Below are 56,542 nucleotides of genomic sequence, written 5' to 3' on the forward strand. Positions count from 1 at the left end.
CCTCTATAATGGCAAAGGTATGTTCGCCTACAGTCATTAAGAGACTGCTATCCTGTCGATTAAACAAAGTGTTTTTATCCATTGTATTTTTGATGTGTCTTTTAAATCGATCAGCCATAGTCTTTTCACTAACATAAAATGACCTGATGTCGATGCCATAGTGTTTGTTATTTTCTTTGATGTAGGAATTTATTATCTCTGGAATAATATACGGTGATGTTGCCATTTTTCTATACTGATTAGCACCATCAATTTCATGCCCATCGCTTTTTCCATATAAAAATCATTGATTTCCATTAGGAAATCAGGCTGAATGTTTAACGATTTCTTTGATTTTACTATATAATCGATGCAGAATTTGGCTGATTTTTTTACCTTATTACTTACTGAAAATCGGTTGTCCAGATTTACGACCGTGTGTCCTCCTGAAATAATAATGTTATCGCTAAGATAAGCCCTGGCCAAGTCAATCAGAGCATCTAAGTTACAGTCACTAATTTCATCACTGAATATTTCCATTATCCCAGATTCATCTGCCTTATAAATATAGAATCTGTCCGTATCTTTCCATCCTTTTGTGCAATTACACTTGTAATCCCTGAAAATAACGCGCTCTGCTGTCTGATAAAAGCTATCATCCCTTAAGGTCAGTAACTCAATACCCGCCATAATGTTTCTCCCTAGATAAATCACAAACCCAGTAGAACCTACATCAACTGTATCTCTAGTTTTTCTACTCACGTCGAATAATAAAAACTGATAAATGATGAGGTTTGTTGTTTGCGATTTGTGTCACAAAATATCACTTAAACGTTTTAATCTATACGGTACATATGATTCTATATTTGCGACTTGAATATGGAGAGGTGGGCGAGTGGTCTAAGCCAGATTATGGTAATTGAAAAATTTCCTGAGTCCACACGATTTATCGTGTCGTAGGTTCGAATCCTGCCCTCTCCGCCATTTTTAAATGTATTTGATAGCTTGGTTTATTTGTTGATGTATTTAATATTATATATCTTATTATCCACTCAGTTAACCATTATATATAAACTTAGATATTATGATCCTGTCATAATCAATTTTATCTCTTAATAAAAAAGATAGTATAGTCTGTGGATATATTATTATATTTTTGTATCTCTCAGAATCTGATATCTCATGGAGCGAGAAATACTAAACTTCCGTGCTATCTCAGCTGTGTTCTTCCCCCTTGCGATGAAACGCCAGTACACTGTTTCTGTCTATGACACGTTTGCGACCAAACGTCAGCTTCATTTCCTCCCGGCCTTCGTTTCATATGCTCCAGAACTCCCCGCCGTTCGGTTTGGGCGATGGCCAACAAGATAGTGACTATCCTTTTTCCCATTTCTCCATCTGTGCTGATCCTGTCATCGATGAACAAAACGCCCCCTAAGCATCAAGCGCTTGTATCAGCTTGATCATATCGGCGGTATCGCGACCAAAGCGGTCTAGCTTCTTCACCAGAATGACATCACCTTCTTCTATTTTCATCCGCAGCAAGTCTAGCCTCTTTCTATCGGTAGAACAGCCAGATACCTTATCGGTAAGAATGCGACTGATTTTCGCCCGAGCCTCTTTCAGTTCTTCACTTTCCTGACCCGCTCGCTGATACTTCAGTATGATCGGGGCCGCTGTGCGCCCGTGGATGCGCGGCTCAGTAGCGCTGACTGACCCCTTCATAGATCAGCCTGAGCGCAAACAGCCCGATAATTGCGCCGATCGCCCGGCTGGCGACGCGCTGTATCCGTCCGTAGAGACGGCGTACCGCAGGGAGAGAGAAGGCCTGACTCAGGAACAGGCGCCAGACGATGGATGCGAGTACGATCCCGCCCCAGGCCGCCAATCTAGCCCAAAGCGGCGTGTCGGCGCTGAGGGTCACCGAAAAGATACTGATGAAGAACAACACCGTCTGCGGGTTTGACAGATCGGTCAGCAGCCCGCGGCGGAAGAAGATGTGCCAGGGTTCGCTGACGGAGGGCCGCACGCTGAGTAGTGGCAGCGAGGCCTGAGCGCGCACGCTATGCCAGGCGAACCAGAGCAGATAGGCGCCACCGCCGATCTTAATGAGCGCGAAGAGCGCCTCGCATTGGGTGATCAGCGTCGCCAGGCCAAACAGCCCGAGCCCGGAGTAAAACGCATCGCCGAGCGCGACGCCGAGACCGGTCATCATTCCGGCCCGCCGTCCGGAGGCCAGGCTGGTTTGCACCACCACAAAGAGATTCGCGCCGGGGTTGAAGAAGGTCAGGACGAACAGGCTGATGGTAAGAACGACGGCATGCAGGGGTTCCATAGACCACGCGCTCATGAGTTAACGTAGTCTTATTTATAGCAAAATATGGTCGGGATATCGCGACCCGTGGCGGGATATTACGGAATTGACGGCGGGAGGGCGCGTCCGCGGGCTCTCTGGTAAGCGGGGGCGGAATGGCCACAGGCCGGGCGACGCCCCGGCCATCGCGGCGTCAGCGGACCCTTTTTATTCATGATGCTCACGCTGTCGTTAGGGGGCCTCTTCCCTTTGCGCAGCAGTGCGAGCGTGAGGCTGCGTAGGCTGATTGAGCAATAGAGAAAGTGGGGGAGAAAAAGCGCGTTCAGCCGCGGGGAATGAACGCGCTTTGGGGATTATTTCATGACGGAACTCAGCGTTTGGCAAGCGTGTGGGATAGCGCGCAGTATCTTTTTTAATAGCGCGATGTCTTCGACGCTGAAACCGGCAAGCACCTGTTGCTGTTGATGGTCGGCAATGTCGCGTAGCATAGCGGCCTGTGCCTTCCCCTCCTCGGTCAGGCAGTAATTGCTACCAACCGGGGCAACCAATCCTTTACGGCGCAGTGCATCTTCTGCCTCCCCGATCTCTCGGAGGGGCATCGCGACCTCACACAACAGCTGCTCCATTGACATCTCTCGGGGGGTGTCCAGAACTAGCAGCATACGGGCTTCGCTGGTGCGTAGCCCGCAGGCGCGTTGGCGCGGTTGGTAGTAGGATTGGTAGCTGCGTAAGGCCTGGGTGAGCAGATAGTAAACGTTGTTGTCTAGCGACGCCGGCTCAGCGCCGGGGGCAGGGGACGCCTTGGTGGGACGTGGATAGGGTAACACCAGCGAATAGGCGCCTTGACAGTACAGCAGTGGTGCACGCCCGAAGTCGTCGACGGTGACGACCTTGCCAATCAAGATCCAGTGATCACCGGCATCGATCTGTTGGTACTTTTCGCACTGGAAACGGGCGGCGCAGTCATGCAGTAACGGTATATCGGCGATGCCGCGTGCATATTCCAGTCCAGCGAATTTATTTTCTGCCGGGCGCGCGAAGCGGTTGGAAAGCGCGATCTGATCGGCGGCGAGAATATTCACGGCGAAGTGGCTGGCCTGAGCGAAGTGTGGATAGCTGCCAGCACGCTTATCGATGCTCCATAAGATCAAGGGGGGATCAAGTGAAACGGAGTTAAAGCTGTTGGCCGTCATGCCGACATCGACGCCGTCAAGGCCGGCGGTGGTGATTACGGTTACGCCGGTGGCAAAGTTTCCCAACGCCTGACGCAAGGCGCGCGGGTCGAGGCCATTCCCTGTAGTCTGCATCATCACAACATCCTCGGTGGTTAAACCATGCTTGGATCGGGGTCTAGCCCCATCAGTTCACGCCCCAGGATCTGGGCGCAGACATCGTAATCGGTGTAGGCGTGGGCGCCGGTCATGTGGGCGTCGCGGAACAGGCGTTGCATCTCGTTATCACTCAGCCAGCTGGTGGCTCCGGCAGCGCAGAATAAGCGATCCACGGCGGCGATACACATCTTCACCGCATAGGCCTGATTGGTGCGCCAGAAGGCCAACTCGGAGCGGGTCGGGTAGCGATGCTGACGGCCAAATGCGGCGTGCTCCTGCCAGGTCTTCTCCAGGAAGGCGCGAGCGGCGGCGACCTGATGAGTGGATTCGGCCAGGCGCATCAAGGCCGGTGTGGCGGTGCCGACACGGGCGCCGGTGTAGGCGCGTACGCGATTCTGGGTCTTCTCTTTAAAGGCAACGAGCATGCGTTCGGCGATCCCTAAGCCGATGGCGGCGAAGCCACAGGCGAAGTAGGGGCGATAGGGGGCATAGTAGAGATCACTCTCCGGATAGAGCCCAAAGCCGCGCGAGCGTCCCTCCATCATGTTCTTCGCGATCTCGATACGGTGTTCGGGAATAAACGTGTTTTCGATGATCAGCGTCTTCGATCCGCTGCCGCTCATGCCGCTGGCGTACCAGTCATCGCGGATCTGGTACTCCTGACGAGGGATCACGCCGAAACAGTAGATTTTCTCGCCCATGGCATCGATACGATTGAAACCCACGATCGCCCAGTCGGCGTGGTCGCAGCCGCTGCTCCAGCCCATTTCACCGCTGAGATAGACGCCGCCGTCGCCCTCTTCTATGCGACCGAATGGGGCGATGCTGCTACTGGCGGTGGCATCGGGATTGGTGCCCCAGATTTCATCCTGTAAGCGTTGGGAAAACATTGCTAATTGATGGCTATGGGTACAGAGCAAGCTGAAGGCCCAAGCCGTGCCACCGCAGGCGCCTGCCAGCGCGGCGACGCAGTCGGTGAACTGCGGTAGCGACATCTCCAGGCCGCCATAGGTCTTGGGTTGGAACATGCGATGCATACCGATGCCTTTTAGCAAGGCGATGTTCTCTGCCGGGACACGGCGTTCGCGCTCAGCTAGCGTGGCATTGGCAGCAATCTTCGGCAAAATCGGACGTAACTTGTCCAGCATGGGGTTGTCGGTGGTCATCATCGCTCAGGCTCCTTTGATTGAGTAAGCGTGCTATGCAGTCGCGTGGCGTCGGCGATAGGCCGGGTAAGCCTATGCGTTCATCCGTGTCGATGGGGCACGGTTACCGATTATGGGGAGTAATAAGTTTGATGGAATGTAAAATCTAGGTAAAAACTTGTACTTTTCCATGACACCGATGAAAGTGTGATGACGATAGGAATTCTGCTGCAACAGGCAATCTAACCGAGGAAGCGGGGGGATAGGGACAGAACCTGGTAGTGTGTTGTTAATTGCGTGTTGTCGACTTGTGATTAAGTGAGCGGCGAGGGAGAGGAGGCTGGCTTCTTACCTCGCCCGTTATATCGCCGCCGTATGGGGAGGTCGTCTCAATCTTGGGGTTCAAGGTGAGGAGTATCGTCGGATATTTTCTCTTGTCCCGTCTGCTGGCGCGTGCCCAGGGCAATAAACGCTTCCAGCAACGTTGTCAGTTGCGCCATTTTTTCGCTGGAGAAGGCGCGTTCGATGGCTTGGTATTCCGCCTCAATCTGCGCGCGAGCCTGCTCATACAACGTCTGTCCCTGCTGGCTGAGGGAGACATATAACTTGCGCTGATCGTTGACAGGTTTCAGGCGAAAGATCAGCCCGTCCCGCTCCATCCGTGACAGGATCCCGGTCAAACTGGGACGTAATATACAAGCTTGGCTGGCCAATTGATGGAAATCGACAGAATGATTCCCAGCCAAGACACGGATCACACGCCACTGCTGCTCGGTTAAGTTGTAGCGTTTCAATATCGGGCGGAAGAAACCCATCGCGCTTTCGCGTGCCTGTAACAGAGCGATGGTCAGTGACTCATGCATAGTTCTTCAATCCATTCAATCGTTCGTTAGGCGCCTACCGGTCGCCATATACCCCTCAGCCTTCTTCCGATTGTAGCCTAGTCACTCTCTCGATGCCCGCCATTCCTCACCACCCATGATCGTTAATAGGTTAATGAAATTAATGTCGCGCGCATTGGTTAATATTAAGTTAATAAAGATGCGCTAAAACACTGTGAAGATATATCTATCTGCATGATAACAAAGAATTAATTTAATAAAATGTAAATACAATGTTATCGAGATCACAGTTTTGCGCGTGGCGGTTGTTTAAAACGCGTACAGCGTGTAAAAGGATTTCATTAATATGTTAACAATAAGCCTGTCACGCCCCGTTATGTGCAAGCTAAAGGAGAGAGGAATGGAAGGCACCGTCTTTGCTGTCGCCCTGAACCATCGCAGTCAACTGGCTGCCTGGGATGCACAGTTTCACTCGCCCCCCTATCAGGAGCCACCTAAGACGCCGGTGTGGTTTATTAAACCTCGTAACACGGTCATCCCCAGTGGCGCGGCGATCCCACATCCTGCCGGTGAACAGGTGTTAAGCGGCGCTACGTTGGCGCTGGTGGTGGGACAGCGAGCACATAAGGTCAGTGTGCAGCAGGCGGCGGAATTTATCGCCGGCTTTGCCCTCGCCAATGAGGTCAGCTTGCCGGAATCCAGCTTCTATCGGCCCGCCATCAAGGCTAAGTGCCGTGATGGTTTCTGTCCGCTGGGTGACCGGGTGGTACTGTCTGCCGAGCAAATAGCGACGTTGACGATCGTTACTGCAATCAATGGTGTTGAGGTTGACCGTTGGTCTACGGCCGATCTGCTGCGTTCCGCGCCGCAGTTGCTGAGTGCATTGAGTGACTTCGCCACGCTGCAACCCGGCGATGTGATCCTACTTGGTACGCCCCAACAGCGGGTGACCATTAAACCCGGCGATCGCGTCAGCGTACGGGCAACCGGCTTTCCCACGTTGGAGAATCTCGTGGTCACACAGGGAGATGGGGTATGAGGCAGGCGCGTATTCAGTATCAAGGCGAGATTTTGTCAGTCCGCGTGGACCAACAGCAGCGCGTGGTGTTGGCGGACGGGACCACCCTCGCCGCCGAGCTGGTGCAGTGGCTGCCGCCCGTGACCGGCGGCACGTTATTCGCATTAGGGCTTAACTATGCCGACCATGCTAGCGAACTGGCATTCCAGGCACCGGAGGAACCGCTGGTATTCATCAAGGCGGCGAATACGTTGACCGGTCATAACCAGGTGTCTGTACGACCAGATAATCTGGACTACATGCACTATGAGGCGGAGTTGGTGGTGGTGATCGGCCGACGCGCGTGCCGCGTTTCAGCGGCACAGGCGATGGAGTATGTCGCGGGTTACACCGTGTGTAACGACTACGCCGTACGCGATTATCTCGAGAACTACTATCGCCCGAATCTACGCGTGAAGAGTCGCGATACCTTGACGCCGATCGGCCCTTGGATCGTGGCGCGCGAGGCGGTGCCCGATCCTCATAACCTGACGCTCAGCACCTGGGTTAACGGTGAGCTGCGTCAACGTGGCAACACGGGCAACATGATTTTCTCCATTCCTTACCTGATCGCTTACCTGAGTGAATTTATCACCCTGCAACCCGGTGACATGATCGCCACGGGTACGCCGAAGGGATTGGCCGATGTCCGGCCCGGTGACGAGGTGGTGGTCGAGGTGGAGGGCGTTGCGCGCTTGAGTAACCGTATCGTCAGTGAGGCCGAGTACAAGGAGATCGCAGGATGAAACGTATTAACCATTGGATTAACGGTAAGAATGTCGCTGGGCAGGATTACTTCACGACCCTCGATCCGGCGACGGGCGACGTCTTGGCGGAAGTGGCCGCGGGTGATCAGACCGAGATTGCGCAGGCTGTCGCCGCCGCTAAACAGGCCTTCCCCAAATGGGCCAATCTGCCGATGAAGCAGCGTGCCCGTCTGATGCGGCGTCTCGGATCATTGATCGATCAAGAGGTAGCGGCGATCGCCGAGCTGGAGACGCGCGATACGGGTTTACCGATCCAGCAGACCAAAAACGTCTTGATCCCACGCGCCTCGCATAACTTCGATTTCTTCGCCGAGATCTGTCAGCAGATGAATGGCCGAACCTATCCCGTCGACGACCAGATGCTGAATTACACCTTGGTTCAGCCGGTCGGCGTGTGCGCGTTGGTGTCGCCATGGAACGTGCCGTTTATGACGGCGACCTGGAAGGTCGCGCCCTGTCTGGCATTGGGTAATACCGCGGTATTGAAGATGTCTGAGTTGTCACCGTTGAGTGCCGATCGTCTCGGGGCGTTGGCGCTGGAGGCGGGTATTCCTGCCGGCGTCTTGAATGTGGTTCAGGGGTATGGCGCTACGGCGGGCGATGCCCTGGTGCGTCATCCCGATGTGCGCGCCATCTCCTTCACCGGCGGTACCGCCACCGGGCGCGCCATCATGAGGAGTGCGGGCCTGAAGAAGTACTCCATGGAGCTGGGGGGAAAGTCACCGGTGTTGATCTTTGCTGACGCCGATATCGAGCGTGCGCTGGATGCCGCGTTATTCACCATCTTCTCCATTAACGGTGAGCGTTGCACCGCGGGTTCACGCATCTTCATCCAGCAGCAGATCTACCCGGAGTTCGTTCGGCGTTTCGCCGAGCGTGCCAACCGCTTGCGGGTCGGAGATCCACAAGATCCGCAGACACAGGTCGGCGCACTGATCAGTCGCCAGCACTGGGAGAAGGTCTCCGGTTATATCCGTCTTGGCATCGAAGAGGGGGCCACGTTGTTGGCCGGGGGACCGGAGAAGCCCAGTGATTTACCCGCGCATCTGCGTCAGGGCAACTTCTTGCGCCCGACGGTGTTGGCCGACGTCGACAATCGCATGCGAGTCGCTCAGGAGGAGATCTTCGGCCCGGTAGCTTGCCTGCTGCCGTTTAAAGACGAGGCGGAGGGATTGCGTCTGGCCAACGCTGTCGAGTATGGCCTGGCCTCTTACATCTGGACCCAGGATATCGGCAAGGCTCATCGCCTAGCACGCAGCATCGAGGCGGGCATGGTGTTCATCAATACCCAGAATGTGCGCGATCTACGCCAACCTTTCGGCGGGGTAAAGGCCTCCGGTACTGGGCGTGAAGGTGGGGAGTACAGCTTCGAGGTGTTCGCCGAAATGAAGAACGTCTGTCTCTCACTCGGGGATCATTCGATTCCGCGTTGGGGAGTATGAGAGGTGACGTCGTTGTCGGTCGATGCGGGGCGTTGCTGGCGTTGCTCGATCGCCGACGGGTGTGTTGTCTGGGGGAGGGGCGTAGCGGGCGGCGTCCTTCATCAACCGGGAGCAATGCGTTCCATCACAACTACGCACGCACCGTACTTTCAGGAGAAATCATATGGGACAGTTAGCGTTAGCCGCCAAGATCACCCACGTGCCGTCAATGTACCTGTCGGAACTGCCGGGAAAACACCAGGGGTGCCGTCAGGCGGCGATTGAGGGGCATAAAGAGATCGGCCGCCGTTGCCGCGAGTTGGGCGTCGACACCATCATCGTGTTCGATACTCACTGGCTGGTCAACAGCGCCTACCATATCAACTGTAGCGCCCACTTCTCTGGGGTCTATACCAGCCATGAGCTGCCGCATTTTATTCGCGATATGCCCTATGAGTATGACGGTAACCCCGAACTGGGCCAACTGATTGCCGACGAGGCGTGCCGTCTCGGCGTTCGTGCCCAGGCCCACAATATCGCCAGCCTGGCGCTGGAGTACGGCACGCTGGTGCCGATGCGCTATATGAATGCCGATCGTCACTTTAAGGTGATCTCCATTTCCGCCTTTTGTACCGTCCATGACTTCGCCGACAGTCGCAAGATGGGCGAGGCGATCGCCAAGGCCATCGAACAGTACGCCGGTAAGGTAGCGGTGCTGGCGAGCGGTTCGTTATCACACCGTTTTATTGATGATCAACGGGCCGAACAAGGAATGCACAGTTATACCCGTGAGTTCGATCGTCAGATGGATGAACGGGTGGTCAAATTATGGAAGGAGGGGCGTTTCGACGAGTTTTGCGCCATGTTGCCGGAGTATGCCCACTACTGTTTCGGCGAGGGCAACATGCATGACACGGTGATGTTGCTTGGCCTATTAGGCTGGGATCGGTATGACGGACAGGTCGAGTTCGTCACCGAGTTATTCGCCAGTTCAGGTACCGGCCAGGTGAATGCGGTATTCCCGTTGCCGGCGGTGGCTGCCTAATCCGCGAGGAGTCGATATGCCCCATTTCTACGCTGAGTGTAGCGACAATATTCGTCGCGAGGCCGATCTGCCGGCGCTGTTTGCCCAGGTCAATGCATTTCTCTTTGGAACCGGACTCTTCCCCCTGGCGGGGATCCGTAGCCGCGCCATCTGGCTGGATACCTGGCAGATGGCCGATGGGCGCCACGATTATGCCTTCGTGCATATGACGTTGAAGATCGGCGCCGGACGCAGCTTGGCGTGCCAACAGCAGGTGGGAGAGCAACTCTTCGCCTTGATCCAGCAGCACTTCGCCCCCCTGATGGCGCAGCGTTATCTGGCCCTTTCGTTGGTGATTGAGGTGTTGCCAGCAGAGTTGAGTTACAAGCAAAACAACGTACACGCGTTGTTTGCGGATGTGGCGAGATCGTAGGCATGCGTAGCATGAGCTCGGCCTTCGTTCAGCGTCCACCCCGCTGGCTGATCCCGCTGCTGGGGTCGCTGGTGGCGTTCGGCCCCCTGTCTATCGACATGTATCTGCCGGCCTTGCCCGCCATGGCGCAACGCCTACAGGCGACGACCGGGCAGATGCAGCTGACGCTGAGCGCGTTTTTTCTCGGTCTGTGTATCGGGATGCTGCTTTATGGACCGTTGAGCGATCGTCTCGGTCGGCGCCGGTTGTTACTGAGCGGTTTGTTGCTATTCGCCTGCGCGAGTCTGCTCTGTACTCAGGTGAGTAACGTATGGCAACTGGTGGCATTGCGCGTCCTGCAAGCGTTCGGGAGCGGCGCCGCGCTGGTGATGGCTCGGGCGATCGCTCGTGATGTCTATCGCGCTCAGGTCTTACCGCGGGTGTTGTCGTTGATGACGCTGGTGACTATGGCGGCGCCTTTAGTGGCGCCGCTGCTGGGCAGCGCGTTGCTGACCCGGTTCGACTGGCAGGCCATCTTTGGGTTACTCACGCTCTGTGGCTGCCTCAGCGGGCTGTTGGTGTGGCGGCTACTGCCGGAGACATTGCCCACGAGCGCGTCGTCCACGTCGGGCGGCCTGTGGGTAGCGTTTTATCACTATGGCCAGCTGCTGCGCGATGGTCGGGCGATGGCGACCATCGGCACGTTGTCGTTCTCCTTTGCCGGGATGTTCGCCTTTATCAGCGCCTCACCGTTCGTCTATATCCGCTATTTCCAACTGTCTCCCCACGCCTATGGTCTGCTGTTCGCGGGCAATGTGCTGGGGATGATCCTGTTGCTGCTGCTCAACGTGCGCCTACTGCGTCACTACAGCCTGGCACGCCTGCTGTCTTGGCAGAGTGGTGCTCAGGTGATCTTCGGCCTGCTACTGCTGGCCAGCTACCGCCAGGGGGTGGCGCTGATCGCGCCCTTGGTGATGCTGTATATATCGCTGGTGAATGCTATCGGCGCTAATAGTCTGTCGCAACTATTGTTACCGCGCGCGGAGCAGGCGGGCAGTGCGACGGCCTTGGCGGTTTCGTGCCAGTTCGCGTTGGGGGCTGGCGCCAGCCTGCTGCTGTCAGCCCTACAGGATGATACCCCGTTCACCATGACATTGCTGATGGCGCTGTGCGCTGCGCTGAGCTGGTTAAGTCAGCGGCTGGCCGTGCAACGCGTCCTGCGTCATCCGTACTGCTTGTTACCCGGAGAGAGAAATCATGAGAAGTAAACCCGTGGTGCTGTTGCGCCACCAGGCCTACATCGATGGCCACTGGCTCGATGCCGCCGACGGTGCCACCTTTGCGGTAACCGATCCGGCCAGTGGTGCGTGCATTGCACGCGTCAGCGATATGGGCGCAGAGGCTTGCCAACAGGCGATCCGTGCCGCTCAACGGGCGCTTCCCGCCTGGCGCGCCCAGACAGCCAAGCAGCGAGGGTTAATCCTGCGGCGCTGGTACGATCTGATCGGGGAGCATCGCCAGGCGCTGGCGCAGTTACTCAGCCGGGAGCAAGGTAAGCCGCACGCCGAGGCGTTGGCGGAGATCGCCTATGGTGCCAGCTTTATCGAGTGGTTTGCCGAGGAGGGGAAGCGCACTTATGGGGAGACGATCCCCAGTCCGCTTCCTGGTCAGCGTATCAGTACCATCAAGCAGCCGATCGGTGTGGTTGCGGCGATCACGCCATGGAATTTTCCTAACGCCATGATCACCCGCAAGGTTGCACCGGCGCTGGCCGCCGGTTGCTGTGTGGTGCTAAAGCCAGCGCCGGAGACGCCGCTGTCGGCGCTGGCACTGGCGGCGTTGGCGGAGGCGGCGGGACTGCCGGCGGGGGTGTTGAATATCGTGCCGGGGCTGGATGCGGCGGCCATCGGCACCTGTATGACCCAGAGCCCACTGGTGCGCAAGCTGTCGTTTACCGGCTCGACCCGCATCGGCAAGCTGCTGATGGCGCAAAGCGCGGCGACGGTGAAGAAACTCTCTCTGGAGCTGGGCGGCAATGCCCCCTTTATCGTATTCGACGACGCCGATCTGGAGGCCGCGGTTCAGGGGGCTCTGGCGGCGAAGTTTCGTAACAGCGGTCAGACCTGCATCTGTGCCAACCGCATCCTGGTACAGGCCGGGATCTATGAACGCTTCGTCGCCCGTTTCGCCGAGGTGGTCGCGACGCTGCGGGTCGGGCCAGCCAGCGATCCCCGCGCGCAGCAGGGGCCGCTGATCAATCAGGCGGCGCTGGATAAAGTCCAGGCGTTGATCGACGACGCTCTGGCGCGGGGAGCAACCCTGGTGAGCGGCGGCGCGCCGCATCCCTTGGGCGGTCTGTTCTTCCAGCCGACCATTCTGTGCGACGTCGATGAGTCGATGCGTATCACCCATGAGGAGGCTTTCGGCCCCGTCGCTCCGCTGATCAAATTTCACGATGAGCAGGGGGCCATTCGCTTGGCCAATCAGACCGAATCGGGGCTGGCAGCCTACTTCTATGCGCGCGACATCGGTCGGATCTACCGGGTGGCGGAGGCGTTGGAGTGCGGCATGGTCGGCATTAATGAAGGGCTGATCTCCAATGAGTTGGCGCCGTTTGGCGGCATCAAGCAGTCCGGATTAGGGCGTGAAGGGTCACGCTATGGTATCGAGGATTATCTCGAAGTGAAGTACCTCTGCTTCGGTGGACTTGACGATAAGGGAACGAATTGATGTTAGCTCACTCGCTCATTGAGAGCCTCGCTCGTCGCCTGGAGCAGGCGGAACAGAGCCGTGTACAGATCCGGGCGCTCTCCTTGGAGTATCCACAGATCACCCTTGAGGATGCTTACGCTATCCAACGTGCCTGGGTGGCACAGAAGATTGCCGCCGGGCGCCGTTTGGTGGGCCATAAGATTGGCCTAACGTCGCGAGCGATGCAGATCAGCTCGCAGATTACGGAGCCGGATTATGGCGCGTTACTCGACGACATGCTGTTTGCCGACGGGGGAGAGATCTCGACGGATCGCTTCATCGTGCCCCGTATCGAGGTCGAGTTGGCCTTTATTCTGGCGAAGCCGTTACGTGGCCCGAACTGTACCCTGTTCGACGTATATAACGCCACGGATTACATCATCCCTGCCTTGGAGTTGATCGACGCGCGCAGCCATAACGTCGATCCCCAGAGTGGTCGGCCGCGCAAGGTATTCGACACCATCGCGGACAATGCCGCGAACGCCGGGGTGATCTTGGGCGGGCGTCCCATCAAGCCAGAGGCCTTAGATCTGCGTTGGATCAGTGCGTTGCTGTATCGCAACGGGGTGATCGAGGAGTCCGGTGTCGCCGCCGCCGTGTTGAATCATCCGGCCAATGGCGTGGCCTGGTTGGCGAATAAACTCGCCCCTTACCAGGTGCAGCTGGAGGCGGGGCAGATCATTCTGGCCGGCTCCTTTACCCGCCCGGTGGCGGCACGTCAGGGGGATACCTTCCATGTCGACTATGGCCCGCTGGGCACCATCAGTTGTCGGTTTGTCTAAGGAGAGAAAATGAACCACGCCGTATTACATAACACCTTTAAACAGGCACTACGGGATGGGCGCGCGCAGATTGGCCTCTGGCTGGGTCTGTGTAGCCCTTATAGCGCCGAACTGTTAGCGGGGAGTGGTTTCGATTGGCTCCTGATCGACGGCGAACATGCGCCGAATAATGTCCAGACTATCCTCGGGCAGCTGCAAGCCATTGCCCCTTACCCCAGCCATCCGGTTGTACGTAGCGCCTGGAACGATGCCGTGCAGATTAAACAGTTGCTAGACATCGGCGCACAGAGCGTGTTGATCCCGATGGTACAAGACGCGGCGCAGGCGCAGGCGGCGGTACGCGCTACGCGTTATCCGCCTCAGGGGATCCGTGGGGTGGGGAGTGCCCTGGCGCGAGCCTCACGCTGGAACCGGATCGACGACTATCTGCAACGCGCCGACGATGAGGTATGCGTGTTGATACAGGTCGAGACCCGCACGGCGCTGGGTAATCTACCGCAGATCCTCGCGGTGGAGGGGGTGGACGGCGTGTTCATCGGCCCGGCGGATCTGAGCGCCGATATGGGCTTGGCCGGCCAGCCGACGCATCCAACCGTTCAGGCGGCGATCGAGCAAGCGATCGCCCAAATCAAGGCGGCGGGTAAGGCCCCCGGCATTTTGATGGCGCAGCCGGAGATGGCGCAACGTTACCTGGAACTCGGGGCGTTATTTGTGGCGGTGGGGGTCGATACCACACTTTTAGCGCGTGCCGCCGAGGCGTTAGCCGCCCGCTTCGGCACCATCGCTCCACAGACGGCGCAGGGTGTGTACTGAGCCACGGCGCAATACCGACCATAATGGGCAATCACTTGAGGGAAGCATGATGAGCGAGTCACCGACCATAGGGAATAGTTCGGCTAATCCCGCCGAGCGTCATAAGCAACTCAATGCACAACAACAGGCTGTCATTAATAAGCTATTCCGCCGCCTGATCGTGTTCCTGTTCGTGCTGTTTGTCGCCTCCTTTCTCGATCGTATTAACATCGGTTTCGCTGGCCTCACCATGGGGCGGGATCTCGGGTTGAGCGCGACCATGTTTGGTCTGGCGACGACGCTGTTCTATGCCACTTATGTCATTTTCGGTATTCCCAGCAATATCATGCTGGGGATCGTCGGGGCGCGGCGCTGGATCGCTACTATCATGGTCTGTTGGGGCATCGCCTCGACAGCGACCATGTTTGCGACCGGTCCCACGAGTCTGTATGTGTTGCGAATGATCGTCGGTATTGCTGAGGCGGGCTTCCTGCCCGGGGTGCTGGTCTATCTTACTTATTGGTTCCCCGCCTATTTTCGCGCTCGGGCCAACGCGCTATTTATGGTGGCGATGCCCGTCACCATGGCACTAGGCTCGGCGGCGTCCGGCTATATCATGGCGCTGGATGGCATCTTGGACCTGAAGGGGTGGCAATGGTTATTCCTGTTGGAGGGATTTCCCTCGGTGTTGCTGGGGGTCGTCGTCTGGTTCTATTTGGATGATACGCCGGCTAAGGCCAAGTGGTTGACGACGAGCGATAAGCAGACTCTGCAAGCGATGATGGAGGAGGATAAGCTGGAGCTGGTGCAGCCGGAAGGGGGGATGAGTCACCGTGCATTGCAACGGCGCAGCCTGTGGCGTGAGATCTTCACCCCGGTGGTGGTCATGTATACCTTAGCTTACTTTTGCCTGACCAACACCCTGAGTGCGGTTAACATCTGGACGCCGCAGATCCTGCAGAGCTTCAATCAGGGCAGCAGTAACATTGTCATCGGCCTGTTGGCTGCCATCCCCCAGGTCTGTACCATCGCCGGCATGGTGTGGTGGAGCCGCCGTTCCGATCGTCTCCAAGAACGTAAGCTGCACACCTGCCTGCCTTACCTGTTCGCCGCCGTCGGCTGGCTGTTGGCTTCGGCGACCCAGCATAGCCTGTTGCAGCTGATCGGCATCATCATGGCCTCCGTGGGCTCGTTCACGGCGATGGCCATCTTCTGGACCACGCCGGATCAGTCGATCAGTCTGCGCGCGCGGGCGGTGGGGATCGCCGTGATCAACGCCGTGGGCAATATCGGTTCCGGTATCAGTCCACTGTTGATCGGTTGGCTGAAGGATCAGACGGGGAGCTTCAACTCTGGTCTCTACTTTGTCGCTGGGTTGTTGGTCGTTGGTGCCCTTCTGGTGTGGTGGATCCCGATGCAGGCTTCACGTCCTCGCGCTACGCCCTAAGTATCACGGGTCGAGTCGGGCCCGTTTGTTCTTGCCTGGAGGGTTATCACGATGAATGAACCGGTTGTCGCCAATCTCGATCTGGCCCACGATTATCACGAAGCACAGGGGGCGGAAGGCGTCTATTATCAATCGTTCTCTCGTCTGGCAGCATTCTTTGGTCGCGATATGCATGTCCATCGCCACGATCATTTCTTCCAAATGCATGTGCTGAACACCGGACAGATCGAACTGCTGCTCGACGATCAGCACTATTCGCTACAGGCGCCGCTGTTCGTGCTGACGCCCCCCTCAACGCCACATGCCTTCCATACCGGGGCGGACAGCGAGGGGCATGTGCTGACGGTGCATCAAGAGTTGATCTGGCCGCTGCTAGAGAGCCTCTACCCCTATCAGGGCGGGCGTGAGGCACTGCTCAATATCCCCGGTGTCTGCCTGTCGCTGGCGGATAAATCCCAGGAGCTGGAGTGCCTTAATCATTATTGGGCGTTGATCCAACGCGAGGCGACGGCGCAGTTACCCGGCTATGAGCATACCTTGGCGTTGCTAGCGCAGGCGGTCTCTACGCTGCTGCTGCGCAATGTGCCGTTCGGTGAACGTACCCTGTGCGCCATGCGTGGGGAGATCCAGCGTTTTCGTCGCTTCAACCAGCTGATCGACATGCGTTATCCCGAGCATCTGCCGGTAGCCGAGTATGCGCGCGAGCTGGGGATCACGGAGTCACGTCTGGCAGATATGTGTCGCCGCTTTGCTAACCGCTCGCCGAAGCGGCTGATCTTCGAGCGCCAGTTACGCGAGGCGAAGCGTCTGCTGTTATTTAGCGACCGTTCGGTGCACCAGATAGCCTATCTATTGGGCTTTAAGGATCCGGCCTACTTCACTCGTTTCTTTAACCGCCTGGCGGGCTGCTCACCCAGCGCCTTCCGCGCCCGCCAGCTCGCCGGTAGCTGAGGTGGGGATGTGTGCGGGCGGGATACCACTCGCCGCCGATATCTGTATGATCTCTCACGCCGGAATAAATTTATCCCCATTATTTGCCGGTGTCTGATGATCCGACGGGCGAATGTGTGTGGTTCATCGCGCAAATTCGCCTGAAGACGGCCGTTCAGCAGGATCCTTTGGGACCGATCAGATCCTCAGCCTCCCTTTCCACTGCGCAAACCGCCCTCTTACGACGTGCGTTTTAGCCAATACGCAATCACCAGGGTCAGAAGCGTGAATAACGGAGCAATCATTAACGACGATGGAAGTCGGACAGAAGCGCGTACTGCGCACATGTTGGCTCAGGTGTACCGCTTGCTTAAGGGGCACAATATTGTTCCTGACGTGCGACAGGAACAGATGCTGACATCACGCGTGCGTGCGATGGCTTATCGGTCGGGCTACGGTGAGGCGTTGCCGGAGGGGAGATCGATGTCAGCCTATCGGCGCAGACAGAGTAGCGCGGTTTCATGCGCTGACGCGTATGGCCGTTACGGAGGTTTACGCGCCGTTGAATATCTTCCGCACCGAGCTGATGGCACAAAACGAGCGGGCGGACATGCGCCATATCGCTATGCTGGCGGCATCAGCGCTGCAACGGTACGTTTACTGCAGTAGCCATGGTCTATACAGCCGCATTTAAGGGCCAGAGTGTTGACGTCGGCAGAGCAGGGGAACGCAAAAGCCAGCGGAAACGCTGGCTTTTGCATTGACAGGGTAAGGATATCGCCACGTTACCGGGTCGCAGCCTTTTTACTGTTATAGCGTTTATCGACCCCAATGATGCCAATGGTCAGCAGCACCAGAAGAATGGCGATGGCCGCCAGCAGGATAAAGACGCCATTCCAAGAGTAGGCTTTCTCGATCAGCGCGATAGGCGCTCCAGCCATCGCGGCGCCAATGTAGGTCACGCCGCCTTTCAGGCCGGTTGCCGCCCCGGCGCCGTCGGCGTGGGAGGCCTCGATGATCCCCAGCGCAAACAGCATTTGAGGGGCATAGATCCCCGCGCCGATGATAAAGAAGCAGATGGCGACCAGGTAATAGTGGACGTGGATAGTCAGCGCGACGCCAACCATGCCGGCGATCAGGACGAAGGTATAGATCAGGATGGTTTTCCAGCGATCGGCGTTAAACAGCCGATCCGAAATGATGCCGGAGGTCAGTCCCCCGAGGATCCCACCGACTTCAAACCAGGCGACCAGCGAGTTGGATTTTACCAGATCCCAGCCTAGCTCTTTGACGAAGTAGACGCTGACCCAGTCATTGGTCACGGTGCGGATGACGTAAATGCACAGATCCCCACCGATGGCCATCCAGATAATCGGGTTGTTGACGATGTAGCGGGTAAACATGGCCCACATGGTGAGGCCGCCTTCAGAGCGTTGATTGATGGCCAGCTGCTTGGTGTCTTTCTTCCATTCGCCCACGTTGGGCAGGCCATATTTTTCCGGCTTGGCGCGCATAAATATCGCAGAGATAATCGCCTGGACGGCGGTAATGGCGGCCGGAACATAAAAGGCATAGCGCCAGTTTCCGGTATATTCAATAACGCCGGAGGCGATGAGCGGCGCCAGTGCTCCACCAACGTTGTGGGAGGTATTCCACAGTGAATACCAGCCGCCGCGCTCCGATTTAGAGTACCACTGGCTGATGGCCTTGGCGATGGGGGGGAAGCCACAGCCCTGGGCTACGGCGGTCAGGCAGTAGAGCGATAGCAGCACGGTAACGTTATTGGACATGCCGATGCCGACGTTGATCACGGCGATGACCAGCAGCACCGGGGCCAGAAAAAGGCGCGGGTTGATTCTATCCGCCAATAACCCGGAGCTGAATTTCGAAATGCCATATAAAATATAATAAATGGAGGAGGCAGTACCGAATTGTACTGCGGTCATGCCAACATCCTGCATCAGCAGCGGCGCCGCTGCGGCAAATGCTTTTCGGGAAATATACATCACGGTATACGTTAGAAATGTGGTGATGATGATTTGCCAGCGTAATTGTTTATAGATTTTATCTATATTATTCATTATTAAGACACCGATATGAACAGGGTGGCGTAAAAAACGTCATAAAAAAGCCGGGTCTAAAATAAGACCATGCTGCCTGGTGATACATGCCGCAATTCAATGGAAGTGGGTAGAATCGGCGCATATTTTGTCACGCTACGACGTCGAACGTCCAGCCGTGAGGAGGGTAAATAGTAAGGAAAGTAGCGCCATTTTGTATATAAACGGGATTATTTGTTTCTATTTATATTTATGTGACGTCTATCGTTTATCGATGGAGGCAACTGCAGTATATCTATAATGCGAATGGTGAAAAAGGTTTTTATTCTTTTATCGCATTTAATCTACTGTGTGGTTGATATCTGAGGCGGTGTTTCCGCTTCCGCATTGCCATTTTATGATAACGAGCGGGCTGGTGATTGCCACCGGCTATTATTTTAAACTAGCGTTATACACCATGATAACGACGTGGGAAGGTAACTTAGCGTGCTCTGCTGAAAACGCGAGTGCGTTTAGGCGCCGCTTATTTTGCGCGGGGAGGTGCTCTGGCGTTTATAGGTAGCGGCTATGCGTCAGTTTGCGCCGCTGCGTACGCCGAGCCCCGTCGCGGAGTCCCCTCAGCCATGGTGAGGGGCATGATAGGTTTTATCGATCTCCAGCGTCTGGGTATAGGGGCTGCGCCAGTCGGCCTCAAACAGCGCGCTGAGGATCTTGGCCGGCTGATGTCCATTAATCAGCAGCGCGATATCGCGGGTGTTATAAAAATATCCCCACTGCCAGTTGCTGGTGGTGATCCAGCTGAGGTCATCGTCGACGACGAAATATTTTTCATGCTCTACCCGAGAATAGGGAATATAGCGTGATGGGAGTGGGGGAATGCTGCTGATTTTGACCGTGACATTGGCCATCAGCTGCAGCGCCTTCATAAAATTGATGGCCGGTACGGTATTATTCCAGTCTGCGACAATAATTTTTACCTGTACCCCCCGCTGTGCCGCGTTGGCGATGGCGTCATACAACTCCCCCCAATAGCCAACGGCACCATATTTTTTGAACCCTGAGAAGGTCATGACCTGCATCCGGATAATATGATTGGCGCTATTAATCGCCGCCAGCATCTGCGATATTTCGCTATCGGTTCCCTGCGGGCGTATATCGACAGGACTAAAGGCCGGGTGAATTAAGAGCGTTTCGTCACCATAGCGAACCTGGGCGGGGCGTTGCGCGGTAACCCAGCGGCGTTTGTCGGTGTTATTGGTTAAGGCATGGTTGACTCGGCCATGGGTATTTTCGGCAAGCGCCCAGTCCAGATTAAATACGCTCAGCAGGGTCATTGCCAACGGCTGGTTACGGATCCGAACGCCAACGTTGTGAATTTGGCTCAGTGAGATCCAGCTCCAGTTGGCGCTGTTGAGCGCAATATTCTCAGTATCCACGATCATATATTTAGCATGCATCACACCGCCGCCGATCTTGTGATAGTCGATTTTGCGGATGGCTATCTGGGGGACGTCGGCAAACAGCTGGTCGGGATCGCTGCTGCCGCTGAGCGCCATGGCATCGGTCAGTATCCGGACCTTGACGCCGCGCCGGGCGGCATCCTTGATGGCATTAACGATAGGCTCCAGGGCTTCACCTGATTGATTGGCCATATAAAAGGTGCCGATATCGAGCGAGTGTCTGGCCTGTCGTATCATGCGTAGCCAGACGGTGGCCGTGGCGTGAATGTCGCTCTGCTGAAAGACCGCCTCGGTATTCTGTGGAATGGCCTGCATAAGCTCAAAGTCTGCCGTCTGCGCCGGATGGCCGTCGGCCATAAAGGCGGCGCCGGCGATCAGGCCCGCTATGGCAAGTCGCTTCATTGCTTATCCCTCTCTGTCGTGGCCACGCTCTTTAACGGTATATATTAAATAAAATAACCAGTTGTACCCTGTGTTATGTCATATAAATCGCCGCCAGCGGGAGGGATGCGTTTTATAGTGCAGAGTCATCGCCATTCGCTGGCGTCGGTGATGGAATGGCGTTAGGCGATAGGGGTGTAATACCTTAATAATACCTCAGGGGAATATCTGCGCGTGAGGGGAGGATGAGCCGGCTATTATCCCGCGTCCAATGAATAGCGCCGCGGGATTATTCATTGGATATCAATAATTGCTTATGTATCTTTATTGAATAGCATGAAATTGGTGATAAAATAACCTGCGATAGACCTTGGATAATGCTCCCGTAAAAATATTACAGGTCAGTTCACTGATTGGAGAATATTTTTTGCATATTGGTGCTGAATCGGGAGAATGACGCCGAGGTTGGGCTAAAGTTAATATAATAATCCCTTTTTTTATTCGTATATGCCGCTGATGGCGGCCGTGTGCAGCGTCGGCTGCCGAGAGGAGACCGCCTCTGAGCGGCATAGTAATAGGTATTATGGTTCGGTTGTCGGAGCGTTGAAGTTGGCGCGGGTTATAACTTTTTTTCTTAATCTTGGTTTAAGAAAAGTACGCTATGCTCAATCAATCTAGGTTATCGTCCTGCGAGGGAATAACGCCTTGATTGTTGTAAATTGGATAGAGATCACATTTTTCATTTCTATTACTGATATGGGAACGTGTTAATGAAGGACTTTTTGCCATTCTCCAAGCCAGCCATCGGCGAGGAGGAGATTGCTGCAGTCAGTGAAGTACTGCGCTCCGGCTGGATCACGACCGGTCCGCAGAATCAGGCGTTGGAGCAAGAGTTCTGCCTGGCTACCGGCGCCCGTCATGCTATCGCCGTTTGCTCCGCGACGGCGGGAATGCACGTTACCCTGATGGCGCTGGGCATTGGGCCGGGGGATGAAGTGATAACCCCGTCAATGACCTGGGTGTCCACCCTGAATATCATCACGCTGCTGGGGGCGACTCCCGTGATGATCGATGTCGATCGCGATACGCTGATGGTGACGCCAGAGGCTATCGCCGAGGCGATAACGCCGCGCACCAAGGCGATTATTCCGGTTCATTTCGCCGGCGCTCCCGTCGATCTTGACCCGATCCGCGCGCTGGCGCGGCGGCACGGTATTGCCCTGATCGAAGACGCAGCCCATGCCATTGGCACCGTCTATCGCGGCGAGCCTATCGGTCGGCGCGGCACCGCCATTTTCTCGTTCCATGCGATTAAAAATATCACCTGTGCCGAGGGCGGTATGGTAGTGACCGATGATGATGCCCTGGCGCAGCAGGTGCGCAGCCTGAAGTTTCACGGCCTGGGCGTGGATGCCTACGATCGCCAGACCCATGGCCGGGCGCCACAGGCAGAGGTGGTGACGCCGGGATACAAGTATAACCTGGCCGATATCAATGCGGCGATTGCCCGGGTACAGCTGGCGAAACTGCCTGATCTCAACGCTCAGCGCGCCCGGCTGGCGGCCTATTATCTACAGCAGTTGGCGCAGCACCGGCTGCCGTTTATCCCTCTGAGTGAGCCCGCCTGGCCGCATCAGCATGCCTGGCACCTGTTTATCATCCGTTGCGATGAGGCCAGCTGCGGCGTGGATCGCGATCGGCTGATGCAGGCGCTCAAAGAGCGCAATATCGGCAGCGGGCTGCACTTCCGCGCCGCGCACACGCAAAAATATTACCGTGAGACCTACCCGCAGCTGCGGCTGGCGCAGACGGAGTGGAACTCACAGCGTATCTGCTCCCTGCCGCTGTTTCCGGATATGACCGAGGCAGACGTCGATCGGGTGATCGCCGCGTTGAAAGAGATTATTGAGCAGTAACGGTTGGATATGACAATGAGTGATTTTAAAACCATCCAGTTTGTATCGGTGGTGATACCGGTTTACAACGAGCAGGAGAGCCTGCCGGAGCTGTTGAGCAGAACCATCGCCGCCTGCGATGCCATGGGAAAACAGTATGAGATCGTCCTGGTGGACGACGGTAGCAGCGATAGATCGGCCGAGATCCTCCGCGAGGCGGCGCAGCGGCCGGGAAGCCGGGTCGTCGCGGTGTTGCTGAACCGTAACTATGGCCAGCACTCGGCGATTATGGCCGGATTCAGCCACATTAAAGGTGATCTGGTGATCACCCTGGATGCCGATCTGCAAAATCCGCCGGAGGAGATTCCGCGTCTGGTGGAGACCGCCGATCAGGGCTATGACGTGGTGGGCACCATCCGCCAGAACCGTCAGGATAGCTGGTTCCGTAAGCGCGCCTCGCGCATGATCAATGGCCTGATCCAACGCACCACCGGCAAGAGCATGAGCGACTACGGCTGCATGCTGCGCGCCTACCGCAGCAGCATTATCAAGGCCATGCTGCACTGCCATGAGCGCAGCACCTTCATCCCCATACTGGCCAACAGCTTTGCCCGCCGCACCATCGAGATCCCGGTGAAGCACGCCGAGCGCGAGCACGGTGAGTCCAAGTATGGGCTGATGAAGCTGATCAATCTGATGTACGACCTGGTGACCTGTCTGACCACGACCCCGCTGAGGGCGCTGAGCATCTTTGGCAGCGTCATTGCGCTGCTGGGCTTCGCCTTTGCCGTACTGCTGATCCTGATGCGTCTAACCCTTGGGCCACAGTGGGCGGCGGAAGGGGTGTTTACCCTGTTTGCCGTGCTGTTCATCTTTATCGGCGCGCAGTTTGTTGGGATGGGCCTGCTGGGTGAGTATATCGGCCGCATCTATAACGACGTGCGCGCCCGTCCCCGTTATTTTATTCAGAATGTCGTTCGCGCCAACCCGCCGGACGAAGAACAGGAAAAATGATCATGAAAGCTGTTGTTTTTGCCTATCACGATATGGGCTGTGCCGGTGTGCAGTCACTGATTGATGCCGGTTATGAAATTGCTGCCATTGTTACTCATCAGGATGCTCCCGGTGAAAATCTGTTCTTTGGCTCGGTCGCCCGCCTGGCGGCCCAGCACAATATCCCGGTGTTTGCGCCGGATGATGTGAATCACCCGCTGTGGGTTGAGCGTCTGCGGGCGCTGCAGCCGCAGGTGATCTTCTCTTTCTACTATCGCCATCTGCTGAGCGACGCGATTTTAACGCTGGCGCCGCAGGGTGCGTTCAACCTGCATGGTTCGCTGCTGCCGGCCTACCGCGGCCGTGCGCCGCTGAACTGGGTGCTGGTCAACGGCGAGACGGAGACCGGGGTGACGCTGCACCGAATGGAGAAGCGTGCGGACGCCGGGAATATTATCGCGCAGCGCCGTATCGCGATTGCCGAAGAGGACACGGCGCTGACGCTGCACCACAAGCTGTGCCAGTGCGCCCGCGCGCTGCTGGCCGAGGCGCTGCCGCAGATCCGCAGCGGTAGCTACGCTGAGTTCCCGCAGGATGAAAGCGCCGCGACCTACGTTGGCCGCCGTACGCCGGCCGATGGTCGTCTGGAGTGGAGCAAACCGGCGCGGGAGCTGTATAACCTGGTTCGCGCGGTGACGGAGCCTTGGCCGGGCGCCTTTAGCTATGCCGGTAACCGTCAGTTTACGGTCTGGCAGGCGCGCGTGCGCAGCGATCTGCCTGCCGCGCGTCCCGGTACGGTGCTTTCGGCGTCGCCGCTGGCGATCGCCTGTGGCGAAGGGGCGCTGGAGATCGTGGCCGGTCAGCCGCAGGATGGCCTATATATGCAGGGCAGCCAGCTGGCGGAAAGCCTGGGGCTGGTGGAGGGGGCGATTCTGAACAGCTCGCTGAACTTCGGCGTCCGCCGGGCAACCCGCGTGCTGATTCTGGGGGTTAACGGCTTTATCGGCAACCACCTGACCGAGCGTCTGCTGGCGGAAGATAACTATGAAGTCTACGGCCTGGACATCGGCTCCGACGCCATCTCCCGCTTTATCGACCACCCGCGCTTCCACTTTGTGGAAGGGGATATCAGCATTCACTCCGAATGGATCGAGTATCACATTAAGAAGTGTGACGTGGTGCTGCCGCTGGTGGCGATTGCAACGCCGATCGAATATACCCGTAATCCGCTGCGCGTTTTTGAGCTCGACTTTGAAGAGAATCTGAAGATTGTGCGCGACTGCGTGAAATACAAAAAGCGCATCATCTTCCCGTCCACCTCTGAAGTCTACGGGATGTGCAGCGATCCACAGTTTGATGAGGATAGCTCTAACCTGATCGTCGGGCCGATCAACAAACAGCGTTGGATCTACTCCGTATCCAAACAGCTGCTGGATCGCATCATTTGGGCCTACGGCGCCAAGGATGAACTGCGTTTCACGCTGTTCCGTCCCTTCAACTGGATGGGGCCGCGTCTGGACAACCTGAATGCGGCGCGTATCGGCAGCTCGCGCGCCATTACCCAGCTGATCCTGAACTTGGTGGAAGGGTCGCCGATCAAGCTGGTGGACGGCGGACGTCAGAAGCGCTGCTTTACCGACATTAAAGAAGGGGTGGAGGCGCTGTTCCGCATTATCGAAAACAAAGACAATCTGTGCGATGGGCAGATTATCAACATCGGTAACCCGGATAACGAAGCCAGCATCCGTGAGCTGGCTGAGCAGCTGCTGGTGTGCTTTGAGCAGCATCCGCTGCGCGATCGCTTCCCGCCCTTTGCCGGCTTCCGCGAGGTAGAGAGCAGCTCCTACTATGGTAAAGGCTATCAGGACGTCGAGCACCGTAAACCGAGCATCCGCAACGCGCAGCGTCTGCTGGGCTGGCAGCCGGTGATCCCGATGGAGAGCACGATCGAGGATACTCTGGACTTCTTCCTGCAGACCTTTGACGGTACGGAGCAGGAATGAAGCGGGTCGGTCTGCGCATTGACGTAGACACCTGGCGCGGCACGCGTGACGGCGTGCCGGCGCTGGTGTCGCTGCTGCGCCGGCACGGGATCCGGGCGACGTTCTTTTTTACCCTGGGTCCGGACAATATGGGGCGCCATCTGTGGCGCCTGCTAAAGCCGCGCTTTCTGTGGAAAATGCTGCGCTCTAACGCCGCGTCGCTGTATGGCTGGGATATCCTGCTGGCCGGGACGGCCTGGCCCGGCCGCCGGATCGGCGCCGGCCTGGCTGACACCATCGCCGCCGCCGCCAAAGAGCATGAGACTGGGCTGCACGCCTGGGATCACCATGCCTGGCAGGCCTGGGCCGGTGTTTGGTCACGGGAGAAGATGGCCGAGCAGATCGGGCTGGCCTACGATGAGCTGCAGCTGATCACCGGGGAGAGCATCGATTGCTCCGCGGTTGCCGGCTGGCGCGCTGATACGCGGGTGGTCGAGGCCAAGGAGCCTTTTGGCTTCCGCTATAACAGCGATTGCCGCGGTACGCATCCGTTTCGTCCGCTGCTGCCGGATGGCCGCCTAGGGACGGTACAGATCCCGGTGACCCTGCCTACCTGGGATGAGGCCATCGGTGTCATGACCGATGAGGCGGGATTTAATCGCTTTATTCTCGACAGCATCCTGGCCGATCGCGGCGTCCCGGTTTACACCATTCACGCCGAAGTTGAAGGCATTGCCAAACAGGCGCAGTTTGCCCGCCTGCTGGAGATGGCGCGCGAGGCGCAGATTGAATTTTGCCCCCTCGGGGATTTATTGCCAGACGATATTACGCTGTTGCCGAGCGGACGGGTCGTCCGCGCGACGTTGGCCGGGCGTGAGGGATGGCTGGGTTGTCAGCAGGAGGTGGAGTCGCCATGAAGAAGATCGCCGGATGGTTTACGCTGGCTGTACTGTTTGTCCTTTACTACATCGTCCCGCTACCGGGACGTTTATTATGGCAGCCGGATGAAACCCGTTATGCCGAAATCAGCCGCGAGATGCTGGCCAGCGGAGACTGGATCGTGCCGCACTTCCTCGGGCTGCGCTATTTTGAAAAGCCGGTGGCCGGGTATTGGGTGAATAACCTGGGGCAGTGGCTGTTTGGCGACGGCAACTTTGCCGTCCGCTTTGGCGCCGTGCTGGCGACGGTACTGAGTGCGCTGCTGGTGTTCTGGCTGGCGCGCCGGCTACTCTCTGGCACGCGCCCGGCCGTTTTGGCTACGCTGATTTATCTGACCAGCTTCCTGGTCTACGGCGTTGGCAGCTACGCGGTGCTCGACCCGATCTTTACCCTGTGGATGACCGCGGCCCTGTGCAGCTTCTGGCTGGGAGAGCAGGCCAGCAGTACGCGGGGCAGGGTAGGCGGCTATATTTTGCTGGGGTTGGCCTGCGGTATGGGCTTTATGACCAAAGGATTCCTGGCGCTGGCGATCCCGGTGATTGCCGTGCTGCCCTGGGTGATAGCCCAACGGCGCTGGAAATCCCTGTTCTGCTTTGGCCCGCTGGCGGTGTTGAGCGCCATTCTCATCAGCCTGCCGTGGGTGCTAGCTATCGCACAGCGCGAGCCGGACTACTGGCGCTATTTCTTCTGGGTCGAGCATATCCAGCGCTTTGCCGAAGATAACGCCCAGCATAAGGCGCCGTTCTGGTATTACCTGCCGATCCTCCTGATCGGCCTGCTGCCCTGGCTGGGTCTGCTGCCCGGCGCGCTGCGGGAGGGGTGGCGTGGACGGGTCAGCCAGGGGGGCGATTTTTACCTGTTGGGCTGGGCGGTGATGCCATTCCTGCTGTTCAGTATCGCCAAGGGAAAGCTGCCGACCTATATTTTACCCTGCTTTGCGCCGCTGGCGATCCTGATGGCCGGCTATGTACAGCGTCTGGCCGGAGAGGGAGGCAAGGCGCTACGGATCAACGGGTTGATTAACCTACTGGTCGGCCTGGGCGGCATGGCGGCGATCGTGCTGGTGCTGGCGCCCTGGGGCATCACCGGACGCCCGCTGTTCGGCGCCCAAGAGGTCAGCAAAGTGATTCTGGGCACCGTCGCCTTTGGCGTATGGGCGTTGTTTGGCGCGCTGTCGCTGCATAATCCACGCCGCTACTGGCGCTGGAGCGCCGCCTGTCCGCTGGGGATAGCCCTGCTGATCGGCGCGGCGCTGCCGCAGCAGGTCATGGAGTCCAAGCAGCCGCAGACGCTGATCCAGGCGGCGATGCCGCAGCTGCAGGCGAGCCGCTATATTCTGAGCGACAGCGTCGGCGTCGCCGCGGGTCTGGCCTGGGAGCTCAAGCGCAGCGATATCTATCTGTATGATAACACTGGTGAGCTTCAGTATGGGCTGAGCTACCCGGATGCGGCCGGTCATCTGGTCAATGCCGTGCAGTTCCCTGCCTGGCTGGCGGAGCACCGGAAGCAGGGGGCGGTCTCCCTGGTCTTACTGCTGTCGCGCAACGAACAGATTAACCCGGCGCTGCCGCCGGCGGATATGACCCTGCGGAAAGGGCGTTTCCTGCTGTTACAGTATCAGCAGCAGCCATGAGTTATCTGCTGATTATTTTCTCCAGCCTGCTCAGCTGCGCAGGACAGCTATGCCAGAAACAGGCGATGTGCGGTGTGCCCCACGGCTCACCGCGCCACCACCTGCTGCGCTGGCTGACGCTGGCGCTGATCTGTCTGGGGCTGGCGCTGCTGCTGTGGCTGGTTGTGCTCAGCCGGGTGGCGGTGAGCGTGGCGTACCCGATGCTGAGCCTGAACTATGTCCTGGTGCTGCTGGCGGCACGGTTTATCTGGCATGAGCGGCTCGGCTGGCGCCATATTATCGGGATCACGCTGATTATGGCGGGTATTATCCTGCTGGGAGTCAACGCATGATGGGCTATCTGTGGGCTCTCGCCAGCGTCGCGCTGGTCAGTGCGGCGCAGCTGATGATGCGTTATACCATGATGCACTGCAGCGACGGGGCGCAGCTTATCTCCGCGCTGCTCCGCGCAGAGCCGTGGGTCTGGTGGCTACCGGGCGGCATTCTGTGCTATGGCCTGTCGATGCTGTGCTGGCTGTTTGCGCTGCGCGATCTGCCGCTGAATCGAGCGTATCCATTGCTGAGCCTCAGCTATGTGCTGGTCTGCGCCCTGGCGGTCTCCCTGCCGCTGTTCGATGAACAGCTTAACGGGGGAAAGTTATTGGGAATGGGCTTGATTATACTGGGGTTGCTGGTGATTTACCCCCCCTGGCGCCGCGCGGGAAAGTCGTGAATGCGACGGCTGTCCCGTTAGCCTGCCAGCGACGGGGTGTTCATTTTATTTGATAAATTGCGTGAATAGTTGTAGCGGCGTAGACTGACTTCACACCCTGAGTGGTTTAGCCGAGCAGGCAATCTTATGCAACTCATTCATGCTTTTATCAAAACGCACGCGCAGCTGATGGCGGCCTTCTGGTCCGTGCTGATTGTACTCATTGAAGCCTCCATCGCACTGTATATACTGCGTAACGTCTAAGCCGGGGCGCTCCCCGGCATCGCGCCGCTTGTCGGCGCGGCTGTCGCCATCTTCTCCCGCCGCTTTATCCTGTCCGTCTCGCTACGTTGGCATCGATGCGTAGCGCGTTATTATCGGTTAACTCATTGTTATATTGTGTTATTTTTAATCAATGCGTAAAGCGGAGCGGACAGTCTCTGGAGCGGCGTGCGCAGTGGGGGGAATTGACCCGCCGCGTTAAAAAGCGAATAATACTCGGCGTTGGGTCGTTAGCTCAGCTGGCAGAGCAGTTGACTCTTAATCAATTGGTCGACGGTTCGATCCCGTCACGACCCACCAACAATTTCAAGGCGTTGCGCTAATGGCGTAGCGCCTTTTTTGTTATCGATAGCCTGCCTGTGTCGATACTGATCGCGGTGCCCTCCGCTTTGGGCAGGGGCGATGGGCTTTAGCCCCTGTGCAGGGCGAGCGTGAGAGCGGAGCCCGAACTCGCTTACGTTGGCAAAATCAGTCTAGGCCGGTTTTTTTACCCTTATGATATTTTCTGCTTTTGGCGTGTAGACCGTATGGTTTGACGGAATATTTTTATTGATAAAGCTCATTGCGCCGATAGTGACATTATCGCCTATATGCAAATCATCACCGATGATGCAGCAGTTGGCGCCGATCTCGACGTTATCACCGATATAGATTTTCCCCGCCTGATCGTTTTGTTTTACGCCAATGGTCACATTTTGTCTGATATACAGATTGTTGCCTATGACGCAGTGCCCGGTGATCACAATGCCGACATAGTGGGCGATGCGCAGCCCCTCACCGATCTCACAGCCAAGCTTGATATCAAGGCAGTATTTATTCCGTAGGTTTCGGCTGATGCGCACCGCCGTTTTTTTAGCCGTACCACTGCGGTGTAAGTAATTGGCGATGCGCCACCAAAAGTAGAATCGGCGCTCAGGGCACTTGAATGCCTTGTGCAGCGTTTTGAGCCAGGAGAAGGGTTGGTCTGAGACCATTACTTCGCGGCGCAGACACCGTTTCAGGTGGGATAGCTCGTGGTCATGCGGTTTCATCGGTTGTGTTCTACCTCCGGTAAAAAGTGGCCACTATAATGCGGCGTCATCTCGGCGCCGTCCAATGACTTTGTCTCCGCCGGGGTGCGGCGGTGACGATCTGGCACGCGTGGGACGGCACGCTATCTATTTGAATATTAATTCCTGGCGCTCCCGCGCGTGGGGGATTGCTATGCGCATCTTGTTTTTTTTACCCGCCGCTAAAAATAGGATCGCTGCGCCCACGGCGGCGGGTGAGTAGCGGAGCGGCCATTTTTTATTCTATTCTGATACGTGAAGGGGGCCGGCCAGGCCCCCTGAGCAGGGGCTTGGGGAGCGCGCGTCCACGGGCGGCTATGGTGGCTTAGCGATAGATCCAGATGACGTTGGATAAAAAATATAGCGAGATTTTATGCTGACAGTAAAGGCGCTGTACCACTACCCGCTGAAGTCCGGGGCGGGAGAGGCGGCGGAGCGGGTGTCCGTGGCATCATACGGTATCGTTCAGGATCGGCAGTTTATGCTGATCAAGGCGGCGGACAGCCGTATGGTGACGGCAAGGACGCACCCGCAGCTGCTGGGGGTTCGCGTCAGCCAAGATGCCGACAGCGTCACCTTTCATTCGGCGATGCAGACGCCGCTGCGAGTGCGGTGGGCCCAGTTTGTTCGCGGCTCACGACAGACTGCCGTGTGGGGGGATGCGTTTTCTGCCCTGAGCGTCGGTGAGGAGGCCGATAGGTGGTTTAGCCAGCTGTTAAGAGAGCCGGTAACGTTGGTCTTTAACGGTGAAGCGCCCCGGCGTCACCGCGGGGATACGCCGACGCCGCTGAGTCTGGCGGACGCGGCGCCGCTGCTTCTGCTATCCGAGGCGTCGCTGGACGCTCTCAACGCACGCTCGCCAGAGCAGCATACGCTGCAGCAGTTCCGCCCGAACATCGTGGTGCAGGGAAGTCAGCCCTTCGCCGAGGATGGCTGGAAAACGCTCCGGATCGGCGGCGTGACGTTTGCCGTTAGCGCCCCTTGCTCCCGCTGCGTACTGACGACGATCGATCCGCAAACGCAGCAGATGAAGCCCGGCAATGAGCCGCTGACGACGCTGGGCCAGTTCCGCAGGGAGGCGCGGACGGGAGAGATCCATTTTGGGGTTTATCTGACGCCGCTGACTCCCGGCGAGATAGTCTGTTCGGATCCCGTTGATATCGTGGCAACGCAGGCGCCCTATCCCTATGTCGATCGGCTGCCTGAAACGATCGCGTTGATTTGCTATGCGGTAGAGCCCATCTGCCGAGATTTCACCACGTTCTGGTTTAAACGGGCCGATGGCTTGCCCCTGCCGCCCTATCTGGCCGGACAGCACCTGCCGGTGACGCTCAGGATAGGGCCGCGGCGCTATCAGCGCTGCTATACTCTCTCCTCGTCGCCAACCCGTGGCGATCGCTGGTCGATCGGCGTGAAAAGGGTGCCGTCTGGCACCGTGTCGAGTTGGCTCCACCGCCATATGCGCGTGGGGCAGCCGCTCCGTGCCGCGGCGCCGGAAGGAGCCTTTTTCCTCGATCGCCGCCCTGCGGGCCCCATTGCCCTGATCAGCGCCGGCAGCGGCGTTACGCCGGCCATATCCATGCTGAGGATGTTGGCCGATCGGCAATGGATCGATGATGTGATTTTTTACCATCAGTGTCAGACAGCGCAGGATAGGGCTTTTGCGGATGAGCTACAGCAGATCCAGCGTGCGCATCCGTCTTTGACCGTGATTACGGCGGTGTCCCGCCCCGACAGCGAGTGGCAGGGGATATCGGGGCGCTTCGATGCCGCCCGCGTCGCGCTGTTTCCTGCGCTGGCGCAGCGCCATGTCTATGTCTGTGGACCCGCAGGCTTTATGGCGCAGGTACAAACGCTGCTGCTGGCCGCCGGGCTGCCCGTGGAGCAGTGGCATCAAGAGCATTTTGGCGAAGCCGTGCGCAGCGATAACCGCGCCTATCGCTCGGTGCAGATACGTATCAATGGTAATACGTTCAGGGGAAATAACCAGGCGTCGCTGCTCGCGCAGGCGGAGAGCGCCGGTGTCAGTATGGCCTGTAGCTGCAGGGCGGGCGTGTGCGGCAAGTGTAAGGTACTGCTTAACGCCGGTTCGGTTGAGCAGCCTCAGCGCGTAGCGCTCAGCGCCGATGAGGCGAATGCGGGCTACATACTGGCCTGCTGTGCGATACCGCAGGAGGATATTGTTATCGGGGAGTAATGGTACAGGAGCCCATCGTCATGGGCTCCTGTCTTTGATTCTCGATCCGGCAGCTCAGGTCAAGGCCGTCATCGCTATTGCGGATCGCTAATCCAAGTCTGGTTTTACAGCGGGGTTACGTTAATGGCTGACGGCCCTTTAGCTGCGCCGCTTTGTACCTCGAATGCAACCTTCTGGCCTTCGTCCAGGGATTTGTAGCCATTGCTTTGAATAGCGGAAAAATGGACAAAGATATCGTTGCCGCCGTTATCCGGGGTGATGAAACCAAAGCCTTTATCCGCATTGAACCATTTTACTAAGCCAGTCATTTTATTAGACATAGATATTTCCTTTATTTTATTACCATTGCTGGTCGATGAGGTCTGCTTTACAGATTTTAATGAGAAGCTTAGAAAGAAGACTCACGGATAAAGGGATATCGAGGGGATAACACTTGAACTGAGTACTGCTAAAAAAACGACGTCAGGTTCTGTACTTCAAACCGGTGACGCATTAACGCATGCGGCGAATACTTTGGCAAGATCTTTTTTAGCCATCCAGATGCCTTAGTTATGACGCTGGCAATGCGTAGGGAGATCGGTATACTGAAAATATTGCGTAACAGTAAGGAATTAGTTTGTCTGATAAAATGACCGGAATTGTCCGGTTTTTTGATTACCGCAGCGGTAAAGGCGTTATCTCTCCATCCGATGGTCGTAAAGACGTTCAGGTACATATCTCCGCCCTCCATTTAAAAGATGAAGAAACGCTCTCAGCGGGTCTGCGGGTTGAGTTTTGCAGAATGCATGGCCGGCAGGGCCCAACGGCGGCCAACGTTTACCTGTCATAATAGTGTTGATCTCTTTTCTGTCTGACATATTCAAGCCTATCGTCGGCCGGGATAGCCTTATCTCCGGGGACATTGTAAAGCGCCTGGGAGCCTGGCTCGGTGGCTGAGCGGCGTCCTGGCGGCTATCGCTGCGTCGCCGCTTCTGGCGTAGGGAATATGCGCAGGTGTATCCGCGGGGCAGTACGCTTATTAATAAGTAATAGATCTATATTAACTGCAATTAATAATTTTTCTGAATCAAAATTAAATCCCAATAGATTAATGCAAAGCAAGTATTATGGCTGCTTTTTGCGTTTGAATTGGTGTTTAAATATGATTTTTCGGCAATGGTATGAAATTTGTTATATTGAGTGGATTTTGTCCTTCCCGCTGAATAGAATGCGCAGCGCGCTTGCAGTGGCAGAATAAATACCCGCCTTGGTGTGGTTTTTATTGCTTGAATAATTCATGCTATGAATATTTTCCGGCAGCGCGAAGGGACTCGCCCGGTGGATCGGCGCGAGAATAACTGATTTCAATCTGGACGGTAATAAAGTGAGTACAATGCAGGTAATCCTGGATCAGGATAGCTTTTATTCATGGTTCAATCAGGCGTTTTTATTCGACAGTAAAACTATGCTGGGCGTATGGGTCTCCGAGAGCGAGATGCGCCGCTTGGCTGATACCATGGCGCCACAGCGCTACCCGTGTCTTGCTATGATGATCCCGGGCTCCCCCCATACCGACTCTCCGCGGGCCATGTATGTTTATCGTGAGCAGGTGGCGCGTTGGCTGGCGCAGCTCTCCTGTCAGGGTAGCCGCGCTTTCAGCGAGCGGTGAGTCGCGCAGCGCCGAAGGCGTGCTCTCCGTCTTCGCCGAAACGCAGACGGAGAGCCGTATGGCTAACTATTTTTTATAAATCTCAATGAAGATATTTTTGTGATTGCTGGCGTCGCCAACGATACTCAGTACGCGGAAATAGCATTGTTCCGCCGCAACACCGTGGGATGCACACTTGCTGTCTACGGCTTTTATAACCTTACTATCGCCGATGTTGGGAAGCCCCATCTGCTCTAGGCTGAGTGCGGCAACTTTGGTATAGCCAGTGGTATCCAGCGTATTGATCTGCGTCGCGGCGAACGCCGGGGCGGCAAGCAGAGCACAGAGGGCAACGACTGATTTTAATGGCTTCATACTTTATCCTTTATTCCGTTAAATATGACACAGAGACACAGTGCGTTATATCACCAACACGGTTAAGTATAGGTCTGTTTATTTATAACGCCAGCGCTGAGGCATCAACTGATCATTGCGTTAAATAACAGCGAGTTTTAATGTTTTTTTGATGAAAAGTCTGAGCGATGGACACAGACTCTCGGCTGTGGTGTAGCGCGCTGCGGCTGAACTGCTCATCGGAATTTTATTACGGCTTGCACGGTTTAGCGCGCGGATCCCGCCGCGCGCGCAATGCGCCGATCCGCGCGTTGGTTTTATCGGCACGATTGCCGGTTGTCTGCGCGAAGTGGATTAAAAAACAGCATTCGATCCGGGTGGGTGAAGATTTTAGGTGACGCGGCGCGGGAAATACGTAGAATACGCGACATCCCACGGTGTGCAGCGTTCGGCTGCGACCTTGGTTGATAGCTGCGGGAATAGCTCAGTTGGTAGAGCACAACCTTGCCAAGGTTGGGGTCGCGAGTTCGAGTCTCGTTTCCCGCTCCAAATTTATGTTCGTGACGCTCCGGCGAACGGACAGATAAAAATGGCGCGTTAACAAAGCGGTTATGTAGCGGATTGCAAATCCGTCTAGTCCGGTTCGACTCCGGAACGCGCCTCCATTTTTACCCCGCGGACCGTGTGTCCGCGGGGTTTTTTTATGCCATATCCTCTCCGGCTTTCTCCGGGATCAGGCGCGTGGTGCGTCTGCGCTTGTCGTTTTTGTCTCCCCTGGGGCGCAGATCATGTCCACACGGCCCCTATCGCGTTACGCTACCGTGAGCGCGTCTCTGTGATGACAGCGACGCCGTCAATCGGCGTAACCTAAAGGTAGCCCTATGCGAATTTCCAGTGAAAATATAATGAGTTATCTTATACGCTGCGTAGAGTCAGGTCAGTTTAAGAAGGTGACCTTTTCTACCTATAAGCGCGATCGGTGGATTAGCGTGGTGAATATGCCGATGAGTCAGTCTTATCGGATAACGGAGCAGGGGTTTCATCCTCAAGAGCTCACCGTGCAGGGGCGTGACGCGCTGTATGCCGTGGTGAAGCGGGCTATTCGCCATGAGTTCAGCACCAATAAAACGGCCAACTTTATCCGTATCTGACACGGCAGACTGCGGCCTCCTGCCGGCGCTGATTCATCGCCGCTAATCAGCGTCTCTTTCAGGCGGTATCTGTCACGGAAGGCGGGGAACGCAATCGCCGCGGGTATCCTGTCACCTGGCCAATCAGAATAGGTTTGAGCCATGAGGGATATTTCGCTCAAAGTGTATGGTATTTATGCCGCCTCACTAAATTTTTTATCCTCAAAAGCGTGAATAAATTTGTTATTTGTTCTAAACCAGTGGCAGTGCTGTGGCCGTTTGGATAGGCGGTAGCGCAGCGGCGGTATTCTGTCGCGGATGCGGCAGCGACGCAATGTGCCGGATTAATACGCTGTATATTGAGGAGTAAATCATGTCTTATCCTGAGTGGCTGCATCTATTAGCCTGGAGCTGGTTAATTAGCGCGCTGATTTGTGCCGTAATCATTGTTTGGGATATTCGCCGGGGACATCCGCAGCCCATGGCGATCATGACGGTGGCCTGGCCGATTAATGCGCTTTATTTTGGTGTATTGGGGCTGGGGGCCTATTTCTGGTTTGGTCGGGGGCATCCCGGCGATCGCTGCGGCATGATGGCGATGGATATGCCGGCGGCGGGCCACGGAGAGACGCCGATGGCGATGGATATGCCGGCGGCGGGCCACGGAGCGACGCCGATGGCGATGGATATGCCGGCGGCGGGCCATGGAGCGGCGCCGATGGCGATGGATATGCCGGCGGCGGGCCACGGAGCGACGCCGATGGCGATGGATATGACGGCGGCGGGCCACGGAGCGACGCCGATGGCGATGGATATGCCGATGGCGGGCCACGGGGATATGCCGATGGCGATGAAACGGGGTCCTGCAGGGTGGAAGAGTATCTTTAAGACCAGTACCCACTGCGGCACGGGGTGTACCCTGGCCGATATCCTCGGCGAGGGGATCGCCCTGGTGGTACCGGTGACGCTGCTAGGCAGCTCGCTGCTGGGATCGTGGACGCTGGATTTTGTGCTGGCACTGTGTCTGGGGATCTTCTTTCAGTATTGGCCCGCGCGTCAGATGGGGCAGCCGCGCTGGGTCGCGCTGAAGAGCGCGATTAAGGCGGATGTGCTTTCGCTGATCTGTTGGCAGCTGGGTATGTATGTCTGGATGGCGATCGCGCTGTTCCTCCTGTTCACGCCGGAGATGCCGCGCGCCAGTGCGCTGTACTGGTTTATGATGCAGATTGCCATGATCGTTGGCTTCTGCAGCGCGTATCCGATGAACAGGTGGTTGGTCAGCAAAGGGATTAAGCACGCGATGTAGCGCAGGTGCACGCCGGTGGCATTTTAAACATTATCCTATGTACAACGTGCCACCGTACGCGCGATCATGGTGTTTCAGATGAGCGACATAGAGTGTGTATCATGAGGATAATGTTAGCGTTGTTAGGCGTAATTGCGGTGGCGGGATGTACGGCCAAAGATATTAGGACGCCGCCGGCGATCGGTATGGCCAACCCCGCCGCGCGCTATTGTGTGGAGCAGGGCGGAATCTTAACGTCGGCGACGGCGGAGCAGGGGCAGTTTAGCTACTGTACGCTACCGAGCGGCGAGCGTGTCGAGGCCTGGGCGCTGTATCGCCGTAGCCATCCTCAGGCATGATGCGATGTTATTGATAGAAGAAAGACGGGCCGCGCTCGCGGCCCGGCGATAGCGCATTCCTGCGACGATGTGGGATCAGGCCTGTCCGCGGTGGAAGGCGAAGCGCTGCTCAACGTAGGCTTTGACATGAGCCTCCAGACGGTGGATTTTCTCATCCACGCGCTGCAGCAGGTACTCATCATTGTTCATGGCGTAGACCCGCTCCAGCGCCAGCTCATCGGCCAAGGCTTTCTCTTGTGGCGTTAACTGTTTTGTATTCATCACGTTAATTACCCTGAATTTGGAACGGTGAGCATGGCATAAGGGCCGCGGCTTTTCAATCCATTCGCCGCCGCGGCCACCGGCTGCGCGTTAGCTGCGCTGACGCTGGGCTGGTTCGCGTAGCCACAGGATAAAGTGCAGCAGTGCCATAAAGCCATGGCCGGCCAGATAGACTTCGATCAGCCCCGTCAGGGTCTTATGAATGGACTTGGCATCGCCGGTCCATGCAGAGCCGCTGCGCCACAGGACGAACCACACCAGTCCAGAGATCACCACCAGCAGCAGGGCACCGAGTCCCAGCCCTTGAACGCAGGTCGCGATCCCTTTCGGATCGGTGCCCGGCAAGCGCATTTTAAACATATCGCCGATGTCGGTTTTGAGCTGGCCGAGGTCGCCGAACAGATAGGGAAAAAAGTAACGCAGGCCGCGCGTAGAGAGACTATAGAGGGTCAATACTAGCGTCAGCAGCACCATTAACAGACCGATACCAATATGCATCCAGGTAAAAATATCGTAGCTCAGCCCGGGGCGAATCTGCTGCTCCTGATTGAATCCCATTCCATTGCTGTTGAGTATTTGCACGATAACGAACAGCATAATAACGAAGTGCAGCACGCGCAGAAAGGGTTTCTGGTAGGTGCCGAGATAACGCCAGAATAGTGGGAATAAGGTGGAGAGACGAGACATCATGGTTACCTTCTGTTTTATGTTTTTATCCGGGTATCATGCTGGCGCGCCGCCGCGGTGGCAAGGCGTTATCCCATGGGACGCCGCTTTTCACCTGCCGAACTGCGCGGGTGAAAATGCCGACGCACCAAGAGTATCGCTATTTGTAGCAGCGCAACGCCGGCCGGGAACCGCAATACCGATCCCTGTGCCGTAGCTGCGCACACGCGTCGTCGCGCGATGCTATCCGCCACGGGAGCGCCTGATCATACCGACCTTTCTACTATAGTCAGCATGAATAATGTTAACCAGCAGATTTATTTACTCCTATGTTACATAGTGTTTTTGGTCGATTAAGCCACGGCTTTATTTATCGTTAGCGGTGGCATAGGTCGTATTTTCCGCACGGTCTGTATCGCGGTCTGGGCTATCCCCAGCAGATCGCGGGAGCGCTCCCCTGATTCCTGGATTCATCGGGTCTTAATAAAAATGGCGATAGGAATAATAACCAATTGTATTTTTGTTTTTTACGCGGGAGATTGGTGGTGGGATTTTCTGGCGCGCGGGCTGAATAATCGGACGGTACGATTTACACTGAATGAAATAAGCCGGTGTGGTCAAACCTTGTCGAAACTCTGCCTTGGAGGCAAAAATGCGCTGGCGAGAGCTGAGCCGTTGGTTATCTTTTCTGTTCCCTGCGCTGCTGTTTCCGCTGCCGCTGATGGCGGCGTCGACGGTGGAGCATTCCGCGCGCCATCTGGAGCGGGTGGTGATCGTCAGTCGCCACGGCGTACGGGCGCCGACCAAAATGCCGGCGCTGATCCGTGAGGTCACGCCGGATGCGTGGCCGGCATGGCCGGTGCCGCTGGGGGATATTACGCCGCGCGGAGAGTCCCTGGTGAGCCTGCTTGGCGCCTATTATCGACAGCAGCTGAGTCAAGAAGGGCTGCTGCCTGCGCAGGGATGTCCTCCGGCAGGATGGGTCTATGCCTGGACCGATGTGGATCAGCGTACGCGTAAAACCGGCGCGGCTTTCCTGCAGGGATTGGCGCCGCGCTGCGCTATCGCCATTCATCACCGGCCCGATGTGTCCCCGCGCGATCCCCTGTTTCATCCGGTGAAGGCGGGCGTCTGCCGGCTGGATAAGGCACGGGCGCGCCGGGCGATAGAAGCGCAGGCCGGCATGTCGCTGGCCGTGCTCAACCGCCGCTATGGCGCCGCGCTGGCGCAGATGGATGAGACGCTGCGCTTCGCGTCGTCGCCCTATTGCCAGCGGCGCCGCGGGGATGGGGCGTGTACCCTCGCCCAGACCATGCCAACCCGGCTGCACATCGGCACTCACGGCGCCATCGCGCTGCGCGGCGCAGTAGGGCTCTCGGCGACGCTGGCGGAGATGTTTCTGCTGCAGCAGGCGCAGGGAATGGCGCAGCCGGCATGGGGACGTATCGCCACCACGGCGCAGTGGCGGTCGTTGCTCCAGCTGCATAACCTTCAGTTTGACCTGCTGTCGCGCACCGACGATATCGCCCGTCATCGCGGGACGCCGCTGATGTATACCGTGCTGCAGGCGTTGAATGGACAGACGCCGCGCCTGCCGGGGCTCACGGCGCAGAACCGCCTGTTGCTGCTGGTCGGTCATGATACCAACCTGGCCAATCTGTCCGGTATGCTGCAAACGCCGTGGAGCCTGCCCGAGCAGCCGGATAATACGCCGCCCGGCGGTGAACTGCGCTTTGAGCGCTGGGGCGACAGCGCGGGGCGCGCCTGGGTGCGGGTGAGCGTGGTCTATCAGTCGCTGGCGCAGCTGCGCCAGCAGACCCGCCTGACGCTGCAGGCGCCGCCGCATCAGGTGATCCTGACGTTACCGGGATGCCGGGGCGGAACGGCCGATGGCTTTTGTCCGCTGGATGTCTTCAGCCGGTGGCTGTCCTCCCGCCTGATCCCGGCGTGTCTGCCGGCGTCCGCCGACGTGACAGGCGCAATGCAGTAAGCCCACCGCGCCGTCCGGCATCGTCGGCGGCGTCCGTGTCTCCCTCCCGCGCTGGTTTAGCGGGCGCCCGGTACGGGGTCGGCTGCCGGGGCGTTAGCAGCTCCCTCCCGCGCTGGTTTAGCGGGCGCCCTGCCGCGGCGAATTGCCTGCCGTGCCGCTTTTTCAATCGATTGAATCTGGCTTTTTTGCCTAATGCGAGCCGACAGGGTAGGCTGTCGCTCCTTCTGATTTTTTAACGTAAATCATGTGGATACACGGGTACAGAGCGGCCCGGGACGCGGTGTGTCGCGCAGCGGGACGATCTCGGTGCGGGCATGGCAGACAGATCAAAAATAGGTTATTGAAGAATGGATTTACCGGGTAAGGGTGCTGAGGCGCAGGCAGATCAGCAGCGGCGTGCGCTGGACGCCCAGGAGGCGGGTTACCAGAAGGGGATGGGAAAGCGGCAGATCCAGATGATCGCCATTGGCGGCGCCATCGGCACCGGGCTGTTTCTGGGCACCGGCGGGCGCCTACAGGCGGCGGGGCCCTCACTGGCGCTGGTGTACCTGATCTGCGGGCTGTTTTCGTTTTTTATTCTGCGCGCGCTGGGTGAGCTGGTACTGCACCGCCCGGCCAGCGGTAGCTTTGTCTCCTATGCGCGGGAGTTTTTGGGGGAGAAGGCGGCCTATGTGGCCGGATGGATGTATTTTCTCAACTGGGCGATGACCGGCATCGTCGATATCACCGCGGTAGCGCTGTATATGCACTACTGGGGCGCCTTTGCCGAGGTGCCTCAGTGGCTCTTTGCCCTGATGGCGCTGACGCTGGTCGCGACCATGAATATGATCGGCGTGAAGTGGTTTGCCGAGATGGAGTTCTGGTTTGCCCTGATTAAGGTGGTGGCTATCGTTCTGTTTCTGCTGGTGGGTACCCTGTATCTGGGCAGCGGCCGCCCGCTGGCGGGGAGTCCCACCGGGCTGCATCTGATCACCGATAACGGCGGCCTGTTTCCGCACGGGGTGCTGCCGGCGCTGGTATTGATCCAGGGGGTGGTCTTTGCCTTCGCCTCGATCGAGCTGGTCGGTACCGCCGCCGGCGAGTGTCGCGATCCGCAGCGTCTGGTGCCCCGGGCGATCAACAGCGTCATCTGGCGTATCGGCCTGTTTTACGTCGGCTCCGTCCTGCTGCTGGTCTGCCTGCTGCCGTGGAATGCCTATCAGGCCGGCCAAAGTCCGTTTGTCACCTTCTTCTCCCGCCTGGGCGTACCCTACGTCGGTAGCCTGATGAACCTGGTCGTGCTGACGGCGGCGCTTTCCAGCCTGAACTCCGGACTGTACTGCACCGGACGGATCCTGCGCTCGCTGGCGATGGGCGGTTCGGCGCCGCGCTTTATGGCCCGGATGAGCGCCCAGGCGGTGCCCTATGCCGGTATCTTGGCCACCGTCGCTCTGTATGTGGTGGGCGTGGTGCTTAACTATCTGCTGCCGACCCGGGTATTCGAGATCGTGCTCAACGTGGCCTCGCTGGGGATCATCGCCTCCTGGGCATTCATCATCGTCTGCCAGATGAAGCTGCGTCAGGCGATCCGCACCGGGCGCGCCGAGCCGGTGGCCTTTCGTATGCCCGGTGCCCCCGTGACCGGTTGGCTGACGCTGGCGTTTCTGCTGGGAGTCGTGGCGCTGATGGCCTGTGACTATCCGAACGGGACTTGGACAGTCGCCACGCTGCCGCTGCTGGCGCTGCTGCTGGCCCTGGGCTGGCGCGGGCTGCGCCGCCGGGAGCGGCAGGGCGATGCACCGCTCCTGCCCGTCGGCGGCGAGGAGTGATGCCGGCGTCGCCCGCGGACTGAAACCCTCAGCGGTAGTGGGTCTTATCGAGGTGGTATTTTTTCATCCGCAGATACAGTTTCTTGCGCGGGATCTGCAGATATTCCGCCACCTCATTGATCCGTCCCTGATGCAGGTTGAGGGCTTCGGTGATGATCTGACGCTCATACTCCTCTACGCGCCGGTCAAGGGGGGTGGGGCTGGCTTCGTGCACCTGGGGGCAGGCGACGTCAGCCAGCGGCTGCACGCCGACGGCAAACAGCTGGGCGGCGTTGGCCAGCTCGCGGACGTTGTTGGCCCAGTGACGCTGTAGCAAGCTTTTGCGTAGGCTGGCTGGCAGAGTGGGGCGGGGATGGTTGAGCCGGAGGCAGGCCTGCTGCAGGTAGTGCTCAAACAGCGGTTCGATATCGTCCGGCCGCTGGGAGAGCGGTGGGCAGGCCAGCTGGGTCATCGCGAAGCAGTAGTAGAGATCCGGCAGAATACGCTGCGCCGCGGCGTGCTCTACCAGCGGCCCTTCGCCGATGGCCAGCAGACGAAAGGCGTGCGGATCGTGGCTTTGGCTGCGCACCAGGCTGTACTGCGCGCCTTCGTCCAGGCGATCCGGGTGCGGGATCAGCAGCGTTCCGCCCTGTGCCTGGTCGATGCTGCGCTGGAGATCGTCGTCACCGGCCTGATGGACGATAAAGGCGCCTTCGCTGCGCGCGCTCAGGCGATGTAGGTGGCGGGCGCACAGGGTCCGGCCGCTGCCGGGCTCGCCGTAAAAGTAGACGGCCAGATCGGTCTCCGCCAGCTTCTGCAGACGGGTACGCATCTGGCGCAGCCATTCGCTGCGCCCGACCAGCTCGGTCTGCAGCTGGTGACGCTGCCATTTGCGGCGGGCTACCACCGATCGCCGCTCGCTGAGTGCCGCCTGCGTCAGCGCCAACAACTGCGCCGGATCGACCGGTTTCTGTAGAAAATCACGCGCGCCTTTTTTGACGGCCTCGACGGCCATCGGGACGTCGCCGTGGCCGGTGATGAGCAGGACCGGCAGCTGGCTGTCGCGGATGCGCAGGCGCTCCATGAGGGCAATGCCGGAGCAGCCCGGCATACAGACGTCGCTAAGGATAACCCCGGGCCAGTCATCGGGGATCATGGCCAGCGCCTGCAGCGGATCGGCGCAGGCGTGAACGGTATAGCCGCTTTGCGTCAGCAGCAGGGTATAGGCGTCCAGTACATCGGGATCGTCATCAATCAATAAAATGGCGTGTTCACTGGTCAGCATTCAGGGTTTCCGTCAGATGCGGCGGGGCGTCCGCCAGGGTAAAACAGAGCAGGATACAGGCGCCGTGCGGCAGGGCGGAGGCGATACGCAGCTCGCCGCCCAGCTGCTCCATCAGCGACTGGCTGATGGATAGGCCGATCCCCAGCCCCACCTGTTTACTGGTGGTAAAGGGTTTGAGCAGTCGGTGCGCCAGCGCCAGCGGCCAGCCGGGGCCGTCATCGCACAGGGTGACCTCAAGGTGTCCCGCGTGCCGGCGCCAGTTGACCGCGATGTGCATCGGCTGTTCGGCGGCGTCCAGCGCGTTGGTTAACAGGTTGACTAACACCTGCTGCAGGCGGACGTCGTCGGCGCGGATCCAGACGTCATCGGCCGGCAGCGTCAGCCGTGCCTGCAGACGCCGGTGGCGCGGCGCCAGCAGCTCCCACGCGCTGAGCCAGGCCTGGCGCAGCGCGAGCGGGTGCAGGGGGCTGTCGTCGGCGCGGCGGGCAAACTGGCGCAGCGAGCGGATAATGGCATCCATACGGCCGATCAGACCATCGCACTTTTGCAGCGTGGCTTCGGCCTGCGCCTGCTGGCCGCTCTCCAGCGCCCGGCGGGCGGAGAACAGATACATCGACAGGGCATTCAGCGGCTGGTTGATCTCATGGGCCAGCGTGGTCATGGTCTGGCCGACCACCGCCAGCTTGGCGGCCTGGATCAGCTCGTCCTGGGTGGTGCGTAGATGGTGTTCTATCGCTTTACGCTCGGCGACTTCTCGCTCGAGGCGGCGCTGCTGGCGGTGCTGCTGGCTCAGCGTGCGGCGCAGCAGGCGGGCGATACGCCCCAGCTCATCGACCCCGTACACCGGGATCCGCGTGGTGCGATCGCCGGTGCCAATACGCGCCACAGCCTGGCTCAGCGCCGTAAAGCGCTTCACCAGCCGTGAGCGGATAAAGCCGTAGCTCAGCAGCAGCGCCAACAGCAGGGAGAGCAGGGTCGCGATGAGGATCAGCCGGCCGCTGACGCGAATGATATGCTCCAGCCGCTGGTTAAACGTCTGCATCCGACGGTGGCTGGTATCCAGCTGCTGCTCCAGCACGGCGCGAAACCGGCTGAGGGTGCGCTCTTTCTGCTGGGTCGCCAGCAGCAGCGCATTACGCGCCTGCTGATAGTCGGCCAGGGTCGCCGGAAGTTTTCCTGCGCCGAGGCCAATATCCAGCAGCTCATCGATGGTCTGGCGCAGGGTCACCGTACTGGGCAGCGCCGTCAGAGGCTGCATGATTTCGGCGGCGCTGTTGCGTAGATACTCCAGGTAGCGCCGGTGGCCGTCCATGTTGATAGCGCCGTTGTCGCTGTTGTTCAGCTCGCCTATCCGATCGCGCAGATCGTTGGTTATCTGATTCTCCAGGCGGGCCAGGGCATACACCTGCTGCTGCTCCTGCTGCACCGCCCGCAGGCGCTGCTGTAGCCGGTGCATCGTGGCAGCATCGCGCCCCTCCATCTGATCGATCAGTGCGCCCTGCTGCCAGCTGAAGTCCTGCATTAGGGAGTTCAGCTCGGTGGTGAAGTCATCGTGCAGCCAGGTAATGCGCCCGGCGACCTCGTTGGTCTTTTCCCGCGCCAAAAACAGCGTGTAGAGCGCATTGTCCAGCGTGCTGAGGAGCTGGCGGCTCTGCTGCAGGATCCCGGCGAGCTGATGGCGCTCTCCCGGCTCCAGGCGGTGGCTAAGCTGCTCTATCTGCGTCAGGTGGCTGACGATCTGCTGACGGAACTGCAGGCGTACGCTGGTATCGGGCGCCAGAACAAATTCATTGAGCTGGTCAACCAGGGTATTCAGGGCGTTTTCGATCACCAGCGAGGATTGAATGCGCGGAAAATAGTCGTCCAGGGTGTAGCGCACCTGGGAGCTCTGCGCGTGCCAAGAGTAGAGGCTGACGGCGCTGACAAATAGGGTCAGCAGCGCGCTGGCCAGAAAGGCGATCTGCAGGCTGGCGCTGATGCTGAGACGGCGGGCCTGACGCAGCAACCGCTTCATTTCAGGTTTTCCAGCTGATTAATCGCCTGGCGCTGCTTTTGATGGAAAAACTGCTGCCACTCCATCATCAGCTGTTCGCATCCAGCCCGGCTGCTGCACTGTGCCAGCAGCTTCGGATCTTCGCTCTGCGCGGCGCTGATCGGCATGGCCGTCAGCAGCGCGCGAATGTGGGGCAATGGATGTTTCTGCCGGCTCTCCGCGGCGTTCAGGGCGCGCCAGGCATCCTTTAGCTGCGGCAGCCGGAAGCTGATGGCGGTATCAAACAGCGCCTGAACCAGGCGCTGACGCAGTAGGATCAGGCGGTAGTCCATCTGCGGCTGCGCCAGCAGCCGCCGCTGCTGCTGAGCGCGGGCGGAGTTGCCCGGCAGAGCGACAATCGGATACTTTCCGGTGTTGGTGTCGGCCAGCGCACGCTGGCCGTCGGGGCTGAGCAGAAAGCGGATAAAGCGCCGAGCCTCCCCGGGGTAGAGCGCGTCGCGGGCGACCGCCACATAGGTCGGGGCGGCGACGCTGTGCGGAAAGTAGTGGAATGTCAGATGGGGATCGGTACTGAGCATCTGGGCATAGTTGTCGATGACTGGGCCGAGGGTGCCGAGACCGGTCTGGATCTTATCGGCGACGCCAAAGCTGCGCGAGGAGATGGTGCTGAGGTTGCCGGCGGCCATCAACAGGATCTGCCACCCACGCTGCCAGCCGTACTGCTGTAGCAGGGATTCGATCATCAGGTGGTTGGTATCGGATCGCGACGGGCTGCTCATTAACAGCATATCGCGGTACTGGGGCAGGGTGAGATCTTCCCAGTCCTTCGGCGGCGGCAGGTGCTGGGCCGCCAGATTGCTGCGGTTGATCAAGAGACCAAAGCCGGAGAGCGCCACCGCCACCGAGGTCGCGCGGATTGATTCGGGAATTTGGCGCTGCAGCTCGGCCGGCTGGGCGTCGATGGGCGCCAGACGATGGTGATCCTGCAGGTGCTGCAGCAGCATCGGCGATGAGGTGAGCACCAGATCGATATGGCCATCGTTAAGGTTATCCAGCAGCTGCTCCAGCGATGCACTGGTGCGGTTGATGGTGCGGATGGGCACCGCGCCCGGCTGATGCTGCCAACGGCTGATAATGTAGGCCGTTGCCTGGGGCGAGAAGGTGGTCGCCATGACCAGCTCGCTGCGTTTGGCCTGCAGCGTCAGGGGCAGCGACAGCAGGATTATCAGGGTTAGACAGGCGCGGTACATGGCGCACTCCTACGGACAAGTGTGATCATATTCATGGTTTTAAAATAAAGCCGCCGGGCGTGTGCTGAGGCATTTGGGGCAAACTTGCCTGAATGAACCAATGCGCTGGCTGGTGAATAAAGCGGCGTAACATGGCGCTATATTATCCGCAGGACATCGTCGATACTGTTAATCGACTCAAATAATAGCGGCAATCCTAACTGCTGCGTGGAAATAAGTCAGCTGATAACCGTCAATGTTATTTGGTTTGAGTCAAAATGGCACCTGAATATTTTATTTTGTGTCAAAACTGACTCATTTTGTCTGGCTTGCCGCCTTGTCTTTATCTGCGCATTATTACCAGCACAAATAGCAATACCTCTCTGACAGACGACTAAATAACGGGTGATAATATGCAATCATTGAACAGCCACAGCGCGGCAAAGCGGGTGCCGCCGGAGAAGGTCGCCGCGACCTATCAACGCTATAGAGTCCAGGCGTTAATGAGCGTGTTCCTGGGGTATATGGCGTATTATATTGTGCGTAATAACTTTACGCTTTCTACGCCTTATCTGAAAGAACAGTTGGATTTAAGTGCAACCCAAATTGGCTTATTAAGTAGCTGTATGCTGATTGCCTATGGCATTAGCAAAGGGGTTATGAGCAGCCTGGCGGATAAAGCCAACCCGAAAATCTTTATGGCCTGCGGCCTGGTGATGTGTGCGCTGGTTAACGTGGGGCTGGGATTTAGCAGCGCCTTCTGGCTGTTTGTCGCGCTGGTGGTCTGTAACGGCCTGTTCCAGGGGATGGGGGTCGGTCCCTCCTTCATCACCATTGCCAACTGGTTCCCGCGCTGTGAGCGAGGCCGCGTCGGCGCCTTCTGGAATATCTCCCACAACGTGGGTGGGGGCATCGTGGCACCGATCATCGGCGTCGCCTTCGCCATGCTGGGGAATGAGCACTGGCAGAGCGCCAGCTATATGGTTCCGGCCGCTATCGCCGTACTCTTTGCCGGCGTAGTGCTGCTATTGGGTAAGCGCTCGCCGAAGAAAGAGGGGCTGCCGGCGCTGGATGAGATGATGCCCGAGGAGAAGGTGGTGCTGAAGGGGCATGCCCAGGCCCGTGCTCCGGAAAATATGACAGCGTTCCAGATCTTCTGTACCTACGTGCTGAAGAATAAAAATGCCTGGTATATCTCTATGGTCGATGTTTTCGTCTATATGGTGCGCTTCGGCATGATCAGCTGGCTGCCGATCTATCTGCTGACGGAGAAAAACTTTAGCAAGGAGCAGATGAGCATCGCGTTCCTGTTCTTTGAGTGGGCGGCGATCCCGTCAACCCTGCTGGCTGGGTGGCTGACCGACAAGCTGTTCCACGGTCGCCGTATGCCGTTGGCCATCATCTGCATGGCGATGATCTTTGTCTGTCTGATCGGCTACTGGCAGAGCAACTCGCTGGCCGTTGTCACCGTCTTTGCCGCCATCGTTGGCTGCCTGATCTATGTACCGCAGTTTCTGGCATCAGTGCAGACCATGGAGATCGTCCCCAGCTTTGCCGTTGGTTCCGCCGTTGGGCTGCGCGGCTTCATGAGCTACATCTTCGGTGCATCGCTGGGAACCAGCCTGTTTGGTGTGATGGTAGACCGTTTCGGCTGGCACGGCGGTTTCTATCTGCTGATGGGCGGGGTGGTCTGCTGCATCCTGTTCTGCATCCTGTCTCATCGCGGGGCGCTGGAGCTGGAGCGTCAGCGTCAGCAGGCGCTGAATGACGCCGCGCCGGAGATGACGCTGCAGCCCGCCGCGGAGTAACGACGCGGGCGACGCCGTACGGGCGAACCGGGAGGTCGATATGTACTTTGCAACAGAGGACAATTTTTGGCGCTTTTACGCCAACGCATGTGGCCAGTGGGGGTGGTGCGTCGTAGCGTCCACCGGGTATATCGTGCATCACTCGGCGGTTTTCTTCCCCCGGCGCCGGGACTGCCTGGCCGATGCTAGGATACACGGCTACCAGGATCAACCGCTGACCGCAGATTGTTAACAACGCCTCTTTTCGCCCGTCATTCGACGGGCGCTGTATTTTGGGCGCCGGTCGGAGAGGATAGCGTCGCGGTATCCGCACTCATGGCCAACTGATGGGAACGGCGCCGGTAGTCTCCGGGCGTCAGCCCCATGTGGCGGACAAAGGCATGATGAAAGGCGGACTCGCTGGCGTAGCCGGCCCGCTCGGCGATGTCCGCGAGCGTAAAGGCTTCGCGTCCCAGCAGGGCGGCGCCGTGCGCCATACGGATACGGGTAAGCAACAGCAGCGGTGTACTGCCGGTAACCATGCGGAACTGGCGGGCAAAGCTTGCGCGTGACAGGTGGCTGATTTCCGCGAGACGGGCAACGCTCCACGGCTGCTCCGGCTGATGCAGCATGGCGCCGATAGCATTGCCCAGGCGTGGATGCATCAGGGCGTGCAGCAGCCCGCCCTGGGTTGGCGTCTGCGTCAGCCAGTGACGCAGCGCCAGCGTCAGCAGTACGGTAGACAGGCGCTGGCAAAGGAACTGCCCGCCGGGCAGGGCGGCGGCGGACTCCTGAAACAGGCGCTGCAGCGTTGCGGTCAGCCAGGTGCCCTCCTCGTGATAGATGAGGGTTTCCGGCAGCGCCGCCAGCAGGTGGCGCTGCGTGGGATCGATATACAGGGTGCCACAGATCAGGCGTACGTCGCCGTCGCTGTTGCACAGGCGATGCGCAGCGCTTTGCGGCAGCATAGTCAGGCTACCGGGCTGAAGGGTATGACGCTGTCCGTTGGCCAGCTCTATCCTGGCGCTGCCGTCCAGCAGACCATGCCAATGGATCGCGTTCAGTTCACCAGCGGCGTGAGGCCGCTGCCACTCCCCCTGCAAATGACAGCGCACATCAATACTGCTGCGCAACTCATGTAGCGTAAGCAAGGCGCTTAATATATCCATAATGAGACTCCTGAGCAGTATCCTGCGCTTCCGACACAGCGGGGCTAGGACGATAATGGCGTAATGTAAGCCAATCGGACACGCTGTCCATTATTCACGTTATTGGACGCAGGAGAAACCCATGACGCATTTTCAGAACGTAGTGATTGGCTTTGGCAAGGCGGGAAAAACGTTGGCCGCCTTTTTGGCACGGCGCGGGGAGCAGGTCGCATTGATTGAGCGATCCGCGCAACAGTACGGCGGCACCTGCATCAATGTGGGCTGTATCCCGACCAAAAGCTGGGTACACGATGCCGATACCGGTATCCCCTTTGCCGAGGCCGTGCTGCGTCAGCGGCAGCTGGTGGAGATGCTGCGGGAGAATAATCGCCACGCACTGGAAGATTTGGCAAAGGTGACGCTGATAAATGGCCATGCCCGGTTTGTGGATGCCCATACGCTGGCGGTGCAGGGTATCCAGGGAGAGCAGCGGATCACCGCGGAGCGCATTTTCATTAACACGGGTGCCCGCTCGGCGATGCCCGCTATTGAGGGGTTGGCGGCGTCATCCCACGTCTATGACAGCACATCATTTCTGCAGTTGGCGACGCTGCCGCAGCGGTTGGTTATCCTGGGCGCCGGTTATATTGGCGTAGAGTTTGCCTCGCTGCTGCGCCGCTTTGGGGCGGAGGTCACGGTGCTGGAGGCCGCCGCGGATTTTCTGCCGCGTGAGGATCGCGATATTGCGCAGGCAGTGGAGACGATCCTGCGCGACGAGGGGATCGATCTGCGTTTGGGGGGCAGGGTGCGTCGGATAGAGGACGATGCAGCGGGCGTCACGGTTGAGCTGGAGGCGGGGCGTGTGCAGGCGGATGCGGTGCTGGTTGCCTCCGGCAGATTGCCCAATAGCGACGGGCTGGCGCTGGAGCAGGCCGGTGTCGAAGTGGATGCGCGCGGGGCGATCAAGGTGAATGGGCAGCTACAGACCACGCAGCCGCATATCTGGGCGCTGGGGGATGTTAACGGCGGGCCGCAGTTTACCTTTATCTCGCTGGATGATTTCCGCATTGTCCGTGACAGCCTGTACGGAAAGGGGCTACGCCATACGGGCGATCGCGGCGCGCTCCCTTATTCCGTGTTTATGACGCCGACGCTGTCACGCATTGGGCTGAGTGAGGCGCAGGCGCGCGCGCAGGGAGAAGCGGTAACGGTGGTGACGCTGCCGGTGGGCGTCATTCCGCGCGCGCGTACCCTGAAAGATCCCCGCGGGGTGCTGAAAGCCGTGGTTCAGCGCGAGAGTGGGCGGATCCTGGGGGCGACGCTGCTGTGTCGCGACTCTCATGAAATGATCAACCTGTTGAAAACCGCGATGGACGCCGGCGTGCCCTACAGCGTCCTGCGCGATCAGATTTATACCCATCCGACGATGAGTGAGGCGTTTAACGATCTGTTCGCGCTGGTGGATGCATAGGGCCTGCGGCTCATACTTGCTAACACAATGGCATGGGGAAGATACGCATCCCTGCGCGCGCTTCGCTAGACTGTGATCCTGACGGCGGCCCATGCGGGGGCGTCGCACCGAACAGAGTGATAAGGAGCGCAATGATGCAGCAGCTTGACCCGGCTAAAACAGCCCTGGTACTGATCGACCTACAGCAGGGGATCTTGCCCGTCGCCGCCGCGCCCTATACCGGCGATGAGGTGGTGGCCCGCGCCGCCGCGCTGGCGGCGGCGTTCCGCGTCCGCGCGATGCCGGTTGTGCTGGTGCGCGTTGGCTGGTGCGCCTCTGGCGCCGATGCCCTGCGCCAGCCGGTCGATGCCCCGGCGCCGGGAGGGGCGCTGGCGGATAACTGGTGGGATTATCCGGCGGCGCTTACGCCAACGGCGCAGGATATTCAGATCGTTAAGCATCAGTGGGGGGCGTTTTACGGCACCGAGCTGGATCTGCAGCTGCGCCGTCGCGGCATCGATACGCTGGTGCTGGGGGGGATCTCGACCAATATCGGGGTCGAATCGACGGCGCGCAGCGCCTGGGAGCATGGCTATGGGCTCTGGATTGCGGAGGATCTCTGCGCGGCGGCGGATGAGGTTCAGCACCGCCACAGCTTCCGCTATATTTTTCCGCGCATTGCTCGGGTGTCGCACAGCGCGGCGCTATTGGCCGCGCTGTGCGACGCGGCATAAACCGCGTAGGCTACGCGCTGCGCCGGGAGCGTGCGCAGCGCGGTCTGACGTTTACTGACGGCGCTGGGCCGCAGAGTCTTGGACGATAAACGGATCGTCCTCCAGCCTATCGTAGGGAACCTGTTTCAGGGCGAAGTTCTGCACCATCACCTTCGACGGAATAGCTTTTTGGCCAGAGATAAAGCGATAGCGGTCGACGATCTCCTCGCTCTTGATCCCGGTCCAGTCAGAGAACAGGTGCAGGAAATCATGGGCTGAACGGCGCGCCTTGATCACGGTACGCCGTTCGTCATCTGCGGAGAGGATCATCAGCGGCACCTGATAGTCCTGACGGTAACGATCGTGGTGCGCCAGGAACTCACTGCGGGTGCCCTTTTCATGGAAGGCCAGACCGTGATCGGAGAAGTAGATCATGGAGAAGTTCTGCCCGCTCTTGCTCAACTGGCCATACAGCTCGCTCAGGAACTGGTCGGTCTGGGTGATGCTGTACAGATAGCAGGAGGTCTCCTTCGTATGGACGAAGGTCGTGAAGTGGTTATTGGTGCGATCGCAGGCCTTGGGGTGGGAGCCTATCAGATGGTAGACGATCAGCTTAGGCCCCTCCGCGGGGGCGTCCAGCGCCTGCTGGGTAAAGTTCAGCAGATCCATGTCGGAGGTGGACTTGCCGTCCTCAAAGTCGCCCTGTTTGAGAAAGCGAACTTCGTCGGCCCGCTTGGCGATGCTGGCGACGATGGTGTCATATTTGCCCAGCTGCCCCTGATTGGAGAACCAGAAGGTGCGGAAGCCGGCCTTCTGCGCCAGCGTGATAATACTGTTTTGATATTCGGCCTGTCCGTTGCGTACCAGGTTCAGCGTCTGGCCCAGGGATTTCTGGGTCGAGGGGGCCGCGGAGAGATAGTCGTTGAAGAAGACGCCGTTGACCTGGCTGGCGAAGGGGGTCGTGGGCCACTTGCCGCCGAAGGCGCCGAGCGCATCGCGGCGCGCGCTTTCGCCAATCACCAGCACGTAGATCTGATGTCTGGGCTTGACCGAGGTGACGTGCCAGCTGTCGGCGACGGAGGAGAGCGTCTGCATACGGGCCATCTCGCGATCGACCTCCAGCTTGCCGTTGGCGGTGTCCTCAATAAAGCGCACGACCGGATAGCCGGTGTCGTTCAGGCGAAACTCGCCGCCGGCGCTCAGGTTGGTGACCGGCGTCAACAGTAGGCCGCACAGGGCGAGCAGCAGGTAGAGCGTCTTGGGCAATCCCCAGGATTTTTCACGCGGCACCGGCCGCCACGCCAGGACGCCGCCGAGCAGCAGAATAAACAGGGCGATCAGATAGTCCCAGAAGGGAAAGATCTGCGCCATCTCGCCGGCCTCTTCCGGGTTGGTGGAGTAGAGCGCCAACACCGAGTTGAAGTTGGGCGGGCCAAAGACCCGGCCAAACGGGTAGTAGAGCCCGGCGACCAGGGTACAGATCAGCAGCAGCACCCGCTGCGTTCGCGGCAGGTAGTGTGCCAGCAGCAGGAAAATACCGGCCAGTCCCAGCGCATAGATAAAGCTAAAGCGGTAGCCCAGCCCCAGGTTGATCAGGGCGGCGAGGATAACGTAAAGCAGCGGATAGGGCGTCAACAATTCGCCGCAGCCGCCTTTTGCGCGTAACAGTAATTCTTTTGGCTTCATGGTTTTTTTCTGAACAAGATGCGCTGGTGATCCCGGTTCACCGTGATGAATCCCCCCACGCTCCGGCAGGAGGACATAGTGTACGACAGAGCTGCCGCTGGAAGGGGGATCCGGAGTGTCGGATTCGGTCCGAACTGGCAGCTTGAAGATAATCTGAGCTGGAGCGAATAGCAACAGATATCCGGCATACAATATGTGATAAACCGAACAAATACATTAGGCTGAGTCCGATAAACATGCGCGCCCTTACCGCCGGGGAGCGCGTGCGTAGGGTTGCAGGGATCGTCGGGCCCACCGTCTCCCGCGGGGGCGTCCGTCGGTATCGCGCCGGACGCAGCGGCGCGCAGAGACGATGACAGGTGCCATTTCACCTGTCATATGCCAATTATAAGATAAAAAAATCTTATGTACCAGGCTGTTGCACGCCGATCGGATTGCGGTTGAGGGTAATCGCCTGATCGGTCAGCGCGTCGGGCGCGATATTCATATGGCGCAGTATATCGCCCATGATCTGGCCAAAAATAGGCCCGGCCACCGATCCGCCAAAGTGCTTACCGGCGGTCGGGTGGTTAACCATCACCACCAGGGCGACGCGCGGATTGCTCGCCGGCGCGACGCCGGCGGTGTAGTTAATGTAGCCGCCGTCGTATTTCCCGTCGCTGCCCATTTTTTCTGCAGTGCCGGTCTTGATCGCCAGGCGATAGCCGGGGACCGCCGCCGCCACGCCGCTGCCGCCCGGCAGGGCGTCGCTCTCCATCATGTGCACCACGGTCCGGACGATGTTGGCGTCGATCACTCGGGTGCCGATCACCGGCGGGGTAACCTTGGTGATCGAGAGTGGGCGGAACAGGCCAAAGGAGCCGATGGTGGCGTATTCTCGCGCCATTTGCAGGGGGGTGATCCGCAGGCCGTAGCCGAAGGAGAACGTCGCGCGCTCAATGTCCGACCAGCGCTGGCGGTGCAGGGGGAAATAGCCGCCGCTTTCGCCGCTGATGCCCAGTGCAGTGGAGACCCCGAGCCCAAAGCTGTGGTAGAGATTGACCAGCACATCGGCGGGCATGGCCAGCGCGATATGGGATACCCCGATATCGCTGGATTTTTGCAGAATGCCGGTAATGGTCAGGCGTGACCAGTGGCCGACGTCGCGGATCAGGTGGCCGTTAACCGGATACGGCATGGTATCGATGACGGAGTCGGGGCGGATCAGGTGGCGCTGCAGGCCCGCCATCACCACCAGCGGCTTCACCGTCGACCCTGGCTCAAAGCTATCGGAGATAGCGACGTTACGCATATCCTGCTGGGCTACCCCCTGGTAGTTGTTGGGGTTGAAGGAGGGATAGCTGGCCATGCCGAGGATCTCGCCGGTATTCACATCCACCAGCACGGCGGCGCCGGAGTCAGCCTGGTTGCGCAGCACCCCGTCGCGCAGGTGGGAGTAGAGCGCGTACTGCATATAGCGATCGATGCTCAGGGGAAGCGTCGGCGCCTGCTGGGCCGGATCGTCCTCCATCAGGCCGACCACGTGGCCATAGCGATCCTTACGGTAAAGGCGGTAGCCCGGCTTGCCCTGCAGCAGGCTGTTAAAGCCGTGCTCAATACCGTTCAGCCCCTGCTGATCGAGCCCCACGATGCCGATCAGCGGCGCTGCCGCCTCGCCCATCGGGTAGTAGCGGCTGGCATCGTCCGGAGTAGAGACGCCGGGGATGTGCAGCTTGGTGATATAGCCCGCGATCTCGGACTCGATCTGGCGCCCCAGATAGATAAAGCGTCGCTGACCGTTTTGCAGGATCTTGTCGCGGATGCTCTCCAACGGCTGCGACAGCGCGTTGGCCAGATAGCGCCACTGTGGGCTGCTGAGCTGGGGGTCGTGCTCCAGTATCCGCACCGGGTCGGCGATCACATCGTTAGAGGCGACGCTGACCGCCAGCGGCTGCCCGTTGCGATCGGTAATGGTGCCGCGCAGCGGGTGGGTGACCAGCTCGCGCAGCGAGCGCTGATCGGCCTCTTTTTCCAACTGGGGCTGCTTCATTAACTGCAGATAGCCCACGCGCAGCAGCAGTAATAACAGAAAAACGCCAATGCCAATGTAAATCAGCACAAAACGGCCTGCAAAATAGTTGACTTTGCCTGTTTGAGGGCTTTTTTTGCGCATAAAGTAGTCTGCAACGAAGAACAACAAAATGATGATAATTCATAGCACTATAAATTAGCTGACGCCGTGGATCTGCGCGGGGAAACATTTATACGTAATAAAGACAAAATTGAAATAAATCGCCGTAAAAAACAACATTTGCGCGTCGTCGTGGTGCGCGTCATCGGGGGGAGGTCGCGCGCCTTGGGCGCGTCGCAAAGCCCCGTTGCCTACGCGGGGTCTGTCAGAACAAACATGCCCTAGGGGGATCTTCAGGTAATAGCGCTCGCTGACTCTGGCTACAGGCGGGTGGCGTTAATCTGGAGCAGGCGCTGCGCAAATCCGGCGCGTATCACTGCATGGCCATCCACCAAGACGATGCGGCTCATGAGAATGCCTCCTCGCTAAAGGATGGCGCCTAGGATGCCCACGGCGACAATCGCTGCAATCAGCTGAGTGTGTTTCTGTCGTCAGGATAGTCAAATCGCGTTTCACACCGCCGTCGTCACCGTGGCGGGAGCATCTACCGGAGAACTCATCGGGGAGCGTCGCTTTGCCATACCGGCTTATGCGGAATAATTGCTCACTTTACGGGATATATTGGCTTAGAAAAATCCGAATACGATAATCCAGCCTAAAAATTAGCGTAACAGGAAAATCATCGCAGAGATAACTGAAAATATTTATCAAGTTGTTCGAATTCCCCAAATAGCAATCTGTGCCTTTAATAGAGGATAATTACTCGCGCAGGATTGTCATCATCGCGATACGGTGATAGTCGGACAGAGATAGGGCCAACGCGTGGGAGGGGGTGCCAGGCAATGACAGCAGTACAGGATCGTTTCGCTCACCAGTTTCCGCCTGCGGATACCGATCGCCAGGTTACCCTGGTGATGGACTGCGATCGTTTTTTTTATGACGGCCTGGCGCAGCATATTATTTCTGACGATCGGATATTACATGAAACGTGCTATGCCCACCTGGCAGATGCGATCGCCACGCGACGGGTCGATCACGTGATCGCCGAGCTGTATACCCATGATGATACGCCCATCGATGCGCTGCTGGCGCTGATGCGCGTTCGCGCCTATCGCCCAGCGCTGCG

50 protein-coding genes, 4 tRNA genes and 1 pseudogene (2 of these 55 only partly in view) are annotated in these 56,542 nt (G+C 58.3%); 35 read left to right on the top strand and 20 right to left on the bottom strand.

Features of this window, described 5'->3' with window-relative positions; translation table 11 throughout:
- Together ETEE_RS21990 and ETEE_RS21995 are read right to left on the bottom strand one after the other, a co-directional pair.
- Positions 1-226, bottom strand: partial view of a hypothetical protein gene (locus ETEE_RS21990; RefSeq protein WP_225865162.1) — the 5' portion only. The gene continues 224 nt to the left of window position 1, outside the view; only the first 226 of its 450 coding nucleotides appear in the window; the start codon lies at positions 224-226; the stop codon falls past the left edge of the window.
- The gene (locus ETEE_RS21995) at positions 193-669 is read right to left on the bottom strand and encodes a hypothetical protein (RefSeq protein ID WP_225865163.1); all 477 of its coding nucleotides are present in this window, start codon (positions 667-669) and stop codon (positions 193-195) included. Before ETEE_RS21995 ends, ETEE_RS21990 begins: the two co-directional genes overlap by 34 nt.
- A gap of 191 nt (positions 670-860) precedes the next feature.
- On the opposite strand from ETEE_RS21995, the gene ETEE_RS21485 reads away from it, so the two are divergent.
- A tRNA-OTHER gene (locus ETEE_RS21485) sits at positions 861-963 on the top strand.
- A 164-nt stretch (positions 964-1,127) separates the two neighbouring features.
- Here the strand turns inward: ETEE_RS21485 and ETEE_RS14725 are convergent.
- From ETEE_RS14725 to hpaR, 5 genes and pseudogenes are all read right to left on the bottom strand, one after another.
- A pseudogene (locus ETEE_RS14725) lies at positions 1,128-1,605 on the bottom strand (recombinase family protein); the annotation flags it as partial.
- Positions 1,606-1,678: 73 nt separating this feature from the next.
- A complete protein-coding gene (locus ETEE_RS14730; RefSeq protein WP_034164364.1) occupies positions 1,679-2,314 on the bottom strand; it encodes a LysE family transporter in 636 nt (211 codons plus the stop codon).
- A 332-nt stretch (positions 2,315-2,646) separates the two neighbouring features.
- Positions 2,647-3,603 carry a p-hydroxyphenylacetate 3-hydroxylase reductase component gene (locus ETEE_RS14735; RefSeq protein WP_034164363.1) on the bottom strand — a complete coding sequence of 319 codons (957 nt, stop codon included), beginning with the start codon at positions 3,601-3,603 and terminating at the stop codon, positions 2,647-2,649.
- A gap of 17 nt (positions 3,604-3,620) precedes the next feature.
- Positions 3,621-4,793 (bottom strand): p-hydroxyphenylacetate 3-hydroxylase oxygenase component, encoded by a 1,173-nt coding sequence (locus ETEE_RS14740; protein ID WP_200902834.1) that lies wholly within the window; start codon positions 4,791-4,793, stop codon positions 3,621-3,623.
- A 365-nt stretch (positions 4,794-5,158) separates the two neighbouring features.
- Positions 5,159-5,632: a homoprotocatechuate degradation operon regulator HpaR gene (gene hpaR / locus ETEE_RS14745; protein WP_005286786.1), complete on the bottom strand. Its 474-nt coding sequence runs from the start codon at positions 5,630-5,632 to the stop codon at positions 5,159-5,161.
- 379 nt (positions 5,633-6,011) lie between these two features.
- Between hpaR and ETEE_RS14750 the strand changes: the two genes are divergently transcribed.
- From ETEE_RS14750 to hpaA, 11 genes are all read left to right on the top strand, one after another.
- Positions 6,012-6,650, top strand: a complete 639-nt coding sequence (locus ETEE_RS14750; protein ID WP_034164362.1) for a fumarylacetoacetate hydrolase family protein — start codon at positions 6,012-6,014, stop codon at positions 6,648-6,650.
- On the top strand, positions 6,647-7,414 hold the full coding sequence (locus tag ETEE_RS14755; protein WP_034164361.1) for a fumarylacetoacetate hydrolase family protein: 768 nt from the start codon (positions 6,647-6,649) through the stop codon (positions 7,412-7,414). Before ETEE_RS14750 ends, ETEE_RS14755 begins: the two co-directional genes overlap by 4 nt.
- Positions 7,411-8,877 carry a 5-carboxymethyl-2-hydroxymuconate semialdehyde dehydrogenase gene (gene hpaE, locus ETEE_RS14760; protein ID WP_034164360.1) on the top strand — a complete coding sequence of 489 codons (1,467 nt, stop codon included), beginning with the start codon at positions 7,411-7,413 and terminating at the stop codon, positions 8,875-8,877. The genes ETEE_RS14755 and hpaE overlap by 4 nt, the downstream gene beginning before the upstream one ends.
- A 163-nt stretch (positions 8,878-9,040) precedes the next feature.
- A complete protein-coding gene (hpaD, locus tag ETEE_RS14765; RefSeq protein WP_005286776.1) occupies positions 9,041-9,901 on the top strand; it encodes a 3,4-dihydroxyphenylacetate 2,3-dioxygenase in 861 nt (286 codons plus the stop codon).
- Between the two features lie 16 nt (positions 9,902-9,917).
- Positions 9,918-10,313 carry a 5-carboxymethyl-2-hydroxymuconate Delta-isomerase gene (locus ETEE_RS14770; RefSeq protein ID WP_034164359.1) on the top strand — a complete coding sequence of 132 codons (396 nt, stop codon included), beginning with the start codon at positions 9,918-9,920 and terminating at the stop codon, positions 10,311-10,313.
- Positions 10,314-10,324: 11 nt separating this feature from the next.
- Positions 10,325-11,560 (top strand): multidrug effflux MFS transporter, encoded by a 1,236-nt coding sequence (locus tag ETEE_RS14775; RefSeq protein ID WP_081854063.1) that lies wholly within the window; start codon positions 10,325-10,327, stop codon positions 11,558-11,560.
- Complete coding sequence (locus tag ETEE_RS14780) at positions 11,550-13,022, top strand: NAD-dependent succinate-semialdehyde dehydrogenase (RefSeq protein ID WP_034164358.1); 1,473 nt, start codon at positions 11,550-11,552, stop codon at positions 13,020-13,022. The genes ETEE_RS14775 and ETEE_RS14780 overlap by 11 nt, the downstream gene beginning before the upstream one ends.
- Entirely contained in the window at positions 13,022-13,825 is an 804-nt protein-coding gene (hpaH, locus tag ETEE_RS14785) for a 2-oxo-hept-4-ene-1,7-dioate hydratase (RefSeq protein ID WP_034164357.1), read from the top strand. Before ETEE_RS14780 ends, hpaH begins: the two co-directional genes overlap by 1 nt.
- 9 nt (positions 13,826-13,834) lie before the next feature.
- Positions 13,835-14,638, top strand: coding sequence for a 4-hydroxy-2-oxoheptanedioate aldolase (hpaI, locus tag ETEE_RS14790; protein WP_034164356.1), 804 nt, complete (start codon positions 13,835-13,837; stop codon positions 14,636-14,638).
- A gap of 49 nt (positions 14,639-14,687) precedes the next feature.
- Complete coding sequence (gene hpaX / locus ETEE_RS14795; RefSeq protein ID WP_034164355.1) at positions 14,688-16,064, top strand: 4-hydroxyphenylacetate permease; 1,377 nt, start codon at positions 14,688-14,690, stop codon at positions 16,062-16,064.
- A gap of 51 nt (positions 16,065-16,115) precedes the next feature.
- Positions 16,116-17,015: a 4-hydroxyphenylacetate catabolism regulatory protein HpaA gene (gene hpaA, locus ETEE_RS14800; RefSeq protein WP_034164354.1), complete on the top strand. Its 900-nt coding sequence runs from the start codon at positions 16,116-16,118 to the stop codon at positions 17,013-17,015.
- A gap of 764 nt (positions 17,016-17,779) precedes the next feature.
- Here hpaA and ETEE_RS14805 read toward each other — a convergent pair.
- Together ETEE_RS14805 and ETEE_RS14810 are read right to left on the bottom strand one after the other, a co-directional pair.
- Positions 17,780-19,075 (bottom strand): MFS transporter, encoded by a 1,296-nt coding sequence (locus ETEE_RS14805; protein WP_034164353.1) that lies wholly within the window; start codon positions 19,073-19,075, stop codon positions 17,780-17,782.
- Between the two features lie 596 nt (positions 19,076-19,671).
- Complete coding sequence (locus tag ETEE_RS14810; protein WP_174434939.1) at positions 19,672-20,916, bottom strand: phospholipase D-like domain-containing protein; 1,245 nt, start codon at positions 20,914-20,916, stop codon at positions 19,672-19,674.
- Positions 20,917-21,665: 749 nt separating this feature from the next.
- On the opposite strand from ETEE_RS14810, the gene arnB reads away from it, so the two are divergent.
- From arnB to ETEE_RS14850, 8 genes are all read left to right on the top strand, one after another.
- The gene (gene arnB, locus ETEE_RS14815; RefSeq protein WP_034164352.1) at positions 21,666-22,811 is read left to right on the top strand and encodes a UDP-4-amino-4-deoxy-L-arabinose aminotransferase; all 1,146 of its coding nucleotides are present in this window, start codon (positions 21,666-21,668) and stop codon (positions 22,809-22,811) included.
- A gap of 15 nt (positions 22,812-22,826) precedes the next feature.
- A complete protein-coding gene (gene arnC / locus ETEE_RS14820; protein ID WP_034164351.1) occupies positions 22,827-23,804 on the top strand; it encodes an undecaprenyl-phosphate 4-deoxy-4-formamido-L-arabinose transferase in 978 nt (325 codons plus the stop codon).
- Positions 23,805-23,806: 2 nt separating this feature from the next.
- Positions 23,807-25,786 carry a bifunctional UDP-4-amino-4-deoxy-L-arabinose formyltransferase/UDP-glucuronic acid oxidase ArnA gene (arnA, locus tag ETEE_RS14825; RefSeq protein ID WP_034164350.1) on the top strand — a complete coding sequence of 660 codons (1,980 nt, stop codon included), beginning with the start codon at positions 23,807-23,809 and terminating at the stop codon, positions 25,784-25,786.
- Entirely contained in the window at positions 25,783-26,682 is a 900-nt protein-coding gene (gene arnD / locus ETEE_RS14830; protein WP_034164349.1) for a 4-deoxy-4-formamido-L-arabinose-phosphoundecaprenol deformylase, read from the top strand. The genes arnA and arnD overlap by 4 nt, the downstream gene beginning before the upstream one ends.
- Positions 26,679-28,337, top strand: a complete 1,659-nt coding sequence (gene arnT / locus ETEE_RS14835; protein ID WP_034164348.1) for a lipid IV(A) 4-amino-4-deoxy-L-arabinosyltransferase — start codon at positions 26,679-26,681, stop codon at positions 28,335-28,337. The genes arnD and arnT overlap by 4 nt, the downstream gene beginning before the upstream one ends.
- Positions 28,334-28,669, top strand: coding sequence for a 4-amino-4-deoxy-L-arabinose-phosphoundecaprenol flippase subunit ArnE (gene arnE / locus ETEE_RS14840; RefSeq protein WP_034164347.1), 336 nt, complete (start codon positions 28,334-28,336; stop codon positions 28,667-28,669). Before arnT ends, arnE begins: the two co-directional genes overlap by 4 nt.
- Positions 28,666-29,049 carry a 4-amino-4-deoxy-L-arabinose-phosphoundecaprenol flippase subunit ArnF gene (arnF, locus tag ETEE_RS14845; protein WP_034164346.1) on the top strand — a complete coding sequence of 128 codons (384 nt, stop codon included), beginning with the start codon at positions 28,666-28,668 and terminating at the stop codon, positions 29,047-29,049. The genes arnE and arnF overlap by 4 nt, the downstream gene beginning before the upstream one ends.
- A gap of 485 nt (positions 29,050-29,534) precedes the next feature.
- Positions 29,535-29,610 (top strand) — tRNA-Lys (locus ETEE_RS14850).
- 173 nt (positions 29,611-29,783) lie between these two features.
- Here ETEE_RS14850 and ETEE_RS14855 read toward each other — a convergent pair.
- Entirely contained in the window at positions 29,784-30,341 is a 558-nt protein-coding gene (locus ETEE_RS14855; protein ID WP_034164345.1) for a serine acetyltransferase, read from the bottom strand.
- 391 nt (positions 30,342-30,732) lie between these two features.
- Here ETEE_RS14855 and ETEE_RS14860 point away from each other — a divergent pair, with 391 nt between their 5' ends.
- On the top strand, positions 30,733-32,556 hold the full coding sequence (locus tag ETEE_RS14860) for an MOSC domain-containing protein (RefSeq protein WP_034164344.1): 1,824 nt from the start codon (positions 30,733-30,735) through the stop codon (positions 32,554-32,556).
- Positions 32,557-32,660: 104 nt separating this feature from the next.
- On the opposite strand, the gene cspA is transcribed toward ETEE_RS14860, so the two are convergent.
- Positions 32,661-32,876: an RNA chaperone/antiterminator CspA gene (gene cspA / locus ETEE_RS14865; RefSeq protein ID WP_034164343.1), complete on the bottom strand. Its 216-nt coding sequence runs from the start codon at positions 32,874-32,876 to the stop codon at positions 32,661-32,663.
- Between the two features lie 296 nt (positions 32,877-33,172).
- Between cspA and cspF the strand changes: the two genes are divergently transcribed.
- The 3 genes from cspF (at position 33,173) to ETEE_RS14875 (ending at position 34,204) form a co-directional block, all read left to right on the top strand.
- Positions 33,173-33,385, top strand: coding sequence for a cold shock-like protein CspF (cspF, locus tag ETEE_RS20370; RefSeq protein WP_071844175.1), 213 nt, complete (start codon positions 33,173-33,175; stop codon positions 33,383-33,385).
- A 99-nt stretch (positions 33,386-33,484) separates the two neighbouring features.
- Positions 33,485-33,793, top strand: a complete 309-nt coding sequence (locus ETEE_RS21545; protein WP_144420060.1) for a hypothetical protein — start codon at positions 33,485-33,487, stop codon at positions 33,791-33,793.
- A gap of 135 nt (positions 33,794-33,928) precedes the next feature.
- Positions 33,929-34,204, top strand: a complete 276-nt coding sequence (locus ETEE_RS14875) for a hypothetical protein (RefSeq protein WP_034164341.1) — start codon at positions 33,929-33,931, stop codon at positions 34,202-34,204.
- Between the two features lie 66 nt (positions 34,205-34,270).
- Here the strand turns inward: ETEE_RS14875 and ETEE_RS14880 are convergent, their stop codons facing one another.
- Positions 34,271-34,558 carry a hypothetical protein gene (locus ETEE_RS14880; protein ID WP_034164340.1) on the bottom strand — a complete coding sequence of 96 codons (288 nt, stop codon included), beginning with the start codon at positions 34,556-34,558 and terminating at the stop codon, positions 34,271-34,273.
- Between the two features lie 452 nt (positions 34,559-35,010).
- Between ETEE_RS14880 and ETEE_RS14885 the strand changes: the two genes are divergently transcribed.
- The 5 genes from ETEE_RS14885 (at position 35,011) to ETEE_RS14905 (ending at position 37,311) form a co-directional block, all read left to right on the top strand.
- Positions 35,011-35,086 (top strand) — tRNA-Gly (locus tag ETEE_RS14885).
- Positions 35,087-35,128: 42 nt separating this feature from the next.
- Positions 35,129-35,202 (top strand) — tRNA-Cys (locus ETEE_RS14890).
- A 240-nt stretch (positions 35,203-35,442) separates the two neighbouring features.
- Positions 35,443-35,688, top strand: coding sequence for a hypothetical protein (locus ETEE_RS14895; RefSeq protein WP_225865164.1), 246 nt, complete (start codon positions 35,443-35,445; stop codon positions 35,686-35,688).
- Positions 35,689-36,040: 352 nt separating this feature from the next.
- Positions 36,041-36,973 carry a DUF4396 domain-containing protein gene (locus ETEE_RS14900; RefSeq protein ID WP_038631519.1) on the top strand — a complete coding sequence of 311 codons (933 nt, stop codon included), beginning with the start codon at positions 36,041-36,043 and terminating at the stop codon, positions 36,971-36,973.
- A 110-nt stretch (positions 36,974-37,083) separates the two neighbouring features.
- Entirely contained in the window at positions 37,084-37,311 is a 228-nt protein-coding gene (locus ETEE_RS14905) for a putative hemolysin (RefSeq protein ID WP_225865165.1), read from the top strand.
- Between the two features lie 75 nt (positions 37,312-37,386).
- Here ETEE_RS14905 and ETEE_RS14910 read toward each other — a convergent pair whose 3' ends face one another.
- Together ETEE_RS14910 and ETEE_RS14915 are read right to left on the bottom strand one after the other, a co-directional pair.
- Entirely contained in the window at positions 37,387-37,572 is a 186-nt protein-coding gene (locus tag ETEE_RS14910) for a hypothetical protein (protein ID WP_034164338.1), read from the bottom strand.
- A gap of 90 nt (positions 37,573-37,662) precedes the next feature.
- Positions 37,663-38,259, bottom strand: a complete 597-nt coding sequence (locus ETEE_RS14915) for a cytochrome b/b6 domain-containing protein (protein WP_034164426.1) — start codon at positions 38,257-38,259, stop codon at positions 37,663-37,665.
- 631 nt (positions 38,260-38,890) lie between these two features.
- On the opposite strand from ETEE_RS14915, the gene ETEE_RS14920 reads away from it, so the two are divergent.
- Together ETEE_RS14920 and ansP are read left to right on the top strand one after the other, a co-directional pair.
- Positions 38,891-40,228, top strand: coding sequence for an AppA family phytase/histidine-type acid phosphatase (locus tag ETEE_RS14920; RefSeq protein WP_034164337.1), 1,338 nt, complete (start codon positions 38,891-38,893; stop codon positions 40,226-40,228).
- Between the two features lie 347 nt (positions 40,229-40,575).
- Positions 40,576-42,036 carry an L-asparagine permease gene (gene ansP, locus ETEE_RS14925; RefSeq protein ID WP_034164336.1) on the top strand — a complete coding sequence of 487 codons (1,461 nt, stop codon included), beginning with the start codon at positions 40,576-40,578 and terminating at the stop codon, positions 42,034-42,036.
- A 28-nt stretch (positions 42,037-42,064) separates the two neighbouring features.
- On the opposite strand, the gene pgtA is transcribed toward ansP, so the two are convergent.
- The 3 genes from pgtA to ETEE_RS14940 are packed head-to-tail and all read right to left on the bottom strand — an operon-like array spanning position 42,065 to position 46,543.
- Complete coding sequence (gene pgtA, locus ETEE_RS14930) at positions 42,065-43,300, bottom strand: two-component system response regulator PgtA (protein ID WP_034164335.1); 1,236 nt, start codon at positions 43,298-43,300, stop codon at positions 42,065-42,067.
- Positions 43,287-45,314, bottom strand: coding sequence for a two-component system sensor histidine kinase PgtB (gene pgtB / locus ETEE_RS14935; protein ID WP_034164334.1), 2,028 nt, complete (start codon positions 45,312-45,314; stop codon positions 43,287-43,289). Before pgtB ends, pgtA begins: the two co-directional genes overlap by 14 nt.
- On the bottom strand, positions 45,311-46,543 hold the full coding sequence (locus ETEE_RS14940; RefSeq protein WP_034164333.1) for an ABC transporter substrate-binding protein: 1,233 nt from the start codon (positions 46,541-46,543) through the stop codon (positions 45,311-45,313). The genes pgtB and ETEE_RS14940 overlap by 4 nt, the downstream gene beginning before the upstream one ends.
- 392 nt (positions 46,544-46,935) lie before the next feature.
- Here ETEE_RS14940 and pgtP point away from each other — a divergent pair, with 392 nt between their 5' ends.
- Positions 46,936-48,330, top strand: coding sequence for a phosphoglycerate transporter PgtP (gene pgtP, locus ETEE_RS14945; protein WP_034164332.1), 1,395 nt, complete (start codon positions 46,936-46,938; stop codon positions 48,328-48,330).
- Between the two features lie 251 nt (positions 48,331-48,581).
- On the opposite strand, the gene ETEE_RS14955 is transcribed toward pgtP, so the two are convergent.
- The gene (locus ETEE_RS14955) at positions 48,582-49,478 is read right to left on the bottom strand and encodes a cupin domain-containing protein (RefSeq protein ID WP_049648834.1); all 897 of its coding nucleotides are present in this window, start codon (positions 49,476-49,478) and stop codon (positions 48,582-48,584) included.
- A gap of 121 nt (positions 49,479-49,599) precedes the next feature.
- Here ETEE_RS14955 and rclA point away from each other — a divergent pair, with 121 nt between their 5' ends.
- Positions 49,600-50,928, top strand: a complete 1,329-nt coding sequence (gene rclA, locus ETEE_RS14960; RefSeq protein WP_034164331.1) for a reactive chlorine resistance oxidoreductase RclA — start codon at positions 49,600-49,602, stop codon at positions 50,926-50,928.
- A 134-nt stretch (positions 50,929-51,062) separates the two neighbouring features.
- A complete protein-coding gene (locus ETEE_RS14965) occupies positions 51,063-51,641 on the top strand; it encodes a hydrolase (RefSeq protein WP_174434956.1) in 579 nt (192 codons plus the stop codon).
- Positions 51,642-51,692: 51 nt separating this feature from the next.
- Here ETEE_RS14965 and ETEE_RS14970 read toward each other — a convergent pair whose 3' ends face one another.
- Together ETEE_RS14970 and ETEE_RS14975 are read right to left on the bottom strand one after the other, a co-directional pair.
- Positions 51,693-53,306 (bottom strand): phosphoethanolamine transferase, encoded by a 1,614-nt coding sequence (locus ETEE_RS14970; protein ID WP_049703750.1) that lies wholly within the window; start codon positions 53,304-53,306, stop codon positions 51,693-51,695.
- Between the two features lie 403 nt (positions 53,307-53,709).
- The gene (locus tag ETEE_RS14975) at positions 53,710-55,458 is read right to left on the bottom strand and encodes a penicillin-binding transpeptidase domain-containing protein (protein ID WP_034164423.1); all 1,749 of its coding nucleotides are present in this window, start codon (positions 55,456-55,458) and stop codon (positions 53,710-53,712) included.
- Between the two features lie 800 nt (positions 55,459-56,258).
- On the opposite strand from ETEE_RS14975, the gene ETEE_RS14980 reads away from it, so the two are divergent.
- A protein-coding gene (locus ETEE_RS14980) for a helix-turn-helix transcriptional regulator (RefSeq protein ID WP_034164329.1) crosses the window boundary here: on the top strand, positions 56,259-56,542 show its 5' end (the start). It continues 448 nt past the right edge of the window; 284 of the gene's 732 nt are visible here — the first part of the coding sequence; the start codon lies at positions 56,259-56,261; its stop codon lies off the right edge, out of view.

The sequence above is a fragment of the Edwardsiella anguillarum ET080813 genome, assembly GCF_000264765.2.
Classification (GTDB): domain Bacteria; phylum Pseudomonadota; class Gammaproteobacteria; order Enterobacterales; family Enterobacteriaceae; genus Edwardsiella; species Edwardsiella anguillarum.

Excerpts from the sequence above, each read along its gene's own strand:
- ETEE_RS14965 (WP_174434956.1), top strand. The coding sequence starts at position 51,063 with ATGCAGCAGCTTGACCCGGCTAAAACAGCCCTGGTACTGATCGACCTA.
- ansP (WP_034164336.1), top strand. The coding sequence starts at position 40,576 with ATGGATTTACCGGGTAAGGGTGCTGAGGCGCAGGCAGATCAGCAGCGG.
- ETEE_RS21995 (WP_225865163.1), bottom strand. The coding sequence starts at position 669 with ATGGCGGGTATTGAGTTACTGACCTTAAGGGATGATAGCTTTTATCAG.
- ETEE_RS14900 (WP_038631519.1), top strand. The coding sequence starts at position 36,041 with ATGTCTTATCCTGAGTGGCTGCATCTATTAGCCTGGAGCTGGTTAATT.
- ETEE_RS14855 (WP_034164345.1), bottom strand. The coding sequence starts at position 30,341 with ATGAAACCGCATGACCACGAGCTATCCCACCTGAAACGGTGTCTGCGC.
- ETEE_RS14805 (WP_034164353.1), bottom strand. The coding sequence starts at position 19,075 with ATGAATAATATAGATAAAATCTATAAACAATTACGCTGGCAAATCATC.
- cspA (WP_034164343.1), bottom strand. The coding sequence starts at position 32,876 with ATGTCTAATAAAATGACTGGCTTAGTAAAATGGTTCAATGCGGATAAA.
- ETEE_RS14910 (WP_034164338.1), bottom strand. The coding sequence starts at position 37,572 with ATGAATACAAAACAGTTAACGCCACAAGAGAAAGCCTTGGCCGATGAG.
- ETEE_RS14730 (WP_034164364.1), bottom strand. The coding sequence starts at position 2,314 with ATGGAACCCCTGCATGCCGTCGTTCTTACCATCAGCCTGTTCGTCCTG.
- ETEE_RS14770 (WP_034164359.1), top strand. The coding sequence starts at position 9,918 with ATGCCCCATTTCTACGCTGAGTGTAGCGACAATATTCGTCGCGAGGCC.
- arnA (WP_034164350.1), top strand. The coding sequence starts at position 23,807 with ATGAAAGCTGTTGTTTTTGCCTATCACGATATGGGCTGTGCCGGTGTG.
- pgtA (WP_034164335.1), bottom strand. The coding sequence starts at position 43,300 with ATGCTGACCAGTGAACACGCCATTTTATTGATTGATGACGATCCCGAT.
- ETEE_RS14860 (WP_034164344.1), top strand. The coding sequence starts at position 30,733 with ATGCTGACAGTAAAGGCGCTGTACCACTACCCGCTGAAGTCCGGGGCG.
- ETEE_RS14915 (WP_034164426.1), bottom strand. The coding sequence starts at position 38,259 with ATGTCTCGTCTCTCCACCTTATTCCCACTATTCTGGCGTTATCTCGGC.
- hpaI (WP_034164356.1), top strand. The coding sequence starts at position 13,835 with ATGAACCACGCCGTATTACATAACACCTTTAAACAGGCACTACGGGAT.
- ETEE_RS14975 (WP_034164423.1), bottom strand. The coding sequence starts at position 55,458 with ATGCGCAAAAAAAGCCCTCAAACAGGCAAAGTCAACTATTTTGCAGGC.
- ETEE_RS14920 (WP_034164337.1), top strand. The coding sequence starts at position 38,891 with ATGCGCTGGCGAGAGCTGAGCCGTTGGTTATCTTTTCTGTTCCCTGCG.
- arnC (WP_034164351.1), top strand. The coding sequence starts at position 22,827 with ATGAGTGATTTTAAAACCATCCAGTTTGTATCGGTGGTGATACCGGTT.
- ETEE_RS14775 (WP_081854063.1), top strand. The coding sequence starts at position 10,325 with ATGAGCTCGGCCTTCGTTCAGCGTCCACCCCGCTGGCTGATCCCGCTG.
- ETEE_RS14895 (WP_225865164.1), top strand. The coding sequence starts at position 35,443 with ATGAGTTATCTTATACGCTGCGTAGAGTCAGGTCAGTTTAAGAAGGTG.
- ETEE_RS14940 (WP_034164333.1), bottom strand. The coding sequence starts at position 46,543 with ATGTACCGCGCCTGTCTAACCCTGATAATCCTGCTGTCGCTGCCCCTG.
- ETEE_RS14735 (WP_034164363.1), bottom strand. The coding sequence starts at position 3,603 with ATGATGCAGACTACAGGGAATGGCCTCGACCCGCGCGCCTTGCGTCAG.
- ETEE_RS14905 (WP_225865165.1), top strand. The coding sequence starts at position 37,084 with ATGTTAGCGTTGTTAGGCGTAATTGCGGTGGCGGGATGTACGGCCAAA.
- ETEE_RS14880 (WP_034164340.1), bottom strand. The coding sequence starts at position 34,558 with ATGAAGCCATTAAAATCAGTCGTTGCCCTCTGTGCTCTGCTTGCCGCC.
- ETEE_RS14780 (WP_034164358.1), top strand. The coding sequence starts at position 11,550 with ATGAGAAGTAAACCCGTGGTGCTGTTGCGCCACCAGGCCTACATCGAT.
- arnD (WP_034164349.1), top strand. The coding sequence starts at position 25,783 with ATGAAGCGGGTCGGTCTGCGCATTGACGTAGACACCTGGCGCGGCACG.
- arnE (WP_034164347.1), top strand. The coding sequence starts at position 28,334 with ATGAGTTATCTGCTGATTATTTTCTCCAGCCTGCTCAGCTGCGCAGGA.
- ETEE_RS14875 (WP_034164341.1), top strand. The coding sequence starts at position 33,929 with ATGCAGGTAATCCTGGATCAGGATAGCTTTTATTCATGGTTCAATCAG.
- ETEE_RS14810 (WP_174434939.1), bottom strand. The coding sequence starts at position 20,916 with ATGAAGCGACTTGCCATAGCGGGCCTGATCGCCGGCGCCGCCTTTATG.
- ETEE_RS14755 (WP_034164361.1), top strand. The coding sequence starts at position 6,647 with ATGAGGCAGGCGCGTATTCAGTATCAAGGCGAGATTTTGTCAGTCCGC.
- ETEE_RS14740 (WP_200902834.1), bottom strand. The coding sequence starts at position 4,793 with ATGATGACCACCGACAACCCCATGCTGGACAAGTTACGTCCGATTTTG.
- hpaA (WP_034164354.1), top strand. The coding sequence starts at position 16,116 with ATGAATGAACCGGTTGTCGCCAATCTCGATCTGGCCCACGATTATCAC.
- arnF (WP_034164346.1), top strand. The coding sequence starts at position 28,666 with ATGATGGGCTATCTGTGGGCTCTCGCCAGCGTCGCGCTGGTCAGTGCG.
- hpaD (WP_005286776.1), top strand. The coding sequence starts at position 9,041 with ATGGGACAGTTAGCGTTAGCCGCCAAGATCACCCACGTGCCGTCAATG.
- rclA (WP_034164331.1), top strand. The coding sequence starts at position 49,600 with ATGACGCATTTTCAGAACGTAGTGATTGGCTTTGGCAAGGCGGGAAAA.
- arnT (WP_034164348.1), top strand. The coding sequence starts at position 26,679 with ATGAAGAAGATCGCCGGATGGTTTACGCTGGCTGTACTGTTTGTCCTT.
- pgtB (WP_034164334.1), bottom strand. The coding sequence starts at position 45,314 with ATGAAGCGGTTGCTGCGTCAGGCCCGCCGTCTCAGCATCAGCGCCAGC.
- arnB (WP_034164352.1), top strand. The coding sequence starts at position 21,666 with ATGAAGGACTTTTTGCCATTCTCCAAGCCAGCCATCGGCGAGGAGGAG.
- hpaH (WP_034164357.1), top strand. The coding sequence starts at position 13,022 with ATGTTAGCTCACTCGCTCATTGAGAGCCTCGCTCGTCGCCTGGAGCAG.
- ETEE_RS14750 (WP_034164362.1), top strand. The coding sequence starts at position 6,012 with ATGGAAGGCACCGTCTTTGCTGTCGCCCTGAACCATCGCAGTCAACTG.
- ETEE_RS14955 (WP_049648834.1), bottom strand. The coding sequence starts at position 49,478 with ATGGATATATTAAGCGCCTTGCTTACGCTACATGAGTTGCGCAGCAGT.
- hpaR (WP_005286786.1), bottom strand. The coding sequence starts at position 5,632 with ATGCATGAGTCACTGACCATCGCTCTGTTACAGGCACGCGAAAGCGCG.
- hpaE (WP_034164360.1), top strand. The coding sequence starts at position 7,411 with ATGAAACGTATTAACCATTGGATTAACGGTAAGAATGTCGCTGGGCAG.
- ETEE_RS14970 (WP_049703750.1), bottom strand. The coding sequence starts at position 53,306 with ATGAAGCCAAAAGAATTACTGTTACGCGCAAAAGGCGGCTGCGGCGAA.
- hpaX (WP_034164355.1), top strand. The coding sequence starts at position 14,688 with ATGAGCGAGTCACCGACCATAGGGAATAGTTCGGCTAATCCCGCCGAG.
- pgtP (WP_034164332.1), top strand. The coding sequence starts at position 46,936 with ATGCAATCATTGAACAGCCACAGCGCGGCAAAGCGGGTGCCGCCGGAG.